Below are 57,671 nucleotides of genomic sequence, written 5' to 3' on the forward strand. Positions count from 1 at the left end.
TTTTCTAATTTTTATAAATTAAGTCTATTATACCAAAAATTAGCCGTTTTGTTAGTACTTATCTGTCTGATATCAGGTAATAATATTAGTCAAGGTATTCCTTTATTAAGACGATATATATCAATCATCAGGGGAGTTGTTCATCTTAAGCTTTATATGTTGCCATTTATTAATAAAATATCTCATAATTTAGTGCAATAACTGATGTGATAGTATGTAAAATAATAGAGTTATGTTATAATTTAACATATGACAAAAGAAATATCAGATAGAAAACGTAAGTCAAAAAAAACGTCTATAAAACATAAAACTCACCCCAAAAAGCAACAGACTGATAGTAAGACAATTTTAGGCACGACCTTTATTGTGGTGCGCGGATTATCTATTATTTTTGCTATTATGCTAAGCGTTGGTGCTGTTTTTGCGTTCTCAACAGGGACAGGCTATTTGATGAGCCTAATCACAGATGTAAAAGTCCCATCTGTCAATACACTGACCGATAAGATTAATACAATTCATGAAGCATCTGTCATCAATTATAGTAATGGTCAAAAAATTTCTGATATCTCGAGCGATCTCATCAGAACAAAAGTTTCTAGTGAAAACATTTCACAAAATGTGAAAAATGCTTTGATTGCAACCGAAGATGAAAACTTTAAATCTCATAAAGGTGTTGTGCCTAAAGCTTTTTTTAGAGCAATTTTAGGTGAATCAACAGGTGGCGCAAGTTCTGGTGGTTCAACGATAACGCAGCAATTAATTAAGCAGCAAATTCTTGGAGATTCACCCACTTTTAAGCGTAAAGCAACAGAGATGGTGTATGCACTAGAACTTGAAAAACACTTGAGCAAAGATCAAATTTTAACAGATTATTTAAATGTATCCCCCTTTGGTCGTAACAATAAAGGACAAAATATCTCAGGTGTTGAGGAAGCTGCGCAAGGTATTTTTGGTAAATCTAGTAAAGACTTAACCGTGCCAGAAGCTGCCTTTATCGCTGGACTACCTCAAAGTCCGATAACTTATGCGCCTTATAACGCTGATGGGTCACTGAAGTCAAAAGAAAATATGCAGTATGGGTTAGCAAGACAAAAAGAAGTTTTATTTAACCTATATCGTAATGATTATATTTCTAAGAAAGAATACACTGCCTATAAAGATTACGATATATCAACAGAATTTATCGCTACAGGTAGTGCAGAATCAGCCAGTCATGGTTATCTGTACCACGTTGTCTATAATGAAGCTTTCGATAAAGTTTATGACTATCTGATTAAAACGGATAAGGTGTCGGAATCTGATCAAGGTAATGATGCAGTTAAAGCAAGTTACCAAAAACTAGCAGCAAGTAAATTATCAGAAGGTGGTTATACAGTCACTGCAACGATTGATCAAAATATTTATCAAGCTATGCAAACAGCGGTAGCTAACTATGGTTATCTGTTACAAGATGGAACAGGTGAAAATCAAACTGGTAATGTCTTGATGGATAATCAAACTGGTGCAGTCATTGGATTTGTGGGTGGCTTAAATTATAACACCAATCAAAATAACCATGCCTTTGATACACATCGTGATCCTGGATCATCGATTAAACCGATTGTTGCTTATGGTCCAGCTATAGATATGGGATTAATGGGAAGCGCTAGTCGTTTATCTAACTATCCTGCTAAATATAGTGATGGCACGCAGATTATGCATGACACCTCAGCAGGGACACAAGAAATGATGACGTTACAAGATGCCCTAGATACCTCATGGAACGTGCCAGCCTATTGGACTTACCAAACAATTTTGAAAGCTGGTAAGTCTGTCAAACCTTACATGAGTAAGATGAATTATGGGATTAAAGATTACAGCATAGAATCTCTGCCGTTAGGTGGTGGTATTGAGCCAACTGTTGTGCAACATACAAATGGCTATCAAGCTTTACTAAATGGTGGTAAATATGAACCCTACTATGTTGTTGACAGCATCAAAGATGATACAGGTAAAGAAATCTATAAGCATGAGAGTCAACCAGTTCAAGTTTATTCGAAAGCTACCTCATCTATCATGGCAGAATTGCTTAAAGGACCGATTAAGTCTCAAAAAACAACGACGTTTTATGGACAGTTATCTGGTCTGAACCCAGCACTTGCAAGCGCAGACTGGGTTGGTAAAACAGGAACATCTAACAATTTTTCTGATGTATGGTTGATGGTTGGCACACCAGCAGTGACTTTAAGCTCTTGGGTAGGTCATGATGATAATACGCCTATGGCTGCCATGACTGGATATTTGAATAACTCGCAATATGTTGCACAATTGGCTAATGCTATTTATCAAGCTAATCCTGGTGTATTTGGCATCAATCAAAAATTTGCAATGGATCCATCAGTTACTAAATCAACAGTTTTAGTATCAACTGGTGAAAAACCTGGGACAATTACAGGTGGCGGTTTTAAAAATGTTGCAGTATCAGGTGCAACAACAACCTCTAACTGGGCAACACCTGATGGCGCCCCAAGCACACAATATAAATTTGCAATCGGCGGTAGTGATAGTGATTATGCTGATGCTTGGAGCAAGATTTTGGGTAAAAAATAGGACTGTAAGGTTCTAGAAGGATATCTACAATGTAAGTTTGTAGATATTTTTTTATGGATAACTATGGGTTGAAATAGTTGAAGTGTATGTTACAAGTAGAAGACTGTCATTTTTAAAAGAAGGTGGTTTTATGATAACAGGTATCCTTTACCGATAGGCATTAAGGAGGCGATCCTAATCATATGTTTTATAGTGTTTTTAGGACTTGCTGTACTTGATCGATGGTCTTGGTGGTATTTTTGTATGACTTTACTTTGATTCCTAATCTCATATTATGCAGGTAGCATAAAAAAGTAAAAAACTAGATGTCGTCTAGTTTTTTACTTTTTTTAGTTTATTTTATACAGTGCACACTAGTTTATCAACTATATAGGTTTTATATCATGTTTAATCTAATGTAGCAAAATTAGTCCTGCTTTAAAATTTCTCCATCGCTAACTTGAAACACAGTGAGGTTTTCAGGCAGATGTTTGAGATGATCTAACGTTGTGGTGGTAATAAAAGTTTGTGTTTTACCAATCACAAGAGACAGTAAATCAAGTTGGCGCTGATTATCTAATTCACTCATGACATCATCCAGTAATAAGATAGGGTATTCGCCGGTTTCTTGGAAGACAAGGTCAATCTCAGCTAATTTGATAGATAATGCAGTTGTACGTTGCTGACCTTGGGATCCAAAATTAGCGATATCGATGTCATTGACTACGAACTGCAGATCATCACGATGAGGGCCAACAGATGTTTGCTTACGAAATAGGTCATTTTGTCTCGCATTTCTTAATGCTTCTGCAAAATCTTGTTTAACATTTTGAGCATAAGTGATGACTAATTTCTCTTTACCATGACTGAGTTTATCATGTAATTTGGTTGAGATGGTCAGTAAATTGTCAACAAATTTCTGGCGATGTGCCATGACTTTTGTCCCATATGAAACAAGTTGATCATCTAAAACGTCTAGAAAATGAAGATCAATTTTATGAAGATCAAATTTTAAGTAGCTATTTCGCTCTTTTAATGTCTTATTATAAGACATTAAGTCGTGAAGATAGACTGGATAAATCTGACCAATTTCTATATCCATAAATCGGCGTCGTATACTAGGTGCACCTTTGATGATGGCTAGATCCTCTGGTGCAAACATGATGACATTCAAATTGCCAATATAGTCAGCTAATCGATTTTCTTTTAGATGATTGGCTTTAGCGATACGTCCTTTAGTAGTCAGGCTAACTTCTAACGGAATCGTCATGTTTTTTTTCAGCACATGAGCAGACACACGCATTTCCTTCTCGCCCCATGTAATCAAATCTTTGTCAGTATGTGTGCGATGACTTCTTGTTAACGCAAGAAAAAAAATGCTTTCGGCAATATTGGTTTTACCTTGAGCGTTTTGGCCGACAAAGATATTCAGGTTGGGATCAAGATCGAGATGGAGTTCTTGATAATTTCGGAAATGATGAAGAGATAAGTCAGAAATGATCATGTATTGTTATTTTGCACCTGGGAATTTTGGTTTGTTGGTTTTGCGTTTGAAATATTGTTCTTTGTTATTGGCAGCAGTTTTTTGACGTCCAGCAGCTTTTTTGTTATTAGCATTTAATGTTTTAACTATCGCTTTCACACGAGCTTCTTCTTCAAGTTCAGCTTGACGTTCAGCTATTTCAGTAGCAGTTGCAGCAACAATATTCAGTTTAAGCCCTAAATCTGGAAATTCAAGTACATCCCCATCAAAAAGTTTTTTTCCACGTCTATTTTCATAACTGCCATTATATAAGACATCATTATTGGCTAAAAAGTTTTTAGCAGCGCCACCAGTTTCAATAATTGCGGCATCCTTTAAAAGCTTGCCTAGTGTGATAAATTCATCGTAAATCGTATAAGTATTCATATCTCATTTTAACATAAAAACAGAGCTTGTAACCGAAATACAAAAATAAAAGATTTTAGGTTGTCTGGATAAGTTAAAGTAGATGAATTCTTATCTTGAATTGCTACAGTCAAGCTCATAATTTTGGTATAATGGAAACTATAAAAAGGAAAAGTATGAAACTTAAAACGAATGTTAATTTACATATTATAAAAGAAAAAAAGTTTAAAACAGTTCAATTTTTGGTGCGTTTTAGAACAAAAATGTCTAGAGAAACGGTCGCAAAGCGTGTGATCATTTCAAATCTGTGGGAGACTTCAAATGCTGTTTTGACAACAAGTCAACAGTTTCAAAAAAAATTATCTAGCATGTATGGAGCAAGTTTTACAAGTAGTGTGTCTAAAAAAGGCGATAACCACTTTTTGTCTATAGGTATGCGCGTCGTGCATCCAAAATACATAGCAGATGATACGGTTAAAGATGCGATATCTCTGATACGTCAAGCTATCTTTATGCCATTAGTTGATGAAATAGGTTTTGATGCAGCAACATTTGATCGTGAAAAGAAAAATCTAGTACACTATTTAGTCTCTACTCGTGAGGATAAATCGTATGTTGCATCGACAAAATTAGCAGGTCTTTTTTTTGATGATCAGGATGTAGCAACACCAAGCATTTCGAACGCAGTATTATTGGAAAAAGAAACACGCCAAAGTGTTTATGCCTATTATCAAGAAATGATTAACACAGACGCGATAGATATTATCGTTCTAGGGGATATAGATCCAGATGAAACGAAAGCGATCACGGATGCCTTTTCAAACTTCCCATTTACAGATCGTCAGTCATTGACGTCGATTTTTTATGAACAAGCTAATCATCACGATGTAAAGCTGTTAACTGAGAAAGAAGAGGTCAACCAGTCGATTTTGCAATTAGCTTATCGACATACAGTGCAATACGGAGATCAAGATTATTTGAGTATGCAAGTACTGAATGGTGTCTTAGGTGGTTTTTCACATGCCAAGTTATTTACGACTGTCAGAGAAAAAGAAAGTTTAGCTTATTATGCAAACTCAAGATTCGATACGTTTACAGGACTTCTGAAAATTTCAGCTGGTATTGATGCGTCAGATCATGATAAAGCATTAGCATTGATAAAAGCACAGGTCAACGCCATCGTACAGGGAGAAATTTCTGATAATGAATTAGCGCAAACAAAGAGTATGTTGAAAAATGCCTACTTTTTAGCCTTAGATTCTCCGACTAATCTAATAGAACAGGCTTACATAAAGTCGCTGTTACCAGAGCATTACCTGGATATGGTTGATTGGCTAAACAAATTAGATGCAGTCACAAAAGCTGATGTAGTTGAACTTGCGTCTAAGCTAAGGTTGCAAGCGGTATATTTTATGGAAGGAGACACGCTTGGAGATTAAACGCTATCCACAGGTTGGAGAGACGCTTTATAAAGAAGTACTAGATAATGGCCTCGTCGTCTACTATCTACCTAAACCGGACTTTCATAAAACATATGGTCTTTTTACGACAAATTTTGGCAGTCTAGATACCACATTTGTACCACGTGGTAGCGAAACGATGAAGACATTTCCAGAAGGCATTGCACATTTTTTAGAGCACAAGTTGTTTGAAAAAGAAGCTGGTGATGCCATGAACTTTTTTGGCGAATTAGGTGCCAACTCGAATGCCTTTACCAGTTTTTCACGGACATCCTACTTATTTTCTACTCGAGAACAAATCGACAAGAGTGTTGCTTTATTGCTTGATTTTGTGCAAGAACCTTATTTTACTCAGACTTCAGTAGAAAAAGAACAAGGCATTATCACACAAGAAATTCAGATGTACCAAGATGATGCAGACTTTCGCTTGTTTTTTGGTTTATTACAGAATCTCTATCCCAATTCACCATTGGCTTCTGATATAGCAGGGACGCCCCAGAGTATCAGAGAAATTTCAGCAGATGATCTTTATGACAATTATCATACCTTTTATCATCCAGCTAATATGACTTTGTTTCTAACCGGTCCTTTTGATGTCCCAAGCATGGCAACATTAGTTGAAAAAAATCAGGCTCAAAAAAAGTTTGGTACCGCATCAGACATCGAACGTGCGCCATTTAAACCTGGAAAACAGGTGATGTCAAATTCACTATATTTTGACGTTACGATGCCTAAACTTGCTTTAGGCTTTAGAGGCTATGATACATTACCAGCAGAAGACTTAGCGCGTTTTGAGTATAAACTTGCCGTTCAAGTGATGTTGACAATGCTTTTCGGAAATACTAGTAGTCAGTATGAAAGGCTCTATAACCAAGGCTTAATCGATGATTCTTTTGGATTTGATTTTGAGGTGACACCTCAATATCACTTTGTCAGTATGACATCAGATACCCTACAGCCAATAAAACTTGCTAAAATTTTGCGTGATACACTAAAAAGTTATAGAATAGAAAGTGATTTCAATTTAGCTCATCTAGATATGATCAAAAAAGAATTGTTAGGGGATTACTATAAATCATTAAATTCACCTGAATTTATAGCAAATCAATTTTCATCAAATTTATTTGACACTGTTAACTTTTTTGATTTCCCTGTTATGTTATCAGCCCTAACAATCGAAAAAATAGCACACTATGCAGATAGATTTGTAAAAGATATGTGTGCAACTGAATTTATTTTGATGCCCAAACAAGGTGAAGAAGATGAGGATTTTGTGTCCGAAAACTGAATATAAGATGATACAACAGTGAAATAAAAAGACATACATCAAACAAAGAAGGGGGTTCTCGTGGTAGAAAAAACAGTTGGTCAAGTTTTACGCGCAAAGCGTGCAACACTTGATATGACGCTTAAGCAAGTAGAAGACTATACAAAGATTCAAAAAACATATATTATTGCCTTGGAACAAGACGATTACGATGCGCTTCCAGGGGACTTTTATATCAAAGCATATTTAAAACAATATGCTGAGCGTCTAGGTCTAGATTCCGATCAGTTGATAGATGCTTATGAAGAGGGGGCGATGATCGAAGTAGATGAACCGATTGATCATTCTGTAAACTATCGGTTTATCAAGCCCTCAGAACGCGATGATCAAGAACAGGTAACGAATGCTCGAAAAACGTGGCGATATTATCTACCTATTACAATTCTAGGTGGTGTTGCTTGTTTGATTGTTATTGCTATCTCAATCGTCGTACTCTTGAATAATCCTAAAAAAGATGACATAGCTGAAAATTTATACACTGTTTCCGCATCATCTAGCGTGTCTACGAAAAGTAGTCAAAAACAAGAAAAAAAATCAACTCCTGAAAGTTCGTCGGCACCTACCCCAGCAACTCCTAAAACAGAGATTCAGGTGACAGGACAAGGTCAAACGTTGACTGCAAAAGTGAAACATGCACCTAACCCTGTTAAGGTGAATCTGAGTGTCGCTGAGAACACAGAAATCTGGTTAGGCATGACAAATTCTGATTTAGCTGGTGGACAAGTCACACTAACTAGTCAAACACCAGTTGTCGCCACCTTGAGTGATAAGACAACGGTATTAACAGTTGGTAAAACATCAGGGTTAATGATCAACATCGGTGATACCCCACTTGATTTATCTAGTATTGGTGCACCTGATACACCTGCAACCCTAACGATTGAAATAGAATAGAGATAAAGATGAAATTTACCAAAGAAAATTTACCAAATAATTTAACGATTGCACGTATTTTTGCAATACCAGTTTTCCTTTTGATTTTAGTATTGGGCGGACAGTCGCAAAGTTGGCAAATTGTGGCAGCCATTTTGTTTGCAATCGCATCTGCAACGGATTGGTTAGACGGTTATTTAGCTAGAAAGTGGAATATCGTCTCTAATTTCGGGAAATTTGCGGATCCCTTAGCTGACAAAATGTTAGTGATGGCAGCGTTTATTATGCTAATACCACTTAACTTGGCACCAGCATGGGTGATTGCAATTATTATTTGTCGTGAATTAGCTGTGACTGGTCTACGCCTACTCTTGGTAGAACAAGGTGGTGTTGTCATGGCTGCAGCCTTACCTGGGAAAATTAAAACATTTACACAAATGTTATCAATTATTTTCTTATTATTAGGATTGACGATGATTGGCACTATTTTCCTATATATCTGTCTTGTTGCTACGATTTATTCAGGCTACGATTATTTTGCAAAAAATATGGGTGTTTTCAAGGATGTAGCGTGATTTTTTCTCGTTAAAATCTTGCAAATTAGGACTGACTAATATATAATTAAGTGAAGAGAGCGGCGGTATCTGAAAAGCCGAATGAACGTGACAGATAACTGATAGGTGGCGACTTTATAGCTAAAAAGCTAGGTATTTCTAGGAAACCAAGGTGGTACCACGATATTATCGTCCTTGAGCGTGTGTTTTTTGCGCTCTTGGGCGTTTTCTTATAGATAGTTGAGAGGATATAAGGTAAGGATGAAATTACAAAGACCTAAAGGGACAAATGATATTTTACCCGGAGAAAGTGAAAAATGGCAGTTTGTAGAAGAAAAGATGAGACAAGTATTTTCTGATTATCATTTTAGTGAAATTAGAACACCAATTTTTGAACATTATGAAGTGATCTCACGTTCTGTTGGAGATACGACTGATATTGTGACAAAAGAGATGTATGATTTCTATGATAAAGGGGATCGACATGTCACGCTTCGCCCTGAAGGGACAGCACCTATCGTTCGCTCATATGTTGAAAACAAGAAATTTGCACCAGAAGTTCAAAAACCTTTTAAGGTATACTATACTGGACCTATGTTTCGTTATGAGCGTCCACAAGCAGGTAGACTCCGTGAATTTCATCAAATTGGTGTAGAAAATTTTGGTTCAAATAATCCAGCTACAGATGTCGAAACAATTGCGATGGCTAAAGCATTCTTTGATGCATTAGGTGTTAAAGATATTAAACTTGTGATTAATTCATTAGGTGATAGTGAAACGCGCACCCAATACCGTGAAGCTTTGATCGCTTACTTATCACAACATTTAGATCAGCTGTCATCAGATTCAAAACGTCGATTACATGACAATCCATTACGTGTATTAGATTCTAAAGAACAAGCGGATATTGCTATCGTAAAAGACGCACCATCTATCTTAGATTTCCTATCTGAGGCGAGCCAACAACACTTGAGTGCTGTTACAACAATGTTAGATAGTTTAGGCATTGCTTATCAGATAGATCAAAATATGGTACGTGGTCTAGATTATTATAACGATACGATTTTTGAGTTTATGACAACGATAAAAGGAAAAGAGTTGACATTATGTGGTGGTGGACGCTACGATGGGCTTGTTAGTTACTTTGGTGGTCCGGATACACCAGCTTTTGGCTTTGGTCTTGGTGTAGAACGTCTACTGTTGGTATTAGAGGCACAAAATATTGCATTACCTGTCGTCAACTCATTAGCTGTTTATGTTGTTGTTTTAGGGGACAGTGCGAATATCGCTGCATTGAAATTAGTGCAATCGTTACGTAACCAAGGATATGCAGTAGAGCGCGATGTCCTTAATCGTAAGATTAAGCAACAGTTTAAGTCAGCAGAGGAATTTGGTGCTAGAACGATTATTACTTTAGGAGAATCAGAAGTCGCTTCAGGTGATGTTACTGTTAAAAATAATGTGACGCGTCAGTCAGTTAACACAACCTTAGCAGAAATCGAAGAGAATTTTGATGATGTATTTGAGAAAGTTACAAAGTAATGGCTGATAAACTGAAACTATTAATGGGATTATCAGCGCTATCCATAGCTGCTAGTCTTTATCAAATGCTTACAAGTACACATCGTGTTGGTAGTACGTTTTTGGTCATTTACTGTGCTGTGGTTGTGCTTTTTAATAGAGATAGGGCAATTTCTAAAAGTAAACTTGCGATGGTGGTTGTAATCCTGACACTTGTATTACAATTTTGGGTCACAATCTCTACACGATAAAACAGGCTATTACTTTAGTATTCAATTTTTAAAAGTTCAGAAAGGACAAAACATATGAAGCGTACCATGTATGCGGGAGCAGTTCGTTTAGCACACTTAGAACAGACGATTACCCTTAAAGGATGGGTATCACGACGTAGAGATTTGGGCGGTTTGATTTTTATTGATTTACGTGACCGTGAAGGGATTATGCAGCTGGTTGTTAATCCGGAGCTTGTATCAAAAGAAGTATTAGCTACAGCAGAAAGCCTAAGAAGTGAGTATGTGGTTGAAGTCACTGGTAGAGTATCGGCAAGAACGCAAGCCAATCATAAATTAGCAACGGGTGAGGTTGAACTTGAAGTATCAGCGTTAACGATTTTAAACACTGCAAAGACAACACCATTTGAGATAAAAGATAATCTTGAAGCTAGTGATGACACACGCCTGCGTTATCGTTACTTAGATTTACGTCGCCCTGAGATGTTAGCTAATTTAAAATTAAGACATCAAGTGACAAAGTCGATTCGTCATTATTTAGATGATCTTGACTTTATTGATGTTGAAACACCAATGTTAACAAAATCAACACCAGAAGGTGCGCGTGATTATCTGGTACCTAGTCGTGTGTCCCAAGGACATTTTTATGCCTTACCACAATCTCCACAAATCACCAAACAGTTGTTAATGAATGCTGGTTTTGACCGCTATTACCAAATTGTTAAGTGTTTTAGAGATGAGGATTTACGTGGGGACCGACAACCTGAGTTTACACAAGTGGATTTAGAAACTGCCTTTCTAGATGAAACAGAGATTCAAGAGTTGACAGAAGGCCTGATTGCAAAGGTCATGAAAGAGACTAAAGACATCACCGTAAGTTTGCCATTCCCACGGATATCATATGATGATGCCATGAATCGATATGGCTCTGATAAGCCCGACACTAGGTTTGAGATGGAGCTTGTAGATATCACAGCTATTGCGAAACGCGCTGATTTTAAAGTGTTTACGCAAGCATCAGCCATCAAAGCAATTGTTGTTAAAAACCTGGCAGATCGTTACTCGCGTAAAGATATTGATAAACTAACAGAATTTGCTAAGCAATTTGGCGCTAAAGGACTTGCTTGGGTGAAATTCTCAGATCAAGTTTTTGCAGGACCAATTGCTAAATTTTTACCAGATATTGCAGATGATTTAACAAAAGCCTTGTCCTTGACAGAGAACGATCTCGTCTTATTTGTGGCAGACGATCTAGACGTTGCCAATACAACCTTAGGTGCGATACGTAGTCGAATAGCTAAAGAACAGGACTTGATTGCGCCAGATCAATATAACTTTTTATGGGTAGTTGATTGGCCAATGTTTGAGTGGAGTGAAGAAGAATCTCGCTATATGAGTGCGCATCACCCTTTTACATTACCAACACAAGACAGTGCTCCTGAACTTGAAGGGGACTTGTCAAAAGTTCGTGCAGTTGCTTATGATATTGTCTTAAATGGCTATGAATTAGGCGGTGGTAGCTTACGGATTAATCAAAAAGAGCTTCAAGAACGTATGTTTACAGCACTTGGTTTCACAAAAGAAGCAGCTAATGAACAATTTGGCTTCTTATTAGAAGCGATGAATTATGGTTTTCCACCACATGGCGGACTAGCACTTGGACTTGATCGATTTGTCATGTTATTAGCTGGTAAAGATAATATACGAGAAGTTATTGCATTTCCAAAAAATAATAAAGCAACTGATCCGATGACACAAGCACCTAGCGATGTGTCAGACCAACAACTTGATGAACTTAATTTAAAAATTGGGAAATAAAGATGATGAATCTGATTAGAAATATATCTGTCGAGAAATTGATGCAAAAGTTTTCAGCATCAGTCGTTTATGCGATACTATCAGCTGTCGCGCTAAATTTATTTTTTCAACCGGGACATGTCTATTCAAGTGGTATTACAGGTTTAGCACAAATATTTACAACGTTATCTGTGAATATCATTGGACAGAATTTACCGGTGTCCATTACTTTATACTTACTGAATCTACCTTTACTGATACTTGCCTGGTTTAAGATTGGTAAACAATTTACAATTTATACTGTGCTTACGGTTACTTTAAGTTCAGTATTCATTCATATTATTCCTCAGTATACCTTGGCTACTGACCCAATCATTAATGCGATTTTTGGTGGTGCTATTATGGGATCTGGCATTGGCTATGCTTTACGTAGTGGTATTTCCAGTGGTGGAACAGATATTATCAGTTTATATATCCGTAAAAAAACAGGTCGTCAAGTCGGTAACATCAGTTTAATATTTAATGGTGTGATTGTTATCGTGGCAGGAATACTTTTTGGCTGGCAATATATGTTTTATTCGCTTTTAACAATCTTTGTTTCAAGTCGTGTCACAGATGCGATTTATACGAAACAAAGAAAACTGCAAGCGACAATTGTGACTAAAAATCCTGAGGTAGTCATTCAAGCACTACACGAATTATTACATCGTGGTGTCACGGTTGTCAACTCTGCTGAAGGTGGGTATTCACACATCGATATGACACTGTTGATCACGATTATTACACAAGCAGAATACCAAGAGTTTAAATACATCATGAAAACAGTTGATCCACATGCTTTTGTATCAATAGTTGAAAATGTTAAGGTGCTAGGACGCTTTGTTGAAGATGAGGCGTAATCGGATACAGCGTTTTTCATAAAATTATGACCCTATCATGAGTTAACCTTGGTACTAAAGATAGGAGCATTAGATGATAAAACAAACTAGATTTCATCCAATAAATTTTATAATGATTGCTTTAGGGACTGCGATCTATGCGTTTGGATTTGTTAATTTTAATATGGCTAATCAGCTTGCAGAAGGTGGTATTAGTGGTTTTACCTTGATTGGCCATGCACTTTTTAATATCAATCCAGCTTACTCACAGTTGCTACTTAATCTACCTCTATTTTTCCTCGGTAGTAAAATATTTGGTAAGAAAGAGATGATTTATACCATACATGGCACGATTTGTATGTCACTTGCCATCTGGGTTTTTCAAAAGATTAATTTTAATATCGATATCAGCCACGATATGCTGATTGCTGCTTTACTTGCTGGTATTTTTGCTGGTATAGGTGTTGGTATCGTCTTTCGATTTGGTGGAACGACAGGTGGTGCGGATATCATTGGTCGTTATGTAGAGCAAAAAAGAGGGATTGCTATTGGGCAAAGTCTCTTCATACTAGATATTTTAGTGCTGACACTTTCTTTAAGCTATATAGATGTACAACATATGATGTATACAGTGATTGCGAGTTTTGTATTCAGTCAAGTTGTTGCTGTTGTGCAAAATGGTGGCTATACTGTTCGCGGTATGTTAATTATTAGCGAGCATCATGAAGCAATTTCTGCTAAAATCATGTCAGAAGTTAAGCGTGGAGCAACTTATCTAAAAGCAGAAGGCGTTTACTCAGCCCAAGATAAAAAAGTGATTTATGTTGTCTTAAGTCCTAGTCAGGTGCTTATCGTCAAAAACTTATTAGCAGAAATTGACCCAGATGCGTTCATCTCGATTATTAATGTTCACGAGGTGATAGGCAGTGGCTTTACCTATGAATAAGAGCATGTATAACAGCATATTACGATGGGTTGGCAAACAAATAAGTTAAGGCATAATATGAAAAAACCTATGATACCAAGTATCATAGGTTTTTTAAATAGTCATCAAAGATTGCAACTATTTCTGCAGACGTGTTAGCTTGATTAATGGCTAATTTGACTTTGGCGGCACGTGGTGCCCCTTTAAGATAATAGGCTGCGTGCTGACGAAACTCACGAGAACCAGTATCATCTCCTTTTAGATCAGTTAAACGTACGAGATGTATCTTAGCGGTTTCAATTTTTTCAGCAATTGTTGGTTCTGGGAGATCCTCTCCTGTTTCAAGGAAATGACTTGTTCGTTTTAACATCCATGGATTGCCCAAGGCTGCTCGACCAATCATCACAGCATCAACGCCTGTTTCATCAAGCATTCTTTTGGCATCCTCAGGTGTTCTAACATCCCCATTACCAATAAAAGGAATCGTCATTTTACTCGCTACTTGTGCTAAGATATCCCAATTTGCACTACCTTCATACATCTGTGCACGTGTTCTGCCGTGCATCGCAACAGCACCTGCTCCGGCTTTTTCAGCTGCTAAAGCATTTTCAACAGGAAATAAATGCTCATTATCCCAACCAGTTCTCATCTTAACAGTGATTGGAAGTGCTACTGATGATGCGACAGCAGATACGACATCGTAAATTTTGTCGGGATCAAGTAGCAAACGTGAGCCAGACTCGTTTTTAGTTACTTTAGGAACTGGACATCCCATGTTGATATCAATGATATCAGCAGTTGTATGCGCTTCTACAAATTTAGCAGCTTCTACTAATGTTGTTGCATCACCACCAAAAATTTGGATGGATAGTGGGTTTGGAATGCCATCAAAATCGAGCATAGAGAGTGTTTTCGCATTTCGATGTTCAATCCCTTTATCAGAAATCATCTCTGTGACGACGAGTCCTGCACCAAATTCTTTAGCTAAACTTAAGAATGCTTTATTTGAGATACCGGCCATAGGCGCAAGTACCATTCTTTTATTGATCTCAACATTGCCAATTTTCCATGGCGTTGTATAGTTATTCATCATTTTTTATCAATTCTTTCAAATCATTTTCGGAAAAATTGTATACTGTTTCGCAAAACTGACAAATAATTTCAGCGCCGTGATTTTCAGTAATTAATTTTTCAATTTCGGTGTTGCCTAAACTTTGAATCCCATCAGAAAACCTTGATTTTGAACAATCACAGTGGAAAGCTAAATCAGATTCTGATAATATTTTATATTGGTCCTGCCCGTAGATGGCATCTAAGATCGCCTTAGAATGATCGTACGATTGTAATAATTTAGAAATGGCTGGCATGGCTTGAATTCTTGATTCAAAAGCAGCAATTTCTTTTTCAGGGGCATCAGGCATGACTTGAACTAAAAAGCCACCTGCAACTTTAACAGTTTCATCCTCATTTAATAAGACATTTAATCCTATAGCAGATGGTGTTTGTTCAGAGGTCGTTAGATAATAGGCTAGGTCTTCTCCAATCTCACCTGAAATTAAAGGTGTCTGACCAGTATAAGGCGTTTTGAGTCCCATATCTTTGACTACTGAAAACCATCCTTGTCCAACTAAGTCGCCAACGAGTACTTCACCTGTTGAGCCACGTTTATAATCCACGTTTGGTTCTTTGATATAGCCCTTAACGTTTCCTTTTGTATCTGCGACAGCAATTATCATCGTGATGGCGCCATTACTTTGGACGCGTACAGTGATTGTATCATTCCCTTTTTGGTTTGCACCCAACATTTGTGCTGCGATCAAGGTCCGCCCTAAAGCAACTGTAGAACTCGACCAAGTGTTGTGGCGTTTTTGAGCTTCAGAAACAGTTTGCGTGGCATCAAGCGCATATGCTCTAAAATAACCGTCGTTCGATAGTGTCTTGATAATCTTATCCATACTAACCATTTTATCATAAATGTTGTGTAACTGCAGAGAGGTTGACTGATAAATCTAGTCGTGTTAGTAGCTAAACTTAGTAAATTAATCATAAAAAGACCACAAAGGGTCTTTTTATGATGCTTATCAGCATGGCCTAGTCATGACTAGGAAGGGAGAGGTATTTTTCAGCAATTTTTCGATCACCAGGATAAGGAACACGACTGCCATTTACGATCTGAAAAGCATCTACGCCTTTTCCAGCAATGATGACCGCATCGTCTGCTCCTGTAGTTTGGTTAAGTGCCGTTTCTATTGCAAGTTCTCGGTCTACGATGATCGCAACTTCTCGGGTGATAAACCCTGAAATTTCGCGAGCAATCTCAGCAGGGTCTTCAAAGTTAGGATCATCAGCTGTTAAAATAACTTGAATATCAGGCAGCGTGTTTAAAAGTTCACCGATACCTTGCCTGCGACTTTCGCCTTTATTGCCAGTTGTCCCTATAACCACAATGAGTTTACCAGTTTGATGTGGTCGTACGACATTAATTAATTTTTCTAAGCTATCAGCATTATGTGCATAGTCTACAAAAATTTTGGCACCGTTATGTTGAGATAGTACCTCCATACGTCCGGGGACGGTTGTTTCTGCGATACCTAGTTTAATATCTGTTAGACTAGCCCCTAATTGTTGTGCAGCTAGAGCAGCAGATAGTGCATTTTCCTGATTGAAATGTCCGATTAACTGGATGTCAAACCTTTCTCCCATCGCCTCAAAACTAAATGCTTTAGAGTTTGTGATCGGATAAGGAGAAGTGTCGCCATAAAAGGTATGTTCACATGTTAATTGAGACTTAATGAACTCGATATGTGCCATTTCAGCATTGACAACAGCGTACTTTGAATTCGCAAGTAGCTGTCGTTTACAGTAAAAATAATCTTCAAATGTAGGATGTTCAATCGGACCGATATGGTCTGGAGAAATATTTAAGAAAACACCAACATCGAAAACTAAGCCATAAACGCGTGCAGTTTTGTAGGCTTGCGAAGAGACTTCCATGACTAGGTGTGTCATCCCATTGTTAACGGCCTCGCGCATCATACGAAACAGGTCAATACTTTCAGGTGTTGTCAGCTTAGATTTGAAAAACGTTCTCCCATCAAGTGTCGTATCCATTGTTGAAAACATAGCTGTCTTATTGTGATTATGCTGATCTAATATGTTTTTGGCAAAATAAGCTGCAGTTGTTTTGCCTTTTGTACCTGTAAAGGCAAGTGTTTTGAGTGAAGTTTGTGGATGATCATAAAAACTCATGGCAATTAAACTCATGGCATGTTTGACATCATGAACAATGATAGCTGGTATATCAACCTCATAGTCAATTTCAGAAATATAAAACGGAATCGCTAAATCAATTAGAAATTCTCGCTTAAACTGTATGCCTTTAGCAAAAAAAAGAGTTTGACTTGATGTGTCGCGACTATCATAAGATAGTTTATCAAACGATAGGTCAACACATCCATCATTAAAGTATTCTCCTTTAATAATCATATCTCGAAAGTTTTCATCAGTTTTTAAAATATCTAGCACAGTTGTCAAAGTTATCATACCTTCATTATATCATATCTCTGTATGCATATGGTTTGGTAATCGGCTGCCTTTTCCTAAAAGAAATGCATCATATAACTTATGATCACTTGTGTTAATAAGTTAAAATATAGTCAACTTCGGTCTGATTTTGGTAAACTGGTTCATAAGGAGTATGTGATATGCCAGAATTACCAGAAGTCGAAACAGTGCGTCGAGGTCTGAATAACCTCGTACGTGGTCAAAAAATCATGAGTGTAAAGCTAAATTATCAACGGATGATTCAGTCTGATTTAGCTGAGTTTTTATCATATTTACCTGGAAAAGAGATCATCAACATTGGCCGACGAGGTAAATACTTACTATTTGAGTTGTCTGAAAAAACGTTAGTTAGTCATTTGAGGATGGAAGGAAAATACCATCTTTTTCCCACACAAGCGTTACCAATTAATAAACATTTTCACGCTTTTTTTGAGTTATCCAATGGACAAACATTGGTTTATCAGGATGTGAGGAAGTTTGGTACCATGGAGTTGGTTGATAATTTAAATCTAGAGCAATTTTTTAAGACTAAGAAATTAGGTCCAGAACCTGTTGCTTCAGACTTTTTACTCGCACCTTTTCAAGATAAACTGATCCATAGTCAAAAAAAAATCAAACCCTTTTTACTAGAGCAGTCGCTTGTGGTGGGGCTGGGAAATATATATGTGGATGAAGCATTATGGCTGGCCAAAATTCATCCATCAGAACTCGCAAAAAATTTATCATCAAACGATGTGTCAGTGCTTAGGGAAAGTATTATTAATGTATTGGCTGCAGGGGTGAAAAGAGGTGGATCAACCATACGGAGCTATAAGAACGCATTTGGCGTTGCTGGTAATATGCAAGATTACTTAACTGTTTACGGTAAAAAATCTCAGCCTTGTCCAGTATGCGGTACACCCATAGAAAAATATAAACTTGCAGGCAGAGGGACGCATTTTTGCCCGACTTGTCAGAAATTAAAGAAAAGTTGAGTAAGTTGTGGCTATTTTACATATATATATATGTAGACGAAAATGCTATAATTAAAAAGATTTGACAGTTTCTTTATAAAACTATATACTAGTGTTAGTTAAAAAAACTAACACGAATTGTGAAACAGACTAGGAGAACTAAAGTGGCAAAAAAAGCTAAAAAAAATCTAGATGATGTGACTAAAAAATTTGGTGATGAGCGTGAAAAAGCACTTAACGATGCCTTAAAAACGATCGAAAAAGACTTTGGTAAAGGTGCCTTGATGCGTTTAGGTGATAAGGCAGAACAAAAAGTCCAAGTGATGAGTTCAGGCTCTTTAGCGCTAGATATTGCATTAGGTGTAGGTGGGTATCCAAAAGGCAGAATCATCGAAGTCTATGGACCTGAGTCTTCAGGTAAAACAACGGTTGCACTTCACGCGGTTGCACAAGCACAAAAAGAAGGTGGTATTGCGGCCTTTATTGATGCTGAGCATGCGCTTGATCCAGCTTATGCAGCATCGTTAGGTGTTAATATAGATGAATTATTATTATCTCAACCAGATTCAGGAGAACAAGGCCTTGAAATTGCAGGAAAATTAATTGATTCTGGTGCGATCGATCTTGTTGTTATTGACTCAGTAGCCGCATTGGTACCACGTGCTGAGATTGATGGTGACATTGGAGATTCTCATGTCGGCTTACAAGCACGTATGATGTCTCAAGCCATGCGTAAACTCTCATCTTCGATTAATAAAACTAAAACCATCGCTATTTTTATCAACCAGCTACGCGAAAAAGTCGGTGTCATGTTTGGTAATCCTGAGACAACACCTGGTGGTCGTGCCTTAAAATTCTATGCGTCTGTTCGTTTAGATGTTCGTGGTAATACACAGATAAAAGGGACGGGTGAAGATAAAGATACGGCGATGGGTAAAGAAACTAAAATTAAAGTCGTCAAAAATAAAGTCGCTCCACCATTTAAAGTTGCAGAAGTAGAGATTATGTTTGGAGAAGGTATCTCTCAAACTGGTGAATTAGTCAAAATTGCAACAGATTTAGATATTATCAAAAAATCAGGAGCCTGGTTTGCGTATAATGATGAAAAAATAGGTCAAGGTTCCGAAAAAGCTAAGTTGTACTTGAAAGAACATCCTGAAGTATTTGAAGAGATTGATCATAAGGTCCGCAAGCACTTTGGTTTGATTGATGAGGCATCATTACCTGAAAAATCTGATAAAAGTAGTCAACCTAAAGATGAAAAATCTGAATCAGAGCTTGTATCCCTTGATCTTGATACGATAGAAATCGAAGATTGATATATCGTTAGAAAAATACATATTTAATGATATTTTGATGAGATTTAAAAAAATATTACATTAAATCTTAGTTTTATAAAGAATAGGTCTTTTGACTGATGACAAACTGTGCTATAATTGGTAACATATAACTAACTCGATCAGTTAGTGTGTTAACTGGTGGTCTAAAACTAGATATGTGTTAGTAGTATCAGTACGGAGGAAATACATTGATAACAATTTACACGGCGCCATCATGTACCAGTTGTAAAAAGGCGAAACAATGGTTGGCAGTTCATGACATTTCATATGATGAAAGAAATATCATGTCTAGTCCTTTATCGGTTGAAGAGGTCAAGCACATTTTAGAAAAATGTGATGATGGCATTGAGTCATTGATTTCTAATCGAAATCGTTTCGTCAAATCTTTGAATGTTGATTTTGAAGAGCTTTCGCTTTCAGAAGCAGTGTCAATTATTTCTCAAAATCCACAAATTTTGCGTCGTCCCATCATATTGGATGATAAGCGATTGCATATTGGCTATAATGAAGAAGAAATACGTGCCTTTCTCCCACGTAATGTCCGAGTTTTAGAAAATGACGGTTTAAGATTACGTGATGCGATATAAAAATAACCCCCTACTGTCTATATATGGCAGTGGGGGTTATTTATTGTTAAAATATCTAAAATAGATGATGTCTCAATCAAACAAGACAGTTTTACTTATTAATTCATTGGAAATTATTGATAAACATTAACAATACGTTAAAACTTTAATTTAATTATGATATAATTAAATTGTTTATATGTATACCATGAGATGTGAAAATAGGAGAGAATGGCTTGCAACAATCATTGAATAAAGTTATCCGATTTGTCGGAGCACAAAAATGGATACTCATTTTTATTCCGGTGTTTTTTATATTACTTTTTTTACTCACTTTACCCCGTATGCATAAGGGGACCATTAAAGATGACCAATTCACCTATACAGGGACGCTTTTAAAAGGCGTACCTGAAGGTAGTGGGACTATGGTATTCCAAAATGGCGATACCTATACTGGTAATTTTAAATCTGGAAAGTTTAATGACCAAGGGACATTTACATCTAAAAAAGACAAGTGGACTTATAAAGGTAGCTTTAAAAATGGATCCCCAGATGGCAAAGGTGAGATGATAAGTTCAGGTAAAACACAAAAAATTAGCATGAAAAACGGAGTAATCATCAAATGACTGTTGCAGATATAAAAAATAAGTCAAATGACGTGATCGAAACAACAGAACATTCACTAGAGACGCCTAAAAAGAGTAATGTCCATATTCGTCATTTTGGCTACATAAGAACGTTAGGTCTAGCATTGGTATTACTGTATCATTTTTTTCCTAAAGCTTTGCCAGGTGGCTTCATAGGGGTTGATATATTCTTTGTCTTTTCGGGTTATTTGATAACCGCTCTCGCTTTAGAAGAATACCGGTTAACACAAACCTTTAATCTTAAAACATTTGCTGAACGCCGTTTTTTTAGAATTTTTCCAACGGTCGCTTTTGCGATACTTATCGTGTTACCGTTGACCTTACTAGGAAATGATGATCTGCGCTATAATCTTTCAAATCAAGTCTTTGCTGGTCTAGGCTTTATCAGTAATCTGTACGAAGCGAGTACGGGTATCTCTTATGCGACTAATTTTGCACCACATTTATTTGTACACCTGTGGTCATTGGCACTAGAAGTCCAATTTTATCTTGTATGGGGCTTACTTATCTTTTGGTTATCAAAACGATTTAAAAAAGCCTTATCTATTTTTATCTTTTTGATTGCTTTTGTCCTTTTTGTGGTGAGCAGTTTATCGATGTTTATTGGTAGTTTGATGACCACGACTTATTCAGGACTGTATTATAGCCCAATGACTCATGTCTTTCCGTTTTTCTTGGGTGCTATGCTGGCTTCTCTAGCTGGCATCAAGACGACCCCTTTATTACGCAACTTATCAAGTAAATTTTCCATTAAGCAACTGATAAGTCGTAGTGTGATTGCCGCAGTCTTGTTGATTTTAGGTGCATTAATCCTACATTTTGACAGTAAATTTACCTATTTGTTTGGGTTTACGATTGCTTCAATCGTAACACTGTTATTAATTTTATATTTGCGTTTACTCCATGATAAGACAACGAGTCAAGAGCCGCGTGTCATCAAGTACATTGCCGATGTGTCGTATGGTGTCTATATTTTTCATTGGGCATTTTTGATTATTTTTTTAAACTTTAAGGTCCCGCATATTTTAGCAGTGCTGTTAACACTGATTGCTTCATTTTTATGTGCAACGATCATGTTCTATGGGATTGATCCGATGCTGAAAGGCAGAAAAAGTTTTCTATCAGCATTTTTATCTGATGAGAGATTTGCTACTGTATTAGTTTACGCAAAACCGATCATCCCTACTTTTCTTGTGCTGTTGTCACTCATTGCCTTAGCTAAAACGTCAGCTCAGACGACTTTATCAAAAACATTATGGACAGGTAGTAATCAACAAGGAATTCAGCAATTAACGCTTGGAGAGCACGCGATAAAGACTGGTACAGCGGGTGCAGATACATTAATCATTGGAGATTCTGTTACAATGGGAACGACTGTTGCTTTTGATGGCGCACCACAAGTTCAAAATCTTATCCCTACTGCTTACGTAGATGCAGCAGGAGATCGAACGATTTCAGAAGCCTATCAAGATAATCTAAAATCAGATCTTAAAATGCTGCCTGATAATGCTACCATCGTTTTTGCTTTGGGGACTAACTCTGTTGATGCAACGAAAGATATGAGTCATATCGATGACTTGATCAATACCTATGCGTCAAAACGCAAGATTGTATTAGTTACGCCTGCAAACTGGGGAGCTGGGGGACCATTTAATTCTGATAAGATTGCTGATTACGAATTAACGTTAAAAGGGAAGTATCCTAATGTTAAAATAGCTGATTGGCGTGGCCTTTCTCAAGGTCACACAGATTGGTTTGATGTAGACGGTATCCATATCGCGGATCGTATTGAAGGCCGTAAGGCATGGATAAATCTAGTAAAAGAGACGATAGCTGAAAAATAACATCAAGCATATGCTAACTACAAAACAAAAATCGTATGAAGAGGAGCATACGATTTTTTTAATGACATACCTAGGTGTATTTGTATGCCAGCTATACAAAAAGAGCACAAAAATGATAGCGTCGTTTGAGCTATCTACTTTTGTAAGATACATCTATAAATAAATGTTATACTATAATTAGCAATAAACCAAAAATAGCATTAATCAGCAACTCACAAACCAAGAAGAGTTGACTTATAGCTAGAAGATGAATTTAAAGAGGAACACATGATATTTGATACACATACGCATTTAAATGCTGAACAATTTTGGGGTCGTGAAGCTCAAGAAATTGATAAAGCGCTTGAATTTGGTGTTACAAAAATGAATATTGTTGGATTTGATGCCCCAACGATTAAGAAAAGTTTGGCTTTAGCTACTGAATTTGATAATTTATACGCAACAATAGGATGGCATCCCACTGAGGCGGGTTCTTATTCGTCTGAGATTGAACAGATGTTAACAGATCATTTAGGGGATCCTAAGGTAGTGGCTTTAGGAGAAATTGGTCTGGATTATCACTGGATGTCAGATCCCAAAGAAGTGCAAGAAACGGTTTTTCGTAGACAGATACAGTTATCTAAAGATCATGATCTACCTTTTATGGTACATACACGCGATGCACTTTCTGATACCTATGAGATTATCAAATCAGAAGGAGTGGGGCCACGAGGTGGGATTATGCACTCTTTTTCTGGAAGTTATCAAGAAGCGATGCAATTCATTGACTTAGGGATGATGATTTCTTTTTCTGGGGTCGTTACCTTTAAAAAAGCGCTGGATATTCAAGAAGCAGCAAAATTGTTACCGCTAGATAAAATATTAGTAGAAACTGATGCACCCTATCTTGCACCGATGCCTTTTAGGGGGCGTGAAAATACACCTGCCTATACGAAATTTGTGGTAGAGAAAATTGCTGAACTTCGTGGGATGTCTGCTTCAGAGGTTGCACTAGCAACTTATCACAATGCCTTGAAAGTGTTTGATATCGATGAATGATAAAAAAAGAATTTCAGAGGTTATCGTAGTAGAAGGAAAAGATGACACAGCTAATCTTAAACAATACTATCATGTAGATACATATGAGACACAGGGATCTGCTATTTCTGAAGAGGATATCGCACGGATTGAGCGCTTAAATGCGTTACGTGGAGTCATTGTCTTTACAGACCCTGATCATAGTGGAGAACGCATTCGTCGTTTGATTATGACGGCTATTCCAACGGTTAAACATGCTTTTTTGAATAGAGATGAAGCAAAGCCAAAATCTAAAACAAAGGGGCGTTCATTAGGTGTAGAACACGCTAGTAAGCTGGATTTAGAAAAGGCACTAAACAACTTAACATCGAATTTTGAAGATGAAGATGACTTTGATATCACACATGCTGACTTAGTTCGCTTAGGCTTGATAGGACATGTAGATAGCCGAATAAGAAGAGAATATTTAGGTGAAGCACTACGGATAGGGTATTGTAATGCCAAGCAACAGCTAAAAAGATTAAAGTTGTTTGGTGTAACATTAGCAGAGGTTGAAGAAATAATGGAGAAATTTTAATGCATATAGCAGACTATCGTGTAACGAAAGCGATTTTAGATCGTCACGGCTTTTCTTTTAAGAAAAGTCTGGGTCAAAACTTTTTAACAGATACAAATATATTACAAAAAATAGTCGATACAGCAGAGATTAATCAAGACGTTAACGTGATTGAGATTGGACCAGGCATTGGTGCACTGACTGAATTTATAGCAGAAAATGCTGCAGAGGTGATGGCATTTGAGATAGATGATCGACTGATTCCAATTTTGGCAGATACATTACGTGATTTTGAAAATGTAACGATTATTAATGAGGATATTCTCAAAGCAGATTTACAACAACGCATTTTACAATTTAAGAATCCAAATTTGCCGATAAAAATTGTCGCTAATCTTCCTTACTACATCACAACACCTATTTTGATGCATCTCATAGAAAGTAAAATTCCTTTTTCTGAATTCATTGTGATGATGCAAAAGGAAGTTGCTGATCGCATCTCTGCCGAACCTAATACCAAAGCTTATGGTAGTTTGAGTATTGCTGTACAGTATTATATGACAGCTCAAGTTGCTTTTATCGTACCGAAAACCGTATTTGTGCCTGCACCAAATGTTGATTCTGCTATTTTGAAAATGACACGACGTGATATGCCTATGGTAGCTGTCTCTGATGAAGACTTTTTCTTTAAAGTAGCTAAACTAGCATTTGCGCATAGAAGAAAAACGTTATGGAACAACCTTCAAGCAGTTTTTGGTAAGACTGATGAGGTTCGTGAGCAACTCACAAAATCTTTAGAGGAAGCTAATATCTCTCCACAAATCCGAGGAGAGGCTTTGACAATACCAGAATTTGCAAAGTTATCCGAGGCACTTTTGCCACTAAAATAAAAACAATCTGACAAAAACTTGTCAGATTGTTTTTTTCATCGCCATGTGCGATATATCAGCATCTAAAAATTCTGAACCAAAGGCCTGAAAGCCTAATTTTTCATAAAAGGGTATAGCTTGTAGTTGAGCATGGAGTTCAACACACGTGATATTTTTTGTTTTCAGATACGCTAAAGCAGCAGTTACTAGAGAAGCTGCATACCCATTTCCCCTATGGTTTTTAAGCGTCGCAACACGTTGGATTAGCACGTCATCGTCGTCTTTAGTCACTAGAGTGCGTAAGGTGGCGACAGGTAGTTGTTCCGAGGTATATAAGACAAAATGTGTGCAGTCTGCTTCATACTGGTCTATCTCTAAATCTAGAGGGACTTGCTGTTCGACAACAAAGACAGCACGTCGTATATCTAGCGCATCTTTGTAAGTGGTTGAGGCTGTATCCTGTGTTTCTTTGATTTCCATATCTCTTTTTATAGTCCTTTACAGGTATTTGATATGCTTTAAACTATTCTTTAGAAGTAAAAAAGCATAATAGGCTAAAAAATCTGCTATAATTAAGGATATTATAGCAAAAATATTGTAGATATAAAAGGAACTGAAATGTTTAAAAATTCAAAATTATTTTTCTGGACATTAGAAATACTGGCATTCGTCATTTTGATTTGGGTATTTACACAAATCGGATTTGTCTTTAAGCCTGTAACAGCATTATTTTCGTTAGTATTTATCCCTTTCATCATAGCGGGGTTTCTTTATTATGTCTTCAATCCTGTAGTGCTTTATTTAGAGAAAAAATTTAAGTTACCTAGCATCTGGGGCATTGTAATTGTTTTTATATTGCTTATTGGCCTATTTGTTTATACAGTTGTGTCTTTAGTCCCTAATGTAATCACGCAACTATCGGGTCTGATTTCAGCATCTGGATCACTGGTACCCAATTTACAAAAGTGGGTAGATCGTTTATCACAAAATCCAGCTTTCAAAGACGTTGATTTTAAAGCCTTGATTGATAAAGCCAATATTAGTTATATGGATGTGTTACAAAACTTATTATCGGGTGTTACCTTTAGCTTATCAAATGTTGTAGGTGTTATCTCCAAAGTTGTGATGATTATTGGTTTAGTGCCTATCTTACTATTTTATATGTTAAAAGATGGTAAGAATATGTTACCGTTCTTGAAAAAAACGATTTTAAAAAGAGACAAATTAAATATCGCATCTTTGTTGGATGACATGAACAAAACAATCTCCAAATATATCAGTGGTGCCTCTATCGATTGTTTATTTATTTTTGTCACGGTTTTTATTTCCTATCTCATTATTGGGATTCCTTATGCCTTTTTATTTGCGGTGTTTGCAGCAATTACCAACTTAATTCCTTATTTAGGGCCATATATTGGCTTGACTCCTGTCGTCTTATCAGTTGGTTTTGCTCACCCTGTACAAGCCTTGATTGCGATAGTGGTCGTGTTAGTATTACAACAACTTGATGGCAATATCATCTATCCTAGAGTTGTCGGTTCAGCTGTAGAGGTCCATCCAGTGACGATTATGGTACTCATGTTAGTGGCAGGTAGTCTTTACGGATTAGTAGGGATGTTGATTGCTGTACCGTTCTACTCTTTAGTGAAAGAGGTAGTCAAGTTTTCGTGGAAATTATGGGAAAATCATAGGCAAATACAACTAACTAGCGATGGTTTGAAGAAGTATGATATAATAGATAAATAATTATGTTAATCTTAGTGTCGTGCTTAGCTTAACTATTTGTGAAATATGGAGGAATAATATTCATGCACCCTGACCCTGATAGTCAGTCCCTACTACTGCAAATTGCTTTATTGATCATTTTGACGATCATCAATGCTCTTTTTTCTGGCGCTGAAATGGCGCTAGTATCTACTAGTCGCTCAAGAGTTGAGCAACGAGCAGAAGAAGGGGATAAAAAATATCAAAAATTACTTGCTATCTTAAATCAGCCTAGTAATTTTCTATCAACGATTCAAATCGGTATCACACTGATTAATATCTTATCTGGGGCAAGTTTAGCAGAAAGTCTTGCATCTAGATTGACACCTTTGTTGGGTGGTACACCAACAGCTAAAACCTTAGCATCGATTATTATTCTTGCGATTTTGACGTACATATCCATTGTATTTGGTGAACTTTATCCAAAAAGGATTGCGCAAAATTTAAAAGAAAAGTATGCACTTGCTGCTGTGACTCCTCTTAATATACTAGGCCACATCATGCATCCTTTTGTTTGGTTGTTAGCAACATCCACAAATGTTTTGAGTAAGTTAACACCCATGACATTTGATGATGATAGTGAAAACATGACACGTGATGAAATTGAATATTTGCTTAATACGGATAATACAGTATTAGATCAAAATGAACGTGAGATGTTGGCAGGTGTGTTTAGCTTAGATGAGTTGATGGCGCGAGAAATTATGGTGCCGCGAACAGACGCATTTATGATTGACATCAATGATGATGTGCATGATAATATTATCGCAGTTCTGGGACAAAACTATAGTAGAATTCCAGTGTATGATGATGATAAGGATAAAATCGTTGGTGTATTGCACACTAAAACGCTACTTAAAAACGGCTATACACAAGGATTTGATAAACTAGAGTTGGCAAATATTTTACAAGAGCCGTTGTTTGTTCCTGAAACAATATTTGTTGATGATCTCTTAAGAGAGTTAAAACATACACATAATCAGATGGCTGTTTTGCTAAATGAGTATGGTGGTGTTGAGGGTATTGTAACGCTTGAAGATTTGTTAGAAGAAATTGTTGGTGAAATTGAAGATGAATCGGATATAGCCGAAAAAGATGTCTTTAAAATCAATGACAATATGTTCGTTGTCAAAGGTGGATTGACTTTAAATGATTTTAATGAATATTTTGATACGCACTTAGAATCTGACGATGTTGATACAGTTGCGGGATACTTTATGGCTGGTATTGGTGCAATTCCCGGTGAAAAAGAACAGATTGACTATGATATTATTACAGAAAAAGACAATCTGACGTTAACAAGTTTAGAAGTTGATGGGACAAGATTAGTTAAGCTACGTGTGACATTTCATGGAGAAGAATTAAAATCCATAGCAGAGCACCTATCTTAAGACGCGTCAGATTACCTAGTAAACGATAAAAAAGGATGATATCTTAGCATATCATCCTTTTTTATGGATTAAAAAACAAAAATAGTGAGTCAATTATGATTACTGATGGTATATTATTGTCACTCATGCATTATAAATGTCATATTTGGCATATTTTTAACCATTTACAGTATGTTGAATACAAACGATCTTTTTTTCTGTAAAATTAAGATAAGAAAAGTATATCAAATAGCTCAGCGATTTTCTCTAGAGTGGTTGCAAACAAACACCCTTATCAGGATTAGGGAAAGATGTTATTAAAATGAATTCAGGAAAAATCTAATTATTTATAGTATAATTAAAATAACAGAATATTGAGCTAGAATTGTTAATTAAAAAAGTAAAATAATGAATAACTGACTACTGATAAAGTGTTAACTATTAGGGGGGTAGGAAGGTGATCATATTAAATGGGGATATTTTTTTATTTGTTTTTTCTATCTTGTTACAGAGTGTCGTCTCTCTTTATATCTTAAACAAAATGATGTATTTGAAAATGAAGCACTATTGTCTGTTGTTTTTTGTATTAGGACATCCTTTTTTTGTATTGGGTGCTGTTTTTCTACTCAAAACACCAAATTTATTACTGATACTATGCGAGTTAATATGCTATATGCTTTTTTGGTGGGCTATAGTTGATAAAAATATAGGTGTTAGTCTGTTTTATGTCCTGTTCGCTTTGAGTTTGTCTTTCTATGTAAAAGAGTTTGTCAGTAGCTTTATGCTAAACGGCATATTCACTTTTCAGCAAGCTACGACGACTACCCTGATTGGCTATATAAGTGTCATTCCTATTTGTCTTTTAATGGTCAAATACACGAAAATAACACCAAGACAATTCATCATTTGTGAACAGCTTGTTGAAGAATATCAGAAAGCAGTAGGGTTATCCGATACGGTGCAAGGACAGAGGCGTGATTTGGCAAAAACGCAACATCATGTGATGATTATATGTAACATCGTCATGCTATGTTGCTATAGTTATAGTACTTACATCGGGTTGATTTCAGATAGGCGTAACGTTCATTTTGGTTGTACGATTATGATTTGTATGCTGTTATTTATTTTGATCGTATTCATGATGCGTGTCAACTATAGAGAGTGGGAAGTGCAAGAACTGATTAACCGCAAAGATGATTTGGTATCAGGATTGGCAATCTATACCAAAGAGGTGGAAACTGCGTCCGAGTCTGCTAGAGCTGTTTATCATGATTTTACAAATATTTTATTATCCATGCAAGAAACTATCTCTACTAAGGAAGTTGGTGAAATCAGAAGCATGTATGTTGAGATTTTAAAAAAGTGTCATATTGGTTTCATGGAACATAAACAAGAGGTAGGAAAATTAAGTCACATCAAAGTTTTAGAGGTCAAAAGTGTCATTACTGCAAAAATACTGCAGGCAGAAAGTCATAATATTAGTATGGAACTAGAGATACCACAGGTGATAGCGCATTTACAAATTGATAACCTGGATATTGTCAGATTGCTCGGCATCATGTTAGACAATGCGATTGACGAAGTAAAAACTTTGGGGACTACACAACCCGTTGTGCGACTGGCTATCTTTGACAAAGGCAACTCTAGATATTTTGTCGTTGAAAATGAGATGCGACAAGAAAGATTACCAACACATTTAATTTTCGATAGGGGATATTCTACAAAAGGCTGTAAAAGGGGACATGGACTGGCTAATCTTGAAAAAATCGTCGCATCATATCCATGGGTTAGCTACCATATCCAAGCTAAAAACCATAAATACAGAATTGAGTTAGAGATGAGGCAAAGTTGAAAATTTATATTTTAGAAGATGATATTGTTCAGCAATTTAGACTAGAAAATTTAATCAAACAGTATTTGAAAACAAAGAAGTACCCGATTACAGAAGTGATAACATATGATAAAACCAGAGACTTTTTAGAGAGTATCACACATCTAACGCAAAATAATATTTACTTTTTAGATATTGCGATCAAAGGTATGCAGAATGCTGGCTTAATTATTGCTGAAAAAATAAGACAAAAAGATGCGATAGGACAAATTAGTTTTGTGACTACTCACCTTGAATTTGCGCCGATTACCTATGAATACAAGGTCAATGCACATGACTTTATTGACAAAATGATGCCTCAAGCTGAATTTGATCAAAAAATACAAGAAAATATTGACCACTTCATTGATATTAATAAACTAAAACCATTAGAAGCTATTTTTTCCTATACTTCTCGAACAGGAAAGGTGATAGAAGCAGTTTATTCAGATATTTTTTACTTTGAGACGACTGGTATTCCACATAAACTTTTACTCCAAATGGATGGTGAGACTTTGACCATGTACGGCAACATGAACGACATATCAGAAATGTCTGAGCGATTAGTCAGAGTGCATCGGTCGTATTTGGTTAACCGAGAGTGTATCAAACGGGTCTACAAAAAAGAAAAAGTGATTGTGTTGGATGATGATACAAAAATTCCAGTGTCAAGGGCAGGATTTAAGCTAATGAATCAATTAGGGATTACGTGAGATATGTCACAATTACTGATTATCTGTGTTTGTCGTCAAGTAGTATCTGTGTCAACGTGGAGGTGAAAACAAGATAATCGTGAAATCCCTGTTTATACAAATAGTTGTCAACGCTTTCAAAATAACGTAGAATAGAATTAGAGATAAATTGATAGATACAAGCATTGATCTGTTTAAATAGCCTAACTAGTGCTAGCATATCAATTAAGTGACGTAGCACTTTAAAGTTTACGACTAGAAAGTAGTGTTAAATATGGAGAACATAGGAGATGTGACCGGTCTTGTCCATTCGACTGAAAGTTTTGGAAGTGTGGATGGACCAGGTGTCAGATTTGTCATTTTTATGCAAGGCTGTAAAATGCGTTGTAAATTTTGCCACAATCCAGATACTTGGGCGATGCAAAATGAAAAAGCTAAAGAACGAACGGTGGATGATGTCTTATCAGAAGCTTTGAAATTCAAGTCATTTTGGGGAACACGAGGTGGCATTACTGTGTCAGGTGGCGAGGCGATGCTACAAATGCCATTTGTGACAGCTTTGTTCACAAAAGCTAAGGCCTTAGGCATTCATTGTACCTTAGATACTTGTGGTCTCCCCTACTCAACTGAGCCAGAGAAGCTTGAAGAGATTGACCGTTTACTTGCTGTGACTGATTTAGTGCTATTAGATATCAAAGAAATTAATGATGTGCGACATCGCGACTTAACGGGCCATAAAAATAGTACAATCGTAGCATTTTCAAAATATCTGTCAGATAAACAAGTCCCAGTTTGGATAAGACATGTATTAGTACCGGGTGAAACTGATTTTGATGAAGATTTGGCTGCGCTAGGAGAGTATGTCAAGACCTTATCAAATGTGCAAAAATTTGAGGTGTTGCCTTATCATACGATGGGCGAGTTCAAGTGGCGTGAACTTGGGTGGGACTATCCTTTAGCAGGTGTCCAACCCCCAAGTGCTGATCGAGTAGCGAATGCTAAGGACCTGTTACATACTGAAGATTATCAGAACTATTTGCAACGTGTGAAAAATTGAGAAGATAAAAATAAAGTCTAATGCATTTAGGCTTTATTTTATCTATTGGCTATTATTTGTATCAAGAACGTCACAAGTTTGGACAGTAGATGATGTGTTTCATTTGGAGAGGTATTTAATAGTAGAAACTGAGTTTGTGGTATAATGGGCCTATAAGCTTTTTTATGAACGTTAGAGAGAGTTAAAATATGACAAAAATAATATTTATGGGTACACCAGCATTCTCAGTGCCAGTTTTAGATGGTCTTATCGAAGCTGGTTATGAGGTTGTTGCAGTAGTCACGCAACCCGATCGTGCAGTTGGCAGAAAAAAAGAAATAAAAATGACACCTGTCAAAGTAGCGGCACAAAGATATAGCTTGCCAGTTTATCAGCCAGAAAAAATTTCAGGATCTGATGAAATGGCAGACCTAATGCAACTTGGTGCTGATATTATCGTAACGGCTGCTTTTGGCCAATTTCTACCAGAGAAGCTGCTTAATTCAGTTACGCACGCAGTTAATGTACACGCTAGTTTGTTACCAAAGTATAGAGGCGGAGCACCCGTTCATTATGCCATCATAAATGGTGATGAACAAGCAGGCGTCACAATTATGGAGATGGTCAAACAAATGGACGCAGGTGATATGATTTCTCAAAAAGCCATTCCCATCACAGATACAGATGATGTTGGTACCATGTTTGAAAAATTGAGCATCGTTGGTCGTGATCTTTTATTAGCAACTTTACCAGATTATTTATTAGGAAAGTTACATCCGACACCTCAAGATGAAAAACTGGTGACTTTTTCTCCAAATATTACATCTGAAGAGGAGAAGATTGATTGGTCTGCCTCAGCACGTGATGTTTTTAATCAAGTTCGAGGCATGTCTCCTTGGCCAGTTGCACATACTACTTGGCAAGGCGCGAGGTTTAAGTTACATGCTGTTAGGGTAGCTGAAGGATCAGGAAAACCGGGTCAAGTCATCGATAAAACTAAAAAAAGTTTAGTGATCGCAACCCATGACGGAGCAGTTAGCTTAGTAAGCGTTCAACCTGCAGGAAAACCAAAAATGCCTATCCAAGATTTTTTAAATGGCTTAGGTAAAATGATTAATATCGGAGATCAATTTGAGTAATAATCCACGACGCGTAGCACTTTCAATTATAAATGACGTGTTAAACAATAATGCTTATGCAAATATTGCGCTTAACGAAAAAATTAAGTCTGAAAATCTGACAGAATTAGATAAAAATCTGGTGACAACGCTTGTCTATGGTACAATTTCAAAGAAATTGACACTAGATTGGTATACGAAACCATATGTTAAAAAAACTAAAAAATGGGTGAAAAATTTACTTGCTATGACGGTATATCAAATCGTCTACATGGATCGAATTCCGACATCAGCAGCAGTTGATGAGGCGGTTAAAATTGCTAAAAAGCAAGGGGATCAGAGATTATCAGGATTTGTCAACGGTGTCTTACGCAATTTTACGCGTTCGGACTTACCTTCATTTGATGAAATTTCAGATTCAACACAAAAATTATCCATCCAATATTCAATGCCAATTGAGTTGACTAAAAAGTTTATTCAAAATTTTGGATTTGACAAAACGGTTAAGATATTTAAAAGTATCGAAGAACCAAGCAAAGCAAGTTTGAGAGTTAACACGAGTTTAACAGATGTGACAACTGAGTTTAATAAGCTTGCTAAAGAGTTTGAGGTTAGCTTATCAGAAATTTCACCTACGGGTATTGTTGCGCCATCCGGTCATTTTTCAGATTTACTAGACTTTAATGATGGGTTAATTACAATTCAAGATGAATCAAGTCAGCTAGTTGCAACTGTTTTAGATGCGCAACCGTCAGATAAGATTTTAGATGCTTGTGCAGCTCCTGGAGGCAAGACTGTTCATATTGCAGAATACTTGTCAGAAAAAGGGCATATAGATGCTTTAGATCTATATGATCATAAACTACGCTTGATTCAACAAAACGCTGAACGTTTGCATCAAATAGATAAGATCAGCTTAACAAAATTGGATGCAAGAAAAGCATTCGAAACGTTTGGCCCTGATCATTTCGATAAGATATTGGTTGATGCACCTTGTTCAGGAATTGGGCTAATTCGCCGTAAACCAGATATTAGATATCGAAAAGAAATAACAGATTTTGATGCATTGCAGGAAATCCAGCTTGAGATTTTAGATAATACTTGCAAAACGCTTTTAAGTAGTGGTATCATGGTGTATAGTACATGCACTATCTTTGATGAAGAAAATTACCAAGTAATAGAAAAATTTTTGGCAAAACATCCTGAATTTGAACAAATTCCTCTGACACATGAGCGGTCAGATTTAGTCAAAAATGGTTGTATTTTTATAACGCCAGATGCTTATCAAACGGATGGTTTCTTTATTGCAAAATTACGTAAAAAATAAGAGTTAGTTTTTTTGACAGTATTGGACGTAATTTAGCCGACTGTCAACTATAGACGCACTTAACTATCAAAAGAAATTGTATGAAGTTAACACGAGTTGTTAGCTTCATAGCTTGGATGAGGACTTACATGAAGTACAGTATTTTGTCAGATGTTGGGCAAAAACGGACCAACAATCAAGATCATGCCGACACTTATGAAAATCAGCAGGGTGAGCGGATTTTTTTGCTTGCTGATGGTATGGGTGGGCATAAAGCAGGAAATGTTGCAAGTAAGCTTGCTGTCGAAGATTTAGGGAAATTATGGGAAGAGACGACTTTTACAAGTCAGACCTCTTCGGATGAGATTCAGTCTTGGTTACGGACACAAATCCGTGCTGAAAATGAAAATATTTCCAATCTTGGTAAATTAGATGATTATAAAGGTATGGGCACAACACTAGAAGCTGTTGTGATTCAAAAACATCAAATCATTTGTGCACATGTTGGTGATTCTAGAACTCAGATTATCAAAAATGGTGAATTGATTCGGATTACACGTGATCATTCATTGGTTCAAGAATTGGTGGATGCAGGTGAAATCACACCAGATGAAGCTGAAAAACATCCTAATAAAAATATTATCACGCGTTCTCTAGGACAACCGACAGAAGTTGAGGTTGATATTTTATCAGTAGAGATTGATGCAGATGATGTGATTATTATGAGTTCAGATGGGCTAACTAATATGGTTGCGCCACATGACATTATCGATATCGTTCAAAAAGATATTGAATTGTCTAGCCAAACTGAAGCACTCGTAGAGTTAGCTAATGTGCATGGTGGCTTAGATAATATTACGGTGATTTTGGTGAAATTTGATAAAGGGGACCTGTAAGATGATACAAATCGGAAAAATCTATGCAGATCGCTATCGAGTGATAAAAGAAATTGGTCGTGGTGGCATGGCCAATGTTTATTTAGCAGAAGACACTTATCTGGATAATCGTCAAATAGCGATTAAAATTCTGCGCTCAAATTTTGAAAATGATAGTTTGGCTATTGCACGCTTTCAACGCGAAGCATATGCAATGTCAGAATTGAATCATCCTAATGTCGTCAGTATTTCAGATGTAGGTGATGCAGATGATCAACAATATATTGTGATGGAGTATGTGGATGGTTTAACACTCAAACAGTATATCAATGAACATGCACCTCTATCTAATGAAGAAGCGATTCGAATCGGTGATGAAATTTTAGTTGCCATGGATTTAGCGCACAGAAGTGGCATTATTCACCGAGATTTGAAACCACAAAATATCCTGATAACAAAGGATGGCACTGCTAAAGTCACTGACTTTGGTATCGCTAAAGCCGTGTCAGAGACATCTCTAACGCAAACAAATTCGATGTTCGGCTCTGTCCACTATCTTAGTCCGGAACAGGCACGTGGTAGTAATGCAACACCTCAGAGTGATATCTATGCGATTGGTATAATTGTATATGAGATGTTGACAGGAAAGATTCCTTTTGATGGTGATAGTGCAGTGACGATCGCCTTGAAACATTTTCAAGAAGATTTACCTAGCATTATTCATCAAAATAAAAATGTGCCACAATCATTGGAAAATGTTGTGATAAAAGCAACAGCTAAAAAATTATCAGATCGCTATGCAACTGCTGCAGATATGCGAAAAGATTTAGATGAAGCTTTGAGTGACGCGCATGCACATGATCCGAAACTTTTGTTTGCTGAAGATCTAGATGCAACAAAAATTTTACCTACGATGGCTATTCCTGATAACGGTAATACTGATAAACTCGTACATAAAGTAACTAAAACACCAGATGCTGCTGGGAAAACGTCTGGGCTTGAACCTCTAGGAACAACTTCTAAAAAAAGACGATTAACTAAAGGGCTTATCATAGTTGGTGTGATTGCTGTGCTTCTAGCAGCTGCCGTTGCTGCCCTTGTTTTGACGACACCTACAGAAGTTAAAGTGCCAGATGTTAGCAAGATGACAGTATCTGAGGCTAAAGCAAAACTGGAAAGTAAAAAACTTAAAGTTGGTAAAGAAATTACAGAAATCAGTGAAATCGACAAAGACCGAGTCATTCGGACAAACCCAGAAGCAAATACAGTCAAAAAAGAAGGATCTAGTATTGATTTGTATGTGTCCAAAGGTGGTAATGTTGTCAGATTAAAAAATTATGTCGGCTGGAATATTTCTGAGGCAACTGACGATTTGGTACTGAAATATAATGTAGCTGAAAGTAGAATTAAGAAAAAACTTGTTAAGTCAGATGCTATCAGCGCAGGTAAAATCGTGAAACAAACGCCTGGTAAAGGAGAATTAATTGACTTAGATGGCTCAGGTGATATTGTGTTTGAGGTATCTGAAGGTAATGAAGTGACTATGCCTACTTATCTGCAAAATGGCTTGAGTATCAAGACGGTTGCGAACTTGAAAGCAGAGCTGCAAAATCTAGGTGTAGCTGCGTCTGATATTACAGTTGAGTATATTCCAACAACGGATCAAAGTGCAGATGGTTATGTAATTAGATCTACCCCTGCGCAAGGAGATACGTTTAATATTGGCGATAAGATCGTGTTGTCTGTCCTTCAGTTTGATGCCAATGCAGCAGATAAAGCTGCATCTGAATCAGCATCAAAATCAGCAAGTACTTCAGCAAGTGAATCAGCCTCAGCGAGTGCTTCAGCAAGTGCCTCGGCGAGTGCTTCAGCAAGTGCCTCAGCGAGTGCATCAAAGGCGTCTGATGAAGCAGCTAAGAAAAAAGAAGATGGTAGTACAAATCCATCTCCATCTCCTACCCCTCCTAAATCATAATCAGTTGACACCTACAAAAAAATCTGTATAATAGATAAAGTACCAACTGTGTCTGAGCTCTACGAAAGCCAAACGTTTAGCACGGAGACAGTAATAAAAAAGGGTTGAGCTAAACTCAATCATTAAAAGGAGAAACACATGGCAATCTCAAAAGAGAAAAAAACTGAAATCATCAAGCAATACGCACGTACTGAGGGCGATACTGGTTCACCAGAAGTACAAATCGCTGTATTGACTTGGGAAATTAACCACCTTAACGATCATATCCAAAATCATAAAAAAGACCACGCAACTTACCGTGGTTTGATGAAAAAAATTGGACACCGTCGTAATTTACTTGCTTACCTACGTCAAAAAGATATTCCACGTTACCGTGAATTAATTTCTTCACTTGGTCTTCGTCGTTAATCTATTAAGACTCTGAAAAATGTATGGGAATTTGCTTTCCATGCGTTTTTTTGTATCATCTTTGTTGGCCTATTTTAGTGCATTAGCTCATACGCAAGGTATAAATTTGCTATCAAAATATGATAAACTAGTATTAGTTGTATTTTTAAAAACAAGAAATCAAGAATTTAGGAGCAACGATGGGTAAAATCCAAATTACAAATATGCGCTTTTATACCTATAATGGCGTATTTTCTGAAGAAAAAACACTTGGTCAACAAATTTCAATAGATGTGACAGTGCATTATGATATTGAAGGCAAAGTGAAAGACGATGATTTAACGACAACAATTTCTTATGCCGATGTTTACGATATTATTCAAGAGTTTGTTACCCACCATCAATTTAATTTAATGGAGTCAGTCGCTAATGGCACCCTTGCTGTGTTATTAGAGAAGTTGCCTAAGGCTGAAAGAATTGAGTTATCAGTTAAGAAGTATTCAGTGCCTATTGCTGGTGTCTTTGATGATGTGATTATCACGGTGGAGGGAAGTCATGCCTAAGGTGTATGTGAGTATAGGCACAAATATTGGTGATAGACTAGCGAATTTACAAACGGCGATCACGCATTTGAAAGATCACTACAGTATATTAGCTATCTCAAAAGTATATGAAACACAGCCAGTTGGTGAAGTTGTTCAGGATGATTTTTATAATCTAGTTGTTGCTTTACGACTCCCAAAAACTGTTACTCCAGCCGATTTCCTGATTCAGACTCAAGCTATCGAAAAAGCAATGAAACGGGTTAAGACGGTTCATTGGGGACCGAGAACGATTGATTTAGATATTTTATTATTTGATGATGTAGAGCTCGTGACAGATACTTTGAAAATTCCTCATCCGGAGATGGCCAATCGCCTTTTTGTTTTACAGCCATTACTTGAAGTCGCACAAGTTATAGACGACCAACAAGTTATCAACACAACTACTCAGTTACTAGCTGAGACACGTGATCAAAATTGGGTTAGAGCTATTCAGCCAAGTATTAATTATTGATAATAGCGATGAGCGTTATGCAACGTACGACGTGGTTTGATTAGCGAGTGGTTGATGTGACAATAACCCCTTTTAACATTTTGTAACGCATCGCTATCAGATGATATCGCGACATCATTAGAAAGAAAATTATGACAAAAATTTCTCATGAACACAAAGAACAAATAGAAACAGGTACAAGAAATCTGTTACAAGCAATTGGCGATAATCCCAATCGTGATGGGCTACTTGAGACACCAGAGCGTGTATTCAAAGCTTATTCAGAAATATTTGCTGCAACTGGTGAAACACAATTCAACAATTATAAGTTATTTCCTACCGATCAAGAAACAGATATGGTGATTGTTGCAGATATCCCATTTTATGCCATGTGTGAACACCACTTGCTTCCCTTTTTTGGGACAGTCAGTGTTGGATATATACCTGATGGGGAAATTATTGGGTTAAGTAAAATTCCTAGATTAGTAGATTGGGCAGCACGCAGACCGAGTGTTCAGGAAAATATGACTGCCTTGATTTGCTCAGAAATGGAACGTATCACGCATCCTAAAGGCGTGGCGGTCTATATTCAGTCTAGACATATGTGTATGGAAATGCGTGGGATCAATAGACCGGGAACCTATACGACAACGAGTCTTTATAAAGGACTTCTGAAGACAGATACGTTGTTGAGACAAGAATTTATGATGAAGGTGCGTGATTAATGGGATTACCAAATCGAATTGTTTTTGCTTCTAATAATTCTGCTAAGACAGCTGATGTTGCTAAATTTTTCGACTTGTATGGGATTGCGCTGATTAATTACCGAGAATTGATTGATGAGCAGGTGTTTCCAAAAGAAACGACAGATGATCAAATAGGTAATGCTAAAAGTAAAGCCGAGTTTATACATGATTTATTGCCAGATGAATATGTACTAGGTGATGATTCTGGGATGTTTTTATCTGCGTTTCCTGATCGATTTGGCTTAGTGACTGGCCGTGAATTTAAAAGACTTAATTTTGCGTCAGTGCAGGCAGAGAATCAGTACATATTAGACTTATACCAAGCTGTTGGTGATCGTAGTGGCTATTTATCTGCTATTTTTGTTTTGATAACGCCTGAGCAACACATTCTGATTTCTCAAGGGCGTGGTGGTGTTGCAGTTTCTACAGAAGCACGAGGCGAGTTTGGTCTTGGATTAGATACTATTTTTGTAACCGAAACAGGGAAGACCATCGCCGAGTTGACCACTTTAGCACAACTCAATTATCAACATCGTGGTCGTGCAACCAAGAGTATCATTGCTAAATTACAAGGAGATCGTGTTGTTTGGGAGGCAAACGGACATGAGTTAGGGCAAGAAACTGGTATCATCTATGGCGTATTAAATGTGAGTCCGGATTCTTTTTATAACGGAGAGGCTGTTGGGACGGTAGCGCAATCTGTAGCACAGGCCACACAACAACTGGCTGATGGCGCTGATATCATAGAAGTTGGTGGTCAGTCTACAAGACCAGGCTTTTTAGAAATCACAGCAGCAGAAGAAATTGCACGTGTTGTCCCAGTGATTCAAGAGATTAAAGCCTTACATCCGTACGCAATTATTGCTGTCGATACTTATAAATATGATGTCATGGAGGCAGCGATTGCGGCTGGTGCAGATATTATAAATGATATCAATGGCTTTACAGATGATGCGCGAAAATTAGTTTTATTAGCTAAAACAACAGTTGGCTTACTAAGTATGTTTAACCCTCGTCATAAACCGATCTCCAAAGATATTTCAGCAGATATGTTGGCGTGGTTTTCTGAAAATCTGGCTTGTCTGGAAGAAGCGGGCATCAAACGTGAGCGTATTGCACTTGATCCAGGGATTGGCTACTCTAAAGATTCAGATGTACATCAGGATCTGGCGATGATGAACACAGTAGGGAACTTAACCCTTTTTGGTAGACCGATCATGACAGCTATTTCAAATAAAGGCTGGGCCAAACAGCTATTTGATTTACCCAAAGAGTCACGTGCTAATCTATCACTTGTTGCGGCAACAGAAATGTATCGTAGAGGGGCAAAAATACTACGTGTTCACGATGTTAAATCAGCTAGAGAGATGACAAGTTTTGTTGAACGATTAAAAAATTCACATTAAGCACTTTGCTTAATGTGAATTTTTATATTTTGTTACTTAAGGGTCCAGCCTCCGTCAATTTTTAGGATTTCACCATGCATGTAGCTGGCTTTTCCAGAAGCTAAAAACAAAGTAAGCTCAGCAATTTCTATAGGATCAGCCCAACGGCCTACAGGGGTTTCATTTGCAACCCACTCAGCCATTTTTCCATTATTGTCATTAAAATCTGCTTGTGTCATGCCTGTTTTTACGGCACCTGGTGCGATACCAAAAATCTGCACGCCACTTCGAGCATAGTCTAGAGCAAGTTGTTTGGTGAAGCCAGCTAAGGCGTGTTTAGCAGTGGTATAGGCGGCGCCACCGCCACCTGCGACAAAACTAGCGATCGAGCACATATTGATGATAATACCTGATTGTTTGTCAATCATCTGGGGTAAAAACTGTCGTGTGATGTTAATGACAGCAAGCAGATTGGTTTGAAAAACAGTCTCAAACTCTGTATCTGTTAACTCGAGTAAGGGTTTATAATCATCTAAGATGCCAGCAGTATTACAAATGATATCAAATGTGTGAGGGAGTGCAAAAAAAACTGAGGTTAAATCAGTCGTTAGATCTGCTTGGATAAAGCAAAAATGAGGGTGAGTCAACGAACTGGGTGCTTGTTTGTCAATCCCAACTACATGATCCCCATTTTCTAAAAATAGTTCAGTTTGTGCGCGTCCAATTCCTGAGGCACAGCCAGTGACTAATACCTGACGTTTTGCTGGTGTATTTTTCATACATAAAAGACCATTATTGGACAACTTTCCAGTCATTTGCAAGGACATCGCAAGGTGTTGGACTCCACATAGAGTATCCCTCTCCCTCTCCTGAGACATGGATTAAGAAATAAGGGGTAACATCTAATGTTTCTCCTGTTTCCAAGGTGATCGTGTGGTAGAGTTTCACGAAGTTTTCTGCGCCACCCCACCCTTGTGTCCGGACTGCTTTTCCACCGTCTTTAAGGTGTGGTAATATCTGTTCAAAATTCATAATTACATTATATCAAAATTTTGGTATAATGAAGAGACTACTAACTTATTAATTAGTGAAGTGAGATGATTATGATTAATTTATATTTATCACCGAGTTGTACCTCTTGTAGAAAAGCACGTGTGTGGTTTAATAGCTACGGTGTGCCATTCGAAGAGCATAATATATTAACACAACCGATGACAGCTGACGACTTGAAGGCTATTTTAGCTAAGACTGAGAATGGGACAGAAGATATCATCTCAACACGTAGCAAGGTTTTCCAAAAGTTAAACATTGACGTTGATGAGTTGACAATGAATCAACTCATTAACTTAATTTCGGAGCATCCAAGTTTACTGCGTAGACCGATTATTGTGGATGAAAAAAGAATGCAAATTGGCTTTAATGAAGATGAAATTAGAGCATTTTTACCACGCTCTTATAGACAAGCAGAACTTCGTGATGTGATGAGTTCAGGAGCATAAAAGATGCTAGACAATCGTAATTATCAGTATCCCTTAGATTTATCATGGACTAGCATAGAATTTGCACAAGTCATTTCTTTTTTTAATCGGGTGGAAGATTTCTATGAAACGCAAGTTTCTCGAGATGAGCTGTTAGCAGCTTATCGTGTTTTTAAAACAGTTGTCCCATCTAAGATGCAAGAAAAACAACTTGATCGAGACTTTGAAAAAGTATCTGGCTATTCAACCTATCGTGCCTTACAGGAGGCTAAAAGAAGTGAACGACAAACGATTAAATACAAAGCTTGAATTTGCAAAAACAGTCGTTAGAGATGCTGGCGCTTATTTAAAAGCACATTTAGCAGATGACTTAGAAATTTCTGAGAAAACACATTTTGATGATTTAGTAACAAATCTCGACGGTGAGGTTCAAGATGCTATTATTGCAAAGATTCAAGAAACCTTTCCAGATGATCATATTTTGGCTGAGGAAAATGATGTCAGACATGATATCAACGATGGTAATGTTTGGGTATTAGATCCTATTGATGGGACGACAAACTTTATCGTGCAAAAAGATAATTTTGCGGTGATGTTAGCCTATTATGAATCAGGTGTTGGTAAACTTGGTATTATTTTAGATGTCATGAATGACAACTTGTATTGGGGTGATGGTCAAACATCTTATAGAAATAGTACTGAACTTCAGTTGACAGCTAAACCACTAGCACAAAGTTTGATAGGTGTTAGCGCGTATATGTATCGCACAAATGCAGGTGGGTTATTTGACTTAAGTCACAAGTGTTTGGGTGTTCGGGCGATTGGTAGTGCAGGGATAGAATATACCAATATTTTAGATGGTAAGATTTGGGGTTATTTTAGTAATTTATCCCCTTGGGACTACGCAGCAGGTGCGGTATTAATAGCACCATTCGGCTATACGACTTTAAAACTAGATGGCAGTCCTCTAGATTTTCAAGGACGCCAAATGGTCATGTCAATCCCAGAGAATTACCGAATAGTATTAAGTGAAACTAAGTCAATATAAGCAAAAAGACGGAGGGTTTCCTCCATTTTTTTTTAATCAATCTGCAATTTGAACATAAAAAAAGAAATATGATATAATTTTGTAAAAGATAGAATGTGGAAGTAGAGCAATGGATAAAATAATAATCAATGGTGGTCATACACAACTAAAAGGACAAGTTGAGATTGAAGGTGCTAAAAATGCAGTGTTGCCACTTTTAGCTGCTACAATATTACCATCTGAGGGAGAGACAGTCCTACGTAATGTGCCAATTCTGAGTGATGTTTATACAATGAATGCGGTGATTAGCCACTTAAATATTCCCTTGGTATTTGATAAACAACAGAACACTGTTGTGACACAAGCTGCCGAATCAGTTGCTATTGAAGCACCTTATGAATATGTGAGTCAAATGCGTGCATCTATCGTTGTACTTGGCCCGATACTCGCTCGAAATGGTCATGCTCGTGTCTCTATGCCAGGTGGCTGTACAATAGGGTCTCGTCCAATTGATTTACACATTCGTGGGTTACAAGCAATGGGTGCTGAGATTACGCATAATGGCGGGTTCATCGAAGCAAAAGCAGACGCCTTACATGGTGCTCATTTTTACATGGATTTTCCATCAGTGGGTGCGACCCAAAATATCATGATGGCTGCTACACTAGCTAAAGGGACTATGGTTTTAGAGAATGCAGCACGGGAACCTGAAATTGTTGATTTAGCAAATTTACTGAATAAGATGGGTGCCGATGTTAAGGGTGCTGGTACGGATACGATTGTGATTAAAGGTGTTGAAAAAATGCATGGCACAACGCATCATGTCGTCCAAGATAGAATAGAAGCTGGAACCTTTATGGTAGCTGCTGCGATGACACAAGGTAATGTGTTAATTCTTGATGCGGTTCGTGAACATAATCGCCCATTGTTATCAAAACTTTCTGAGATGGGTGTTGATATTATTCAAGAAGAGGATGGGATTAGAGTGATAGGACCAGAAACGTTAAAGTCAGTTAACGTGAAGACCTTACCACACCCTGGATTCCCAACAGATATGCAAGCACAGATGACAGCAGCACAAGCTGTAGCTAATGGTGAATCTACCATGATAGAAACAGTATTTGAAAATAGGTTTCAACATCTAGAAGAAATGCGTCGTATGGGCTTATCAGCTGATATTTCTAGAAATTCTGCAAATATTCAAGGTGGCGGTCCGTTTTCAGGTGCTGAGGTTCGCTCAACAGACCTTCGTGCTAGTGCTGCCTTGATCCTACTAGGTATGGTAGCCCAAGGTACCACAACAGTAGGACATCTTGAACATTTAGATCGCGGCTATTACAAGTTCCATGAAAAACTCGCAAAACTAGGTGCTGATATCAAGCGGATTAACCCAAAGGAGTCATGTCATGTTTAAAAAAACGGTTAAGTTTCTAGGGATACGTATTTCATTAATTTTATTAGTTGCGATCTTAATGACGTTAGCAGTTATTTTAGGGTTAATGTTAGGCTATGGCGGTTTAGGCGGTGGCAATCCAGGAGATGTATTTAAACCAAGTACTTGGCATGATTTCTTTAGTAAGTTAAGTGCTAAGTGACCATCCGTATCTAAACAAGTGTTCAAATGGTAAGATACCATATCAATATTTGATTTTTTGACATTATTATGCTAAAATGAACAAGTTGAACTGAAGTTTATCTTTAAGTTTCAAAGTGATATTACCATAAAGGTAAGCTCAAATAGATTATAATTTAGGAGAAATACAAATGACTGCAAGTTTTGAAAAAACTGGTGTAAATAATGGTACTTTAACATTTACGATTGGCCAAGAGTTAATCACTAAAGGTCTTAATGTTGCTTTTGATAAAGTTAAAAAGAATCTTAACGTACCTGGATTCCGTAAAGGTAAAGTGTCACGTACTGTTTTCAATAAAATGTACGGTGAAGAAGCACTTTATGAAGAAGCTTTGAACGCTGTTTTACCAGAAAGTTACGAAGCTGCTGTTGTTGAAGCCGGCATTGATCCAGTTGCACAACCAAAAATTGATATCAAATCAATGAATAAAGGTGAAGATTGGGAAATTACAGCAGAAGTTGTTGTAAAACCTGAAGTTAAACTTGGTGAGTATAAAAATCTTGAAGTTTCAGTAGATGTGACTAAAGAAGTTACTGATGCCGATGTTGATGCTAAAATTGAAGCAGCACAAAAAAATCTTGCTGAATTAGTTATCAAAGAAGATGCAGCTGCTAACGGCGATACTGTTGTGATTGACTTTGAAGGTAAAGTTGATGGCGTTGCTTTTGACGGCGGAACTGCTGAAAACCATAGCTTAGAACTTGGTTCAGGATCATTTATTCCAGGATATGAAGAGCAATTAGTTGGTCATAAAGCTGGCGAAACTGTTGAAGTAAACGTAACATTCCCTGAAGATTATCAAGCTGAAGATTTAGCTGGGAAAGCTGCTGTCTTTACAACAACTATCCACGAAGTTAAAGCAAAAGAAGTTCCTGAAATCGATGATGAATTAGCAAAAGATATCGATGAAGAAGTGTCTACTTTAGCTGAGCTTAAAGAAAAATATAAAGCACAATTAACTGAAGAAAAAGAAACACAATACACTGATGCAGTTGATACTGCTGCTATTGAAACTGCAGTGGCTAATGCAGAAATCGTTGAATTGCCAAGCGAAATGGTACATGATGAAGTACATCGTGCAATGAATGAATTCCTTGGCAACATGCAACAACAAGGTATTTCTGCTGACATGTATTACCAATTAACAGGTACATCTGAAGACCAACTTCATGCACAATTTGAAGGTGATGCTGACAAACGTGTTCGTACAAACTTAGTTATCGAAGCTGTAGCAGCTGCTGAAAACTTTGAAACAACTCAAGATGAAATCGATATTGAGATTTCTGAATTAGCTGAAAACTATAACATGCCTAAAGAAGAAGTTAGCAAACTTTTACCAGCTGACATGCTTAAACATGATATCGCAGCTAAAAAAGCAGTTGAAATCATCACATCAACTGCAGTCGTTAAATAATTGTATTGAGAAAACAATTTCGAAAGAAGTTGTTTTTTTATGCTCATGTTGATCAGATAACGACAATCAGTGACATGTAAAGCATAATAAAAAAAGCCGGATTAACGAATCGTAATCTGGCTTTTTTTGATGGTGTTAAGGTGAGTTATTGTCTCATTTGATTGTTTTTTTCAACTGTTGCTGTAATCGCATCAATAACTGTTGCCACAAAATTATGTTGTTCTAGGCTAACAACTCCTGCAACAGTAGTCCCCCCGGGACTAGAGACGTTATCGACGAGCGTCCAAGGGTTTTCTCCAGATTTAAGTACCATCTCAGCACTTGCCAAAACAGTTTCAGAAACGATTTTTGTGCTAACATCTTTAGGCATACCATGCAGCACACCAGCACGACTCATCGCATCGATAAACATGTAAATATAGGCAGGGGAACTACCTGCTAATGCAGTAAAAGTACCAAAATCTTTTTCAGCAATCTCATGTACACTGCCAACACGTTCAAATATTGACACAACAGTGGCAAAAGTATCATCAGAAACATTTTCGTTTCTAGTGATGCCCGTAGTTGCTTTTTGAATGGTTGCATTAATATTAGGCATGACTCTAATAAGTGGTTGTGTAGGGGATGTCAACTCTGCTAAATCAGACAATGTCATCCCTGCTGCAATAGATACTATTGGTTTATCTATCTTGTGTTGTGTTAAAACACTTGGGATGATATGAGGTTTAACAGCAAGCACAATGATATCACTGCTTTGGATTAAGTCATTGTGACTTGCTGCTGCTGTGACGTTTAGTGCTTGTGCGTGTTTTTGTGTTGAATGAGCAGAGCTAGCTGATAGTTGAATTTGGCATTGTTTTTTATCCAATCCATTAATGATAGCTGATGCCATTTTTCCTGCACCGATAAAACCGATAGTAATCATGGGGTACTCCTATTTATATAAGTCTGATGGTCGTGTTGAGCTGATGGATTCAACAAGCCCTTGTTACTGACTAATAATGTCATCATTAGTCAGTTAGTAATTTGAAAACTAGTTGATTTTGTTTCACATCTATCATTCTACCATAACCTTAGCTATTTGAGAAAATCCTAATCCGTAATGGAGATGAAACGATTGCGTTTTAGAAGTGTCTCTTTTTTTAGATGCTAAATGAGAACCATAGTGAATGCGACAGTCAACCAAACGGTATTATATAAGACAAAGCAAGAGATTACTGGTATAATAGAGGGGATAAAATTTTATTATAAATAAGTTATAAAATTGAAATAGGGTACGTTAAGTAAAAAAGGAGCCGTAATGGATAAATATGCAATTATTTTAGCAGCTGGTAAAGGGACACGTATGAAGTCTGAATTACCAAAAGTGCTACATCAAGTATCGGGGAAAGCGATGATCAGTCACGTATTGTCAGCGACGCAAGCGATTAATCCAGAAAAAACGCTTGTTATCGTGGGACATGGTGCCAAAGAAGTGCTCAGTATCCTGCCAGAGGATATTTCGTATGTTAAACAAGAAGAGCAACTGGGAACAGGTCATGCTGTCAAAATTGCTGAATCACTACTAAAAGATTTGACAGGGACTACGCTTATCATAGCTGGAGATACGCCTTTGATTAAATCTGAAACTTTAGCTGAATTAGTTGATTTTCACCAATCAGAAAAAGCTACAGCAACAATCCTGACAGCTATCGCTGAAGATCCAACAGGCTATGGCCGTATCATTCGTGAAGATGGACAAGTCTCTAAAATCGTTGAACAAAAAGATGCAAATGATTTTGAAAAATCTGTTCAAGAGATTAATACAGGGACTTATGTATTTGATAATCAAGCATTATTTGATGCGTTGTCAGATATTACAACTGACAATGCGCAAGGTGAGTATTACTTGACTGATGTCATTGAAATTATGAAAGAAAACGACGCAAAAGTTGGCGCCTTTGTCTTAGATGACTTTGAAGAATCGATTGGTGTCAATGATCGTATTGCCTTATCTCAAGCTGAAAAAATCATGCGTCACCGTATTAATCACCAACATATGGTGAATGGTGTGACATTAATTGATCCAGAGACAACCTATATTGATGCTAGTGTTCAAATAGGGTCTGATACAATCATTGAGCCAAACGTTGTCATCACAGGAACGACTGTTATAGGAAAAGACGTCTATATCACATCAGGCAGCCGTATCGAAGATTCGATACTTGATGATCACACGCAAGTCCGTAATTCTACAGTTGAGTATGCTACTTTAAAAGAAGGTGCAAATGTTGGCCCTTATGCACATCTAAGACCAAGTACTGTGCTTCATGAAAATGTCCATATCGGTAACTTTGTGGAAGTTAAAGCATCTTCATTAGGCGTTGGTACAAAAGCAGGTCATTTGACATATATCGGGAATGCGACAGTAGGTGACGGCGTTAATTTTGGTGCTGGATCGATTACAGTCAACTATGACGGTAAAAACAAATTCAATACTGAAATCGAAGACTATGCTTTCATTGGTAGTAATTCAACCTTGATCGCACCGTTGTCAATTGGTAAAAATGCAGTGACAACTGCTGGGTCAGTTATCACATCGGATGTATTTGAGGCGGACGTAGCCTTTGGTCGGGCAAGACAAACAAATAAGACTGGACGTGCTAAGCACTTGCCAAGTTATCACGTAGACTAAAAATCTGCAAGATGAATGAAATGAGAGACGGAAGTAGCGATGAAGTTTGAAGATTTTGAAGAAAAGACACTATGTCGACAAGATATCTTTAAAGGTCAGGTGATTGATGTAAAATGTGATACTGTTACACTGCCTAATAACTCAGGTACCGCCAAAAGAGAACTTGTTTTTCATAATGGGGGTGTCGCAGTACTTGCAATTACTAATGACAATAAGATGATTCTTGTGAAACAATTTCGTAAGGCACTCGAAAAGGTGATTTATGAAATTCCTGCTGGAAAGTTGGAAAAAGGAGAGGATGTAGATCCTCAAGCTGCGATGAGTCGAGAACTTGAAGAAGAAACAGGTATGTCAGCAGCGAAGATTCGAAAACTTAGCGCTTTTTATACTGCACCAGGATTCTGTAATGAATTGTTGCATCTATACAAAGCTGAGGAATTGACAAAGCTTGACAATCCTCGCGCACAAGATGATGATGAAAATATAGAACTTTGTGAAGTCACATTAGCGCAAGCAAAAGCGATGGTTAAATCCGGTGAGATATCAGATGCGAAAACAATCATTGCGATTCAGTATTGGGAGCTTGAAACATATGACTAAACCGTTATTGACTGATGAGATTATTAAGGTCGCTAAACAAAATAAACAACGACTGGAACAAGAGTTCGAGAGAGCTAAGCAAGATGATACGCAACTGATCAAAAAGTTTTCATCTGAGAAAACAAAATTAGCAAAAAATCAAGTTTATAAAAGTCGTCGTATTGAAACGCAAAAGCGAGAAGAGCGCGGCAAAAAAATTACACGATCAATTGTTATCTTGGGTATTTTATTGATCATTGTGATTATTATTGTATTTAAGTTTTAACAATAGATAGCATTTTAAAAACATAATAGTTTAGTATAAGAGATGAGGCATTAGCATGAAAATAGGCATTATTGCAGCGATGGATGAGGAATTAAAAATATTAACCCAAAACCTAGAGTCGATGACAAAATCGAGCCATCATGGCGTGATTTTCTATGCAGGAACGATTGGCCGTCATGATGTGGTATTAGTTAAATCAGGTATTGGTAAAGTGATGAGTGCGATTGCCGTGACTTTACTAGTAGAAATTTTTGATGTTGACGGGATCATTAATTCTGGTTCAGCTGGCGGTGTCGGTGAAGGTTTAGCAGTGGGTGATGTGGTTATTGCTGATCGCTTAGCTTATCATGATGTCGATGTGACAGCGTTTGGCTATGCCTTTGGTCAGATGGCAGGTCAAGAGTTGTATTATCATAGTAGTAAGTATTTTGTATCAGAACTTAAAAAAGCTGATAAAACAGCTAAAACAGGGCTAGTCACTTCGTCTGATTCATTTATCGCATCAAAATCGCGTCAACTTGAGATCAAAACACATTTTCCTGATGTATTGGCTGTAGAGATGGAAGGGGCATCGATTGCACAAGCTGCTACAGCTTTGAACAAACCCTTTGTTGTGGTTAGAAGTATTTCAGATACTGCAGATGGCCAAGCGGCGGATAGTTTTGATGATTTCATTATTCAAGCAGGAGAGAAATCTGCAACAACATTGATCAAGCTATTAGAAGTGATGGTATGAGATGGGTGATAATTTAGTATTACATACAGATTTGTATCAGATAAACATGATGCAAGTCTATTTTGAGAAAGGGATTTCTGAAAAACGTGCTGTATTTGAGGTGTATTTTCGAGAAATGCCTTTCAAAAATGGCTATGCTGTTTTTGCTGGTCTCGAACGCGTTGTCAGCTACTTAAAAGACTTACATTTTGATGAAGCGGCTATTGCGTATTTAAGAGAACTTGGTTATCCAGAAGCGTTTCTAACTTACTTATCAGCTATGCGCTTTACTTGCGATGTCAAATCTGTTAAAGAAGGTGATTTAGTATTTGCCAATGAACCGATTATGCAAATTGAGGGACCACTAGCACAATGCCAGTTAGTTGAAACAGCAATCCTGAATATCGTCAATTTTCAAACGCTTATTGCGACAAAAGCAGCGAGAATTAAGTCTGTTATCGGAGATGCCCCTTTACTTGAATTTGGGACTAGACGTGCACAAGAAATGGACGCTGCGATTTGGGGGACACGTGCTGCCGTTATTGGTGGGGCCGATGCAACGTCAAATGTTCGAGCAGGTCAGTTATTTGGCATCCCGGTTTCAGGCACTCATGCCCATGCCCTAGTACAAGCTTATGGTAATGACTATGATGCGTTTATGGCGTATGCGACGACACATCGAGATTGCGTATTTTTGGTGGACACCTATGATACGTTAAAAATCGGTGTACCTGCTGCGATTAAAGTGGCACAGGAAATGGGAGATAAGATTAATTTTTTAGGTGTTCGGATTGATTCGGGCGATATGGCTTATATATCTAAAAAGGTACGAGAACAACTAGATGAAGCAGGGTTTACGTCAGCTAAAATTTATGCGTCAAATGATCTTGATGAAAATACCATCCTCAACTTAAAAATGCAAAAAGCTAAAATCGATGTATGGGGTGTCGGTACCAAACTGATTACTGCTTATGATCAACCTGCTTTAGGTGCCGTTTATAAGATTGTCTCTATAGAAAAAGAAAACGGTGAGATGCGAGATACCATCAAACTGTCAAATAACGCCGAGAAAGTTTCTACTCCGGGTAAAAAGCAAGTCTGGCGAATCAGGAGCTTGGATAAAAACAAATCTGAAGGAGACTATATTACTTTTTCAGATGTCGATCCAAACGATTTATCAGAACTTGTCATGTTTCATCCGACCTACACGTATATCAATAAAAAGTTGACTAATTTTACGGCACGTCCACTTTTAGTACCGATTTTTGAAAAAGGTAACTTAGTTTATGACTTACCTGATTTGGTAGCCATAAAAGCCTACTTCAACGAAAAGTTAGATGATTTGTGGGAAGAATATAAACGTGATTTAAATCCTCAGGATTATCCGGTTGATTTAGCACAAGATGTATGGGATCATAAAATGAAATTAATAGATGAAGTGAGAAAGGATGTCTATAAATGAGTTTACAAGAAGAAATTATTTCAGAGTTAGGCGTTAAGTCAGAGATATCCGCAGCCCAAGAGGTAACACGTTCAGTTGACTTTTTGAAAGATTACTTAAAACGTCATCCTTTCCTAAAAACGTTAGTTTTAGGTATTTCTGGTGGTCAAGATTCAAGCTTAGCAGGGCGCTTAGCACAATTAGCAGTCGAAGCATTACGTGCTGAAACTGGCGATGCGTCTTATCAATTTATCGCTATTCGACTACCTTATGGCGTACAACAGGATGAAGCTGATGCACAGCGCGCACTTGAATTTATCAAACCAGATCAAAGTTTGACAGTAAACATTAAAGCAGCAGTAGATGGTGAGGTTGCGGCTTTAGCAGCAGCTGGTGTTGACATTTCTGATTTTAACAAAGGAAATATCAAAGCACGTCAACGTATGATTACACAGTATGCAATCGCTGGTGCCAATGCTGGTGCAGTGATTGGTACCGATCATGCTGCTGAAAATATCACTGGGTTCTTTACTAAGTTTGGTGATGGTGGCGCTGATATCTTACCACTTTTTAGACTTAACAAACGTCAAGGTAAAGCATTGCTTGCTTATTTATCAGCAGATGCTGCAATTTATGAAAAAATACCAACTGCCGATTTAGAAGATGGTAAACCAGGTTTGGCTGATGAGGTAGCCCTTGGTGTCACTTATGATGAGATTGATGATTATTTAGAGGGTAAAAAAGTAAGTGAGCAAGCGCAATCTGTCATTGAAAATTGGTGGGTAAAAACGCAACACAAACGCCACTTGCCAATCACTGTTTTTGATGACTTTTGGCGCGCATGAAAATAGGTATTTTAGGTGGCAATTTTAATCCTGTTCACAATGCACACCTGTTTATTGCAGATCAAGTACAACAAAGATTAGGACTAGATGAGGTTCAGTTGCTACCTGAAAACGAACCACCTCATGTAGATGCTAAGGAGACGATAGCAGCGCACCATCGTGTTAACATGCTAACTTTAGCACTTGCTAACTATCCAAACTTAACCATTAATCTATCGGAAATTGAACGTGGTGGAAAATCTTTCACGTTCGATACAATGACACAGCTCACAACCCAACACCCAGAAAATGAGTATTTTTTCATCATCGGTGGAGATATGGTTGATTATTTGGAAAAATGGTACAAAATTGATGCGTTGATGAATCTAGTCACATTTGTTGCTGTAAGACGTGACCAATCGTCTGAATTAAAGACGAGCTATCCAGTTCAGATAGTTGATCTGCCGATTTTGTCTACATCATCAAGCTATATTCGTGACTGTATCGCAACAGATATAGCCCCAAACTTTTTGCTACCTGCCGAAGTACTTGCTTATATTAATCAACATGGCATTTACCAGTAAAATGGGATGCTATGCGTCGGAGGATATTATGCTAGAATTAACACAAGAATTTACACAATCATTATTTGATACCTATAAGGCGACTCCTAAATTTGGTGCAGTAGAAAATGCTGTGACTAAAAATGGCTTGCTTAATTCACTTGAAAATCGGGCATCACATGCTGCAAACTTACCTGTTTTTTCAATTGATTTGACAAATGATCCTGTCAGTAATCAAAAACAATCTGGCCGTTGCTGGATGTTTGCTGCCTTAAATACATTTCGTCATAAAATTTTAACAGAATTTAAACTTGAAAATTTTGAATTATCACAAGCCTATACATTTTTCTGGGATAAGTATGAGAAATCAAACTGGTTTCTAGAACAAATTATTGGCACGAGTGATCTTGAACTTGGTGATCGAAAATTAAAATTTTTGCTTGATGTGCCACAACAAGATGGTGGACAATGGGATATGGTTGTGGCACTTTTCCAAAAATATGGTGTCGTACCCAAAGCGATCTATCCAGAATCAATCTCATCTAGTGCTAGCCGAGAACTCAATCAATATTTAAATAAATTATTACGTCAAGATGCGCAAATTTTACGTGAGTTGATCAAAACAGGTGGTGACGTAGCAGCTAAAAAAGCTGAGTTGTTACAAGAAGTTTTTAATTACTTGTCGATGACATTAGGCTTGCCACCACAAGCATTTGAGTTTGAGTATCGTGATAAAGATAACGCATTTCATAAATTATCTCATGTGACACCACAAGCGTTTTATGATCAGTTTGTGAATCTCAATCTAGATGATTATGTGAGTGTGATCAATGCACCAACTGCAGACAAACCTTATAATCAATCTTATACAGTTGAATTTTTAGGCAATGTCGTTGGTGCGCGTGATGTTAAACATTTGAATGTCGATATGGAGCGCTTTAAACAATTAGCTATCGAACAACTGCAAGCCGGTGAAACAGTCTGGTTTGGCTGTGATGTTGGACAAGAGTCAAATCGTAAAGATGGTCTTTTAACACTAGATGCGTACGATTTTTCAGCCATGGATATCGCCTTTACACAAGATAAAGCAAGTCGACTAGATTATTCTGAGTCTTTGATGACACATGCAATGGTGTTAACTGGCGTTGATTTAGATGATACTGGCTATCCACTAAAATGGAAGGTGGAAAACTCATGGGGAGATGCTGTCGGGAAAAAAGGTTACTTCACAGCATCTGATGCTTGGATGGATGAATATACCTATCAAATCGTCATCAGAAAAGACTTTTTGAATGACGTAGAACTAACAGCCTATGACGCACAGCCAATTTCTCTATTGCCGTGGGATCCTATGGGTGCACTTGCATCAAGATAACAATCAGTAAAAAAGAACTAGTTTTTATCTAGTTCTTTTTTTCGTTATGAAGCCTATTTTATTTTAGGGAATTGAGCAGTTTTTTGTGATATTCGAAGAATGCCTTTATTATCCTTATCAAGGATTAATAATCACTCGTGTTCCTACAGGAAGCACCCCTAAATTAGCCTGTTGATATAACCAGTGGCTATCAGCTACTGATAATCGAACGCAATTAGATTTTAAATAAGTCCTAATTAGATTTTAAATAAGTCCTATTTTTCGAGATACTTGTTTCTATAGACAAATTTGTAAATTTTGTTAAATCAGGATAATTCATCACTTCAGAAGAAAGTTGCCAATAATCCCCCGTCAAATGTCGCATCGGTGAAGTAGTATGTTTTTTTATATTTTTTGATGTTGATGTTTTATGAGCTTTTGCTGCAGCAGTATCAGATTGATGGTTAGTACATGCTGTTTAAGAAAGTAGTATCATGACAATAAAACTAATTGAAATAATTTTTTCATCAGGTCCTTCTTAAATTTTTTTATGTTAGTGAAAAGATAGTTGGTATATGATGTATTACTTTTTAGTTTGCTGATGGATAATCGTTGCAAACTATTAAGATTTAAAAATCTATCAGTATCGCTTGATTAATGTTGTATGTTGAGTTTAGTATTAATGAGTTACCAATCTGTTCAGTTTGATTGCCCATTCCTCAGCATTTGCAACCCCTATAATTAATCTTTTGAACTTTTCGTTACGTAATGCAATGACTATGGGTGTTTCAGTTCTAGTCACGTTCCAAAAATTCTTTTCTTTTTTTGAAATAAAAGTACCAGACCATTTACTAAAGGTTGCAAGTCCAAGCAGTCTAATTCCTTTACGTTCATTTGTAATCTTTTTATCGATAGATACACTTATGATATTTTTAAATGGTATTTCAATTTTATTTGTAAAAGACCATATTTTATCCAACCCCTTTGGTTCAATAATTAGTCTATCTTTTTCAATAGTTAACAGGTTCATTTCTATACCTCGTAATTCATTTATGCAAATTATCTAATTCCAGCTTACATATATATCGGAATATGTGTTTAAAGAACTGTGATAGTCTACAAATCACATTTGTTGTAATCTAACAAGAGCATTGGCTAAGTAGATGAGTTTTTTATTAGGCTCTAAAAATTTATCAATAGCAGTTAGCGAGACGTTATTCATTTTACCTACTTTTAATAATGTATCAATTCATTTTAGTTGTGAAGTACTTTAATATCTTGGACAAGTTATCAAAATACGATTGCAACAAAAAAGTCCCAACTAGCCAAAATAAAGATTTTAAACTTAGCAGAGAAACTCTTGCAAGGCTTTACTTTACTCATAGTTTAACAAAAGTATGAAAGTTACACAAATGAGAAGGACAAGATGCTCTTAGGGATTAAATAATTTTAAATAAACCGTAAAACTAGATGTGTTATTTTTGACCTAGCTGTGAATGTATGGAAGAGTTATGTCGGGATAAGAAGTTATTGATAGTATACATCAACTAAAAGTAGCTATTCGTTTTATTTTTTTATTGTTTAGTGCTATACTATAATCTATCATCAAGAAATGAGGAGAATATTGTGAAACAAGATGAGAGGTTTAATGAATTAGCTGAACAATTTTTTAAGATAAATAACCAGTTGACTAAAATACAACATAAGCCTATTAATATCAAAGATGATATTAATATCAGTACCAGTCAGCTACATTTACTGGAGATGATTGCTAAATATCCTAAGCTAACTATCACCTCTCTTGCAACTTGTTTAGGTGTCACAAAAGGAAATATTTCTCAGCAGATACCAAAATTATTAAGTCTGGACTTGATTACTATCGTTCAAAAAAAAGAAAACAAAAAAAACAAAGCAGTGCTGATTACCTCCTTAGGCGAATCAGTACTAGCGTCTCATAATAGTTTACATGAGGCTTTATATCGATCCATCACAAATGATCTGTCGGCATTTTCTAGCGATCAAATTGGGATATTAATAGACATTTTTCAAAAAATAGCTTTGAGTATAGATGAATACCAGCTCATGTTTCAACAAAAGGAGGCCGAATATGGAAATAGTGATAAATCATAAATTAATCTCTAAAGAAGAAATAGACAAATGGGAATTAAAGCGTTTGAGGTATGAGTATAACTTTTTGATAAAAAAGGGATTTAGATTAAATCCTGACTTGTTATCCTTAGCGCATATTGATCAAGCTAGGGAAGCATTAGGGAGAATGAAATCTTCTCAAGATCCTGAAGTATTTCGAAGTTTACTAAAAAAACGGTATACATTCGGAAATTTCGTCTCAAAAATTGCAGCTAAGCTCTCAAGAGGGAACAGAAAGTTTAGTATGGCTGAACTGATAATTCAGCATACTGATATGACCCCTGAGGAAGTCATGGAAAAGATAGAAACCATCATGTTAGTCAATAGTGCTGAGCATCTATTTATGAATTTAGCTACAAATCCGGATCATTTTGTCTTAACTGCTACAGATAAAAATAGACAAGAAGTGATTGAATATACAGGGGGATCGCCTTTACCAACTAGATTTTTTGCGCATTATGGGGATGTTCAGGGCTTGCGGTCTAGTTTGAGTCAAGACTATCAAGTGCAAGCCGCTGGCACTGCAAAGCTTGAAGATGGTACGATTATTGGTGGCGTGCGGCACCAAATAAAGCAAGAAAAAGATGGGTTGCGTTTT

General features: G+C 37.0%; 58 protein-coding genes (1 of these 58 only partly in view). 48 read left to right on the forward strand and 10 right to left on the reverse strand.

The annotated features are described in order from the left end of the window. The first annotated feature begins 249 nt into the window (after positions 1-249). Positions 250-2,589 (forward strand): transglycosylase domain-containing protein, encoded by a 2,340-nt coding sequence (locus tag RU87_RS04790; RefSeq protein WP_068161758.1) that lies wholly within the window; start codon positions 250-252, stop codon positions 2,587-2,589. Positions 2,590-2,995: 406 nt separating this feature from the next. Here the strand turns inward: RU87_RS04790 and recF are convergent, their stop codons facing one another. Both recF and yaaA read right to left on the reverse strand, forming a co-directional pair. Beyond that, complete coding sequence (gene recF / locus RU87_RS04795; protein ID WP_068161760.1) at positions 2,996-4,072, reverse strand: DNA replication/repair protein RecF; 1,077 nt, start codon at positions 4,070-4,072, stop codon at positions 2,996-2,998. Positions 4,073-4,078: 6 nt separating this feature from the next. Beyond that, positions 4,079-4,477 (reverse strand): S4 domain-containing protein YaaA, encoded by a 399-nt coding sequence (gene yaaA / locus RU87_RS04800; RefSeq protein ID WP_068161763.1) that lies wholly within the window; start codon positions 4,475-4,477, stop codon positions 4,079-4,081. A 155-nt stretch (positions 4,478-4,632) separates the two neighbouring features. Between yaaA and yfmF the strand changes: the two genes are divergently transcribed. The 9 genes from yfmF to RU87_RS04845 all read left to right on the forward strand — a co-directional run bounded on the left by yfmF (position 4,633) and on the right by RU87_RS04845 (position 14,042). Next, positions 4,633-5,895 (forward strand): EF-P 5-aminopentanol modification-associated protein YfmF, encoded by a 1,263-nt coding sequence (gene yfmF / locus RU87_RS04805; protein WP_068161767.1) that lies wholly within the window; start codon positions 4,633-4,635, stop codon positions 5,893-5,895. Next, positions 5,885-7,204 (forward strand): EF-P 5-aminopentanol modification-associated protein YfmH, encoded by a 1,320-nt coding sequence (gene yfmH / locus RU87_RS04810; protein ID WP_068161770.1) that lies wholly within the window; start codon positions 5,885-5,887, stop codon positions 7,202-7,204. The genes yfmF and yfmH overlap by 11 nt, the downstream gene beginning before the upstream one ends. 60 nt (positions 7,205-7,264) lie before the next feature. Further along, positions 7,265-8,137 (forward strand): helix-turn-helix domain-containing protein, encoded by an 873-nt coding sequence (locus tag RU87_RS04815; protein ID WP_068161772.1) that lies wholly within the window; start codon positions 7,265-7,267, stop codon positions 8,135-8,137. 8 nt (positions 8,138-8,145) lie between these two features. Beyond that, entirely contained in the window at positions 8,146-8,691 is a 546-nt protein-coding gene (pgsA, locus tag RU87_RS04820) for a CDP-diacylglycerol--glycerol-3-phosphate 3-phosphatidyltransferase (protein WP_068161775.1), read from the forward strand. A 240-nt stretch (positions 8,692-8,931) separates the two neighbouring features. Continuing rightward, positions 8,932-10,212: a histidine--tRNA ligase gene (gene hisS / locus RU87_RS04825; RefSeq protein WP_068161779.1), complete on the forward strand. Its 1,281-nt coding sequence runs from the start codon at positions 8,932-8,934 to the stop codon at positions 10,210-10,212. Next, positions 10,212-10,442 carry a hypothetical protein gene (locus tag RU87_RS04830; RefSeq protein ID WP_068161782.1) on the forward strand — a complete coding sequence of 77 codons (231 nt, stop codon included), beginning with the start codon at positions 10,212-10,214 and terminating at the stop codon, positions 10,440-10,442. The genes hisS and RU87_RS04830 overlap by 1 nt, the downstream gene beginning before the upstream one ends. Before the next feature lie 54 nt (positions 10,443-10,496). Next, positions 10,497-12,239, forward strand: coding sequence for an aspartate--tRNA ligase (gene aspS / locus RU87_RS04835; protein ID WP_068161785.1), 1,743 nt, complete (start codon positions 10,497-10,499; stop codon positions 12,237-12,239). 2 nt (positions 12,240-12,241) lie between these two features. Beyond that, positions 12,242-13,117, forward strand: a complete 876-nt coding sequence (locus tag RU87_RS04840; RefSeq protein WP_082782151.1) for a YitT family protein — start codon at positions 12,242-12,244, stop codon at positions 13,115-13,117. Positions 13,118-13,190: 73 nt separating this feature from the next. After that, on the forward strand, positions 13,191-14,042 hold the full coding sequence (locus RU87_RS04845; RefSeq protein ID WP_068161791.1) for a YitT family protein: 852 nt from the start codon (positions 13,191-13,193) through the stop codon (positions 14,040-14,042). A gap of 82 nt (positions 14,043-14,124) precedes the next feature. On the opposite strand, the gene dusB is transcribed toward RU87_RS04845, so the two are convergent. The 3 genes from dusB to RU87_RS04860 all read right to left on the reverse strand — a co-directional run bounded on the left by dusB (position 14,125) and on the right by RU87_RS04860 (position 17,564). Beyond that, entirely contained in the window at positions 14,125-15,114 is a 990-nt protein-coding gene (gene dusB, locus RU87_RS04850; RefSeq protein ID WP_068161793.1) for a tRNA dihydrouridine synthase DusB, read from the reverse strand. Further along, positions 15,104-15,976, reverse strand: coding sequence for an Hsp33 family molecular chaperone HslO (hslO, locus tag RU87_RS04855; protein ID WP_068161797.1), 873 nt, complete (start codon positions 15,974-15,976; stop codon positions 15,104-15,106). The genes dusB and hslO overlap by 11 nt, the downstream gene beginning before the upstream one ends. Positions 15,977-16,112: 136 nt before the next feature. Continuing rightward, positions 16,113-17,564: a UDP-N-acetylmuramoyl-L-alanyl-D-glutamate--L-lysine ligase gene (locus tag RU87_RS04860; RefSeq protein WP_068161801.1), complete on the reverse strand. Its 1,452-nt coding sequence runs from the start codon at positions 17,562-17,564 to the stop codon at positions 16,113-16,115. A 161-nt stretch (positions 17,565-17,725) separates the two neighbouring features. Here RU87_RS04860 and mutM point away from each other — a divergent pair, with 161 nt between their 5' ends. The 8 genes from mutM to rsmA all read left to right on the forward strand — a co-directional run bounded on the left by mutM (position 17,726) and on the right by rsmA (position 25,398). Continuing rightward, entirely contained in the window at positions 17,726-18,559 is an 834-nt protein-coding gene (gene mutM / locus RU87_RS04865) for a DNA-formamidopyrimidine glycosylase (RefSeq protein WP_096835817.1), read from the forward strand. Between the two features lie 143 nt (positions 18,560-18,702). Beyond that, positions 18,703-19,857, forward strand: coding sequence for a recombinase RecA (gene recA / locus RU87_RS04870; RefSeq protein WP_068161807.1), 1,155 nt, complete (start codon positions 18,703-18,705; stop codon positions 19,855-19,857). A 209-nt stretch (positions 19,858-20,066) separates the two neighbouring features. Next, positions 20,067-20,465 (forward strand): transcriptional regulator Spx, encoded by a 399-nt coding sequence (spx, locus tag RU87_RS04875; protein WP_068161810.1) that lies wholly within the window; start codon positions 20,067-20,069, stop codon positions 20,463-20,465. Between the two features lie 215 nt (positions 20,466-20,680). Then, positions 20,681-21,070 (forward strand): MORN repeat-containing protein, encoded by a 390-nt coding sequence (locus RU87_RS04880; RefSeq protein WP_068161815.1) that lies wholly within the window; start codon positions 20,681-20,683, stop codon positions 21,068-21,070. Beyond that, entirely contained in the window at positions 21,067-22,935 is a 1,869-nt protein-coding gene (locus tag RU87_RS04885) for an acyltransferase family protein (protein ID WP_068161818.1), read from the forward strand. Before RU87_RS04880 ends, RU87_RS04885 begins: the two co-directional genes overlap by 4 nt. Before the next feature lie 267 nt (positions 22,936-23,202). Then, on the forward strand, positions 23,203-23,973 hold the full coding sequence (locus RU87_RS04890; RefSeq protein ID WP_068161820.1) for a TatD family hydrolase: 771 nt from the start codon (positions 23,203-23,205) through the stop codon (positions 23,971-23,973). After that, positions 23,966-24,529 carry a ribonuclease M5 gene (rnmV, locus tag RU87_RS04895; RefSeq protein WP_068161823.1) on the forward strand — a complete coding sequence of 188 codons (564 nt, stop codon included), beginning with the start codon at positions 23,966-23,968 and terminating at the stop codon, positions 24,527-24,529. The genes RU87_RS04890 and rnmV overlap by 8 nt, the downstream gene beginning before the upstream one ends. After that, entirely contained in the window at positions 24,529-25,398 is an 870-nt protein-coding gene (gene rsmA / locus RU87_RS04900) for a 16S rRNA (adenine(1518)-N(6)/adenine(1519)-N(6))-dimethyltransferase RsmA (RefSeq protein WP_068161826.1), read from the forward strand. Before rnmV ends, rsmA begins: the two co-directional genes overlap by 1 nt. A gap of 21 nt (positions 25,399-25,419) precedes the next feature. On the opposite strand, the gene RU87_RS04905 is transcribed toward rsmA, so the two are convergent. Continuing rightward, positions 25,420-25,857 (reverse strand): GNAT family N-acetyltransferase, encoded by a 438-nt coding sequence (locus tag RU87_RS04905; RefSeq protein WP_068161829.1) that lies wholly within the window; start codon positions 25,855-25,857, stop codon positions 25,420-25,422. 138 nt (positions 25,858-25,995) lie between these two features. On the opposite strand from RU87_RS04905, the gene RU87_RS04910 reads away from it, so the two are divergent. From RU87_RS04910 to folP, 14 genes are all read left to right on the forward strand, one after another. Beyond that, positions 25,996-27,123: an AI-2E family transporter gene (locus RU87_RS04910; RefSeq protein WP_068161831.1), complete on the forward strand. Its 1,128-nt coding sequence runs from the start codon at positions 25,996-25,998 to the stop codon at positions 27,121-27,123. Positions 27,124-27,185: 62 nt separating this feature from the next. Next, the gene (locus tag RU87_RS04915; RefSeq protein WP_068161835.1) at positions 27,186-28,532 is read left to right on the forward strand and encodes a hemolysin family protein; all 1,347 of its coding nucleotides are present in this window, start codon (positions 27,186-27,188) and stop codon (positions 28,530-28,532) included. A gap of 652 nt (positions 28,533-29,184) precedes the next feature. Beyond that, complete coding sequence (locus tag RU87_RS04920; protein WP_167373828.1) at positions 29,185-30,363, forward strand: sensor histidine kinase; 1,179 nt, start codon at positions 29,185-29,187, stop codon at positions 30,361-30,363. After that, positions 30,360-31,094 carry a LytR/AlgR family response regulator transcription factor gene (locus RU87_RS04925; protein ID WP_068161841.1) on the forward strand — a complete coding sequence of 245 codons (735 nt, stop codon included), beginning with the start codon at positions 30,360-30,362 and terminating at the stop codon, positions 31,092-31,094. The genes RU87_RS04920 and RU87_RS04925 overlap by 4 nt, the downstream gene beginning before the upstream one ends. A gap of 253 nt (positions 31,095-31,347) precedes the next feature. Further along, on the forward strand, positions 31,348-32,130 hold the full coding sequence (gene pflA / locus RU87_RS04930; RefSeq protein ID WP_068161844.1) for a pyruvate formate-lyase-activating protein: 783 nt from the start codon (positions 31,348-31,350) through the stop codon (positions 32,128-32,130). Between the two features lie 188 nt (positions 32,131-32,318). Then, on the forward strand, positions 32,319-33,248 hold the full coding sequence (fmt, locus tag RU87_RS04935; protein ID WP_068161847.1) for a methionyl-tRNA formyltransferase: 930 nt from the start codon (positions 32,319-32,321) through the stop codon (positions 33,246-33,248). Beyond that, positions 33,241-34,554, forward strand: a complete 1,314-nt coding sequence (gene rsmB, locus RU87_RS04940) for a 16S rRNA (cytosine(967)-C(5))-methyltransferase RsmB (RefSeq protein WP_068161849.1) — start codon at positions 33,241-33,243, stop codon at positions 34,552-34,554. The genes fmt and rsmB overlap by 8 nt, the downstream gene beginning before the upstream one ends. Positions 34,555-34,682: 128 nt before the next feature. Further along, a complete protein-coding gene (locus RU87_RS04945; RefSeq protein ID WP_068161851.1) occupies positions 34,683-35,429 on the forward strand; it encodes a Stp1/IreP family PP2C-type Ser/Thr phosphatase in 747 nt (248 codons plus the stop codon). A gap of 1 nt (position 35,430) precedes the next feature. Further along, positions 35,431-37,383, forward strand: coding sequence for a Stk1 family PASTA domain-containing Ser/Thr kinase (gene pknB / locus RU87_RS04950; protein ID WP_068161856.1), 1,953 nt, complete (start codon positions 35,431-35,433; stop codon positions 37,381-37,383). A 138-nt stretch (positions 37,384-37,521) separates the two neighbouring features. Then, positions 37,522-37,791, forward strand: a complete 270-nt coding sequence (gene rpsO / locus RU87_RS04955) for a 30S ribosomal protein S15 (RefSeq protein WP_061774191.1) — start codon at positions 37,522-37,524, stop codon at positions 37,789-37,791. Between the two features lie 179 nt (positions 37,792-37,970). After that, positions 37,971-38,333, forward strand: coding sequence for a dihydroneopterin aldolase (folB, locus tag RU87_RS04960; RefSeq protein ID WP_068161858.1), 363 nt, complete (start codon positions 37,971-37,973; stop codon positions 38,331-38,333). Further along, entirely contained in the window at positions 38,326-38,826 is a 501-nt protein-coding gene (folK, locus tag RU87_RS04965) for a 2-amino-4-hydroxy-6-hydroxymethyldihydropteridine diphosphokinase (protein WP_068161860.1), read from the forward strand. Before folB ends, folK begins: the two co-directional genes overlap by 8 nt. A 131-nt stretch (positions 38,827-38,957) precedes the next feature. Continuing rightward, entirely contained in the window at positions 38,958-39,530 is a 573-nt protein-coding gene (gene folE, locus RU87_RS04970) for a GTP cyclohydrolase I FolE (protein WP_068161863.1), read from the forward strand. Further along, entirely contained in the window at positions 39,530-40,957 is a 1,428-nt protein-coding gene (gene folP / locus RU87_RS04975; protein WP_082782152.1) for a dihydropteroate synthase, read from the forward strand. The genes folE and folP overlap by 1 nt, the downstream gene beginning before the upstream one ends. Before the next feature lie 32 nt (positions 40,958-40,989). Here the strand turns inward: folP and RU87_RS04980 are convergent, their stop codons facing one another. Both RU87_RS04980 and RU87_RS04985 read right to left on the reverse strand, forming a co-directional pair. Then, entirely contained in the window at positions 40,990-41,715 is a 726-nt protein-coding gene (locus tag RU87_RS04980; RefSeq protein ID WP_068161866.1) for a 3-oxoacyl-ACP reductase, read from the reverse strand. Positions 41,716-41,728: 13 nt separating this feature from the next. Beyond that, positions 41,729-41,968, reverse strand: a complete 240-nt coding sequence (locus RU87_RS04985) for a DUF2829 domain-containing protein (protein WP_068161869.1) — start codon at positions 41,966-41,968, stop codon at positions 41,729-41,731. 71 nt (positions 41,969-42,039) lie between these two features. Between RU87_RS04985 and spx (RU87_RS04990) the strand changes: the two genes are divergently transcribed. From spx (RU87_RS04990) to tig, 6 genes are all read left to right on the forward strand, one after another. Beyond that, positions 42,040-42,435, forward strand: a complete 396-nt coding sequence (gene spx / locus RU87_RS04990; RefSeq protein ID WP_068162030.1) for a transcriptional regulator Spx — start codon at positions 42,040-42,042, stop codon at positions 42,433-42,435. A gap of 3 nt (positions 42,436-42,438) precedes the next feature. Then, positions 42,439-42,723 (forward strand): UPF0223 family protein, encoded by a 285-nt coding sequence (locus RU87_RS04995; RefSeq protein WP_068161872.1) that lies wholly within the window; start codon positions 42,439-42,441, stop codon positions 42,721-42,723. Beyond that, complete coding sequence (locus RU87_RS05000) at positions 42,692-43,462, forward strand: inositol monophosphatase family protein (RefSeq protein ID WP_068161875.1); 771 nt, start codon at positions 42,692-42,694, stop codon at positions 43,460-43,462. Before RU87_RS04995 ends, RU87_RS05000 begins: the two co-directional genes overlap by 32 nt. Positions 43,463-43,571: 109 nt before the next feature. Then, a complete protein-coding gene (gene murA, locus RU87_RS05005; RefSeq protein ID WP_068161878.1) occupies positions 43,572-44,855 on the forward strand; it encodes a UDP-N-acetylglucosamine 1-carboxyvinyltransferase in 1,284 nt (427 codons plus the stop codon). Further along, complete coding sequence (locus RU87_RS05010; protein WP_068161883.1) at positions 44,848-45,036, forward strand: DNA-directed RNA polymerase subunit beta; 189 nt, start codon at positions 44,848-44,850, stop codon at positions 45,034-45,036. The genes murA and RU87_RS05010 overlap by 8 nt, the downstream gene beginning before the upstream one ends. 169 nt (positions 45,037-45,205) lie before the next feature. Next, complete coding sequence (tig, locus tag RU87_RS05015) at positions 45,206-46,489, forward strand: trigger factor (RefSeq protein WP_068161885.1); 1,284 nt, start codon at positions 45,206-45,208, stop codon at positions 46,487-46,489. A gap of 145 nt (positions 46,490-46,634) precedes the next feature. Here tig and proC read toward each other — a convergent pair whose 3' ends face one another. After that, positions 46,635-47,414 (reverse strand): pyrroline-5-carboxylate reductase, encoded by a 780-nt coding sequence (proC, locus tag RU87_RS05020; protein ID WP_068161887.1) that lies wholly within the window; start codon positions 47,412-47,414, stop codon positions 46,635-46,637. Positions 47,415-47,789: 375 nt separating this feature from the next. Here proC and glmU point away from each other — a divergent pair, with 375 nt between their 5' ends. Genes glmU through pepC form a run of 8 tightly spaced genes read left to right on the forward strand, consistent with a single transcriptional unit; the run spans position 47,790 to position 54,946 of the window. Continuing rightward, the gene (gene glmU / locus RU87_RS05025; protein ID WP_068161889.1) at positions 47,790-49,163 is read left to right on the forward strand and encodes a bifunctional UDP-N-acetylglucosamine diphosphorylase/glucosamine-1-phosphate N-acetyltransferase GlmU; all 1,374 of its coding nucleotides are present in this window, start codon (positions 47,790-47,792) and stop codon (positions 49,161-49,163) included. A 39-nt stretch (positions 49,164-49,202) separates the two neighbouring features. After that, positions 49,203-49,763, forward strand: a complete 561-nt coding sequence (locus RU87_RS05030; RefSeq protein ID WP_068161892.1) for an NUDIX hydrolase — start codon at positions 49,203-49,205, stop codon at positions 49,761-49,763. Further along, complete coding sequence (gene macP, locus RU87_RS05035) at positions 49,756-50,028, forward strand: cell wall synthase accessory phosphoprotein MacP (RefSeq protein ID WP_068161895.1); 273 nt, start codon at positions 49,756-49,758, stop codon at positions 50,026-50,028. The genes RU87_RS05030 and macP overlap by 8 nt, the downstream gene beginning before the upstream one ends. A 55-nt stretch (positions 50,029-50,083) precedes the next feature. After that, positions 50,084-50,764, forward strand: coding sequence for a 5'-methylthioadenosine/adenosylhomocysteine nucleosidase (locus RU87_RS05040; protein WP_068161899.1), 681 nt, complete (start codon positions 50,084-50,086; stop codon positions 50,762-50,764). Position 50,765: 1 nt separating this feature from the next. Next, positions 50,766-52,205 (forward strand): nicotinate phosphoribosyltransferase, encoded by a 1,440-nt coding sequence (locus RU87_RS05045; protein WP_068161902.1) that lies wholly within the window; start codon positions 50,766-50,768, stop codon positions 52,203-52,205. Next, a complete protein-coding gene (gene nadE, locus RU87_RS05050; protein ID WP_068161904.1) occupies positions 52,202-53,029 on the forward strand; it encodes an NAD(+) synthase in 828 nt (275 codons plus the stop codon). Before RU87_RS05045 ends, nadE begins: the two co-directional genes overlap by 4 nt. After that, positions 53,026-53,592: a nicotinate-nucleotide adenylyltransferase gene (locus tag RU87_RS05055; protein ID WP_068161907.1), complete on the forward strand. Its 567-nt coding sequence runs from the start codon at positions 53,026-53,028 to the stop codon at positions 53,590-53,592. The genes nadE and RU87_RS05055 overlap by 4 nt, the downstream gene beginning before the upstream one ends. Before the next feature lie 28 nt (positions 53,593-53,620). Further along, the gene (pepC, locus tag RU87_RS05060; RefSeq protein WP_068161909.1) at positions 53,621-54,946 is read left to right on the forward strand and encodes an aminopeptidase C; all 1,326 of its coding nucleotides are present in this window, start codon (positions 53,621-53,623) and stop codon (positions 54,944-54,946) included. A 658-nt stretch (positions 54,947-55,604) separates the two neighbouring features. On the opposite strand, the gene RU87_RS05065 is transcribed toward pepC, so the two are convergent. Beyond that, positions 55,605-55,955: a PH domain-containing protein gene (locus RU87_RS05065; protein ID WP_068161912.1), complete on the reverse strand. Its 351-nt coding sequence runs from the start codon at positions 55,953-55,955 to the stop codon at positions 55,605-55,607. A gap of 596 nt (positions 55,956-56,551) precedes the next feature. Between RU87_RS05065 and RU87_RS05070 the strand changes: the two genes are divergently transcribed. Beyond that, positions 56,552-57,055 (forward strand): MarR family winged helix-turn-helix transcriptional regulator, encoded by a 504-nt coding sequence (locus RU87_RS05070; RefSeq protein WP_068161914.1) that lies wholly within the window; start codon positions 56,552-56,554, stop codon positions 57,053-57,055. Beyond that, positions 57,033-57,671, forward strand: partial view of a hypothetical protein gene (locus RU87_RS05075; protein WP_068161918.1) — the 5' portion only. The gene runs 111 nt beyond the window's last position; 639 of the gene's 750 nt are visible here — the first part of the coding sequence; it begins with the start codon at positions 57,033-57,035; the stop codon falls past the right edge of the window. The genes RU87_RS05070 and RU87_RS05075 overlap by 23 nt, the downstream gene beginning before the upstream one ends.

Source organism: Pseudolactococcus plantarum (genome assembly GCF_002441715.1).
In the GTDB taxonomy this organism is placed as follows: Bacteria; Bacillota; Bacilli; order Lactobacillales; family Streptococcaceae; genus Pseudolactococcus; species Pseudolactococcus plantarum.

What these genes read in the sequence shown, in the direction of transcription:
- RU87_RS04840 (WP_082782151.1), top strand. Translation starts at nt 12,242, where the DNA reads ATGATGAATCTGATTAGAAATATATCTGTCGAGAAATTGATGCAAAAG.
- glmU (WP_068161889.1), top strand. Translation starts at nt 47,790, where the DNA reads ATGGATAAATATGCAATTATTTTAGCAGCTGGTAAAGGGACACGTATG.
- dusB (WP_068161793.1), bottom strand. Translation starts at nt 15,114, where the DNA reads ATGATGAATAACTATACAACGCCATGGAAAATTGGCAATGTTGAGATC.
- folK (WP_068161860.1), top strand. Translation starts at nt 38,326, where the DNA reads ATGCCTAAGGTGTATGTGAGTATAGGCACAAATATTGGTGATAGACTA.
- pepC (WP_068161909.1), top strand. Translation starts at nt 53,621, where the DNA reads ATGCTAGAATTAACACAAGAATTTACACAATCATTATTTGATACCTAT.
- RU87_RS04920 (WP_167373828.1), top strand. Translation starts at nt 29,185, where the DNA reads ATGCTTTTTTGGTGGGCTATAGTTGATAAAAATATAGGTGTTAGTCTG.
- aspS (WP_068161785.1), top strand. Translation starts at nt 10,497, where the DNA reads ATGAAGCGTACCATGTATGCGGGAGCAGTTCGTTTAGCACACTTAGAA.
- RU87_RS04860 (WP_068161801.1), bottom strand. Translation starts at nt 17,564, where the DNA reads ATGATAACTTTGACAACTGTGCTAGATATTTTAAAAACTGATGAAAAC.
- yfmF (WP_068161767.1), top strand. Translation starts at nt 4,633, where the DNA reads ATGAAACTTAAAACGAATGTTAATTTACATATTATAAAAGAAAAAAAG.
- nadE (WP_068161904.1), top strand. Translation starts at nt 52,202, where the DNA reads ATGAGTTTACAAGAAGAAATTATTTCAGAGTTAGGCGTTAAGTCAGAG.
- pknB (WP_068161856.1), top strand. Translation starts at nt 35,431, where the DNA reads ATGATACAAATCGGAAAAATCTATGCAGATCGCTATCGAGTGATAAAA.
- RU87_RS05030 (WP_068161892.1), top strand. Translation starts at nt 49,203, where the DNA reads ATGAAGTTTGAAGATTTTGAAGAAAAGACACTATGTCGACAAGATATC.
- pgsA (WP_068161775.1), top strand. Translation starts at nt 8,146, where the DNA reads ATGAAATTTACCAAAGAAAATTTACCAAATAATTTAACGATTGCACGT.
- tig (WP_068161885.1), top strand. Translation starts at nt 45,206, where the DNA reads ATGACTGCAAGTTTTGAAAAAACTGGTGTAAATAATGGTACTTTAACA.
- murA (WP_068161878.1), top strand. Translation starts at nt 43,572, where the DNA reads ATGGATAAAATAATAATCAATGGTGGTCATACACAACTAAAAGGACAA.
- RU87_RS04845 (WP_068161791.1), top strand. Translation starts at nt 13,191, where the DNA reads ATGATAAAACAAACTAGATTTCATCCAATAAATTTTATAATGATTGCT.
- hisS (WP_068161779.1), top strand. Translation starts at nt 8,932, where the DNA reads ATGAAATTACAAAGACCTAAAGGGACAAATGATATTTTACCCGGAGAA.
- pflA (WP_068161844.1), top strand. Translation starts at nt 31,348, where the DNA reads ATGGAGAACATAGGAGATGTGACCGGTCTTGTCCATTCGACTGAAAGT.
- RU87_RS04885 (WP_068161818.1), top strand. Translation starts at nt 21,067, where the DNA reads ATGACTGTTGCAGATATAAAAAATAAGTCAAATGACGTGATCGAAACA.
- spx (WP_068162030.1), top strand. Translation starts at nt 42,040, where the DNA reads ATGATTAATTTATATTTATCACCGAGTTGTACCTCTTGTAGAAAAGCA.
- RU87_RS04995 (WP_068161872.1), top strand. Translation starts at nt 42,439, where the DNA reads ATGCTAGACAATCGTAATTATCAGTATCCCTTAGATTTATCATGGACT.
- rpsO (WP_061774191.1), top strand. Translation starts at nt 37,522, where the DNA reads ATGGCAATCTCAAAAGAGAAAAAAACTGAAATCATCAAGCAATACGCA.
- RU87_RS04945 (WP_068161851.1), top strand. Translation starts at nt 34,683, where the DNA reads ATGAAGTACAGTATTTTGTCAGATGTTGGGCAAAAACGGACCAACAAT.
- RU87_RS05010 (WP_068161883.1), top strand. Translation starts at nt 44,848, where the DNA reads ATGTTTAAAAAAACGGTTAAGTTTCTAGGGATACGTATTTCATTAATT.
- recF (WP_068161760.1), bottom strand. Translation starts at nt 4,072, where the DNA reads ATGATCATTTCTGACTTATCTCTTCATCATTTCCGAAATTATCAAGAA.
- RU87_RS05065 (WP_068161912.1), bottom strand. Translation starts at nt 55,955, where the DNA reads ATGAACCTGTTAACTATTGAAAAAGATAGACTAATTATTGAACCAAAG.
- folE (WP_068161863.1), top strand. Translation starts at nt 38,958, where the DNA reads ATGACAAAAATTTCTCATGAACACAAAGAACAAATAGAAACAGGTACA.
- RU87_RS04985 (WP_068161869.1), bottom strand. Translation starts at nt 41,968, where the DNA reads ATGAATTTTGAACAGATATTACCACACCTTAAAGACGGTGGAAAAGCA.
- RU87_RS04890 (WP_068161820.1), top strand. Translation starts at nt 23,203, where the DNA reads ATGATATTTGATACACATACGCATTTAAATGCTGAACAATTTTGGGGT.
- folP (WP_082782152.1), top strand. Translation starts at nt 39,530, where the DNA reads ATGGGATTACCAAATCGAATTGTTTTTGCTTCTAATAATTCTGCTAAG.
- RU87_RS05055 (WP_068161907.1), top strand. Translation starts at nt 53,026, where the DNA reads ATGAAAATAGGTATTTTAGGTGGCAATTTTAATCCTGTTCACAATGCA.
- RU87_RS04905 (WP_068161829.1), bottom strand. Translation starts at nt 25,857, where the DNA reads ATGGAAATCAAAGAAACACAGGATACAGCCTCAACCACTTACAAAGAT.
- macP (WP_068161895.1), top strand. Translation starts at nt 49,756, where the DNA reads ATGACTAAACCGTTATTGACTGATGAGATTATTAAGGTCGCTAAACAA.
- mutM (WP_096835817.1), top strand. Translation starts at nt 17,726, where the DNA reads ATGCCAGAATTACCAGAAGTCGAAACAGTGCGTCGAGGTCTGAATAAC.
- rsmA (WP_068161826.1), top strand. Translation starts at nt 24,529, where the DNA reads ATGCATATAGCAGACTATCGTGTAACGAAAGCGATTTTAGATCGTCAC.
- RU87_RS05045 (WP_068161902.1), top strand. Translation starts at nt 50,766, where the DNA reads ATGGGTGATAATTTAGTATTACATACAGATTTGTATCAGATAAACATG.
- RU87_RS04790 (WP_068161758.1), top strand. Translation starts at nt 250, where the DNA reads ATGACAAAAGAAATATCAGATAGAAAACGTAAGTCAAAAAAAACGTCT.
- hslO (WP_068161797.1), bottom strand. Translation starts at nt 15,976, where the DNA reads ATGGATAAGATTATCAAGACACTATCGAACGACGGTTATTTTAGAGCA.
- RU87_RS05040 (WP_068161899.1), top strand. Translation starts at nt 50,084, where the DNA reads ATGAAAATAGGCATTATTGCAGCGATGGATGAGGAATTAAAAATATTA.
- RU87_RS04830 (WP_068161782.1), top strand. Translation starts at nt 10,212, where the DNA reads ATGGCTGATAAACTGAAACTATTAATGGGATTATCAGCGCTATCCATA.
- RU87_RS04980 (WP_068161866.1), bottom strand. Translation starts at nt 41,715, where the DNA reads ATGAAAAATACACCAGCAAAACGTCAGGTATTAGTCACTGGCTGTGCC.
- rnmV (WP_068161823.1), top strand. Translation starts at nt 23,966, where the DNA reads ATGAATGATAAAAAAAGAATTTCAGAGGTTATCGTAGTAGAAGGAAAA.
- yaaA (WP_068161763.1), bottom strand. Translation starts at nt 4,477, where the DNA reads ATGAATACTTATACGATTTACGATGAATTTATCACACTAGGCAAGCTT.
- proC (WP_068161887.1), bottom strand. Translation starts at nt 47,414, where the DNA reads ATGATTACTATCGGTTTTATCGGTGCAGGAAAAATGGCATCAGCTATC.
- RU87_RS04910 (WP_068161831.1), top strand. Translation starts at nt 25,996, where the DNA reads ATGTTTAAAAATTCAAAATTATTTTTCTGGACATTAGAAATACTGGCA.
- RU87_RS04915 (WP_068161835.1), top strand. Translation starts at nt 27,186, where the DNA reads ATGCACCCTGACCCTGATAGTCAGTCCCTACTACTGCAAATTGCTTTA.
- fmt (WP_068161847.1), top strand. Translation starts at nt 32,319, where the DNA reads ATGACAAAAATAATATTTATGGGTACACCAGCATTCTCAGTGCCAGTT.
- folB (WP_068161858.1), top strand. Translation starts at nt 37,971, where the DNA reads ATGGGTAAAATCCAAATTACAAATATGCGCTTTTATACCTATAATGGC.